The sequence below is a fragment of the Microvirga sp. 3-52 genome (assembly GCF_018383585.1).
Classification (GTDB): domain Bacteria; phylum Pseudomonadota; class Alphaproteobacteria; order Rhizobiales; family Beijerinckiaceae; genus Microvirga.
Map to the genome: position 1 here is coordinate 27,680 of NZ_JAHAMK010000007.1, position 57,494 is coordinate 85,173.

General features: G+C 64.0%; 48 protein-coding genes and 1 tRNA gene. 29 read left to right on the top strand and 20 right to left on the bottom strand.

The annotated features are described in order from the left end of the window. Positions 1–101: 101 nt before the first annotated feature. On the bottom strand, positions 102–2,378 hold the full coding sequence (locus KHP60_RS07960; protein WP_213563380.1) for a CDC48 family AAA ATPase: 2,277 nt from the start codon (positions 2,376–2,378) through the stop codon (positions 102–104). Positions 2,379–2,568: 190 nt separating this feature from the next. Beyond that, positions 2,569–3,090, bottom strand: coding sequence for a hypothetical protein (locus KHP60_RS07965; RefSeq protein ID WP_213563381.1), 522 nt, complete (start codon positions 3,088–3,090; stop codon positions 2,569–2,571). Between the two features lie 189 nt (positions 3,091–3,279). Between KHP60_RS07965 and KHP60_RS07970 the strand changes: the two genes are divergently transcribed. Continuing rightward, positions 3,280–3,969, top strand: coding sequence for an extensin family protein (locus KHP60_RS07970; protein WP_213563382.1), 690 nt, complete (start codon positions 3,280–3,282; stop codon positions 3,967–3,969). 65 nt (positions 3,970–4,034) lie between these two features. Beyond that, on the top strand, positions 4,035–5,021 hold the full coding sequence (locus KHP60_RS07975; RefSeq protein WP_213563383.1) for a L,D-transpeptidase: 987 nt from the start codon (positions 4,035–4,037) through the stop codon (positions 5,019–5,021). A 24-nt stretch (positions 5,022–5,045) separates the two neighbouring features. On the opposite strand, the gene KHP60_RS07980 is transcribed toward KHP60_RS07975, so the two are convergent. Further along, complete coding sequence (locus tag KHP60_RS07980; protein ID WP_213563384.1) at positions 5,046–5,321, bottom strand: hypothetical protein; 276 nt, start codon at positions 5,319–5,321, stop codon at positions 5,046–5,048. Between the two features lie 222 nt (positions 5,322–5,543). Continuing rightward, positions 5,544–5,960, bottom strand: coding sequence for a BA14K family protein (locus KHP60_RS07985; protein WP_213563385.1), 417 nt, complete (start codon positions 5,958–5,960; stop codon positions 5,544–5,546). 462 nt (positions 5,961–6,422) lie between these two features. Here KHP60_RS07985 and KHP60_RS07990 point away from each other — a divergent pair, with 462 nt between their 5' ends. The 5 genes from KHP60_RS07990 (at position 6,423) to KHP60_RS08010 (ending at position 10,822) form a co-directional block, all read left to right on the top strand. Further along, a complete protein-coding gene (locus KHP60_RS07990; protein ID WP_213563386.1) occupies positions 6,423–6,782 on the top strand; it encodes a hypothetical protein in 360 nt (119 codons plus the stop codon). A gap of 176 nt (positions 6,783–6,958) precedes the next feature. Beyond that, on the top strand, positions 6,959–8,923 hold the full coding sequence (locus tag KHP60_RS07995) for a PAS domain-containing sensor histidine kinase (protein WP_213563387.1): 1,965 nt from the start codon (positions 6,959–6,961) through the stop codon (positions 8,921–8,923). 13 nt (positions 8,924–8,936) lie between these two features. After that, entirely contained in the window at positions 8,937–9,980 is a 1,044-nt protein-coding gene (locus tag KHP60_RS08000) for a response regulator (RefSeq protein ID WP_213563388.1), read from the top strand. A 185-nt stretch (positions 9,981–10,165) separates the two neighbouring features. Then, entirely contained in the window at positions 10,166–10,528 is a 363-nt protein-coding gene (locus KHP60_RS08005) for a hypothetical protein (RefSeq protein ID WP_249688610.1), read from the top strand. A 99-nt stretch (positions 10,529–10,627) separates the two neighbouring features. Beyond that, complete coding sequence (locus tag KHP60_RS08010) at positions 10,628–10,822, top strand: hypothetical protein (protein ID WP_152716709.1); 195 nt, start codon at positions 10,628–10,630, stop codon at positions 10,820–10,822. A 129-nt stretch (positions 10,823–10,951) separates the two neighbouring features. On the opposite strand, the gene KHP60_RS08015 is transcribed toward KHP60_RS08010, so the two are convergent. Beyond that, on the bottom strand, positions 10,952–11,161 hold the full coding sequence (locus KHP60_RS08015; RefSeq protein ID WP_173946515.1) for a DUF2842 domain-containing protein: 210 nt from the start codon (positions 11,159–11,161) through the stop codon (positions 10,952–10,954). Between the two features lie 131 nt (positions 11,162–11,292). Between KHP60_RS08015 and KHP60_RS08020 the strand changes: the two genes are divergently transcribed. Then, complete coding sequence (locus tag KHP60_RS08020) at positions 11,293–12,363, top strand: COX15/CtaA family protein (RefSeq protein WP_213563389.1); 1,071 nt, start codon at positions 11,293–11,295, stop codon at positions 12,361–12,363. A gap of 52 nt (positions 12,364–12,415) precedes the next feature. Here the strand turns inward: KHP60_RS08020 and KHP60_RS08025 are convergent, their stop codons facing one another. Beyond that, complete coding sequence (locus KHP60_RS08025) at positions 12,416–12,823, bottom strand: DUF1236 domain-containing protein (RefSeq protein WP_213563390.1); 408 nt, start codon at positions 12,821–12,823, stop codon at positions 12,416–12,418. A 468-nt stretch (positions 12,824–13,291) separates the two neighbouring features. Between KHP60_RS08025 and KHP60_RS08030 the strand changes: the two genes are divergently transcribed. After that, positions 13,292–13,966, top strand: a complete 675-nt coding sequence (locus KHP60_RS08030) for a ParA family protein (RefSeq protein WP_213563391.1) — start codon at positions 13,292–13,294, stop codon at positions 13,964–13,966. A 201-nt stretch (positions 13,967–14,167) separates the two neighbouring features. Here KHP60_RS08030 and KHP60_RS08035 read toward each other — a convergent pair whose 3' ends face one another. Further along, positions 14,168–15,451 carry an O-acetylhomoserine aminocarboxypropyltransferase gene (locus KHP60_RS08035; protein ID WP_213563392.1) on the bottom strand — a complete coding sequence of 428 codons (1,284 nt, stop codon included), beginning with the start codon at positions 15,449–15,451 and terminating at the stop codon, positions 14,168–14,170. Between the two features lie 574 nt (positions 15,452–16,025). Next, positions 16,026–16,601, bottom strand: coding sequence for a CoA-binding protein (locus tag KHP60_RS08040; protein WP_409366264.1), 576 nt, complete (start codon positions 16,599–16,601; stop codon positions 16,026–16,028). Between KHP60_RS08040 and KHP60_RS08045 the strand changes: the two genes are divergently transcribed. Then, the gene (locus KHP60_RS08045) at positions 16,600–17,037 is read left to right on the top strand and encodes a PaaI family thioesterase (protein ID WP_213563393.1); all 438 of its coding nucleotides are present in this window, start codon (positions 16,600–16,602) and stop codon (positions 17,035–17,037) included. The genes KHP60_RS08040 and KHP60_RS08045 overlap by 2 nt on opposite strands. Positions 17,038–17,047: 10 nt before the next feature. Here KHP60_RS08045 and KHP60_RS08050 read toward each other — a convergent pair whose 3' ends face one another. Then, positions 17,048–17,668, bottom strand: coding sequence for a glutathione S-transferase family protein (locus KHP60_RS08050; protein ID WP_213563394.1), 621 nt, complete (start codon positions 17,666–17,668; stop codon positions 17,048–17,050). A gap of 288 nt (positions 17,669–17,956) precedes the next feature. Between KHP60_RS08050 and rplM the strand changes: the two genes are divergently transcribed. The 3 genes from rplM (at position 17,957) to argC (ending at position 20,200) form a co-directional block, all read left to right on the top strand. Further along, positions 17,957–18,421, top strand: coding sequence for a 50S ribosomal protein L13 (rplM, locus tag KHP60_RS08055; protein WP_213563395.1), 465 nt, complete (start codon positions 17,957–17,959; stop codon positions 18,419–18,421). A gap of 2 nt (positions 18,422–18,423) precedes the next feature. Beyond that, a complete protein-coding gene (rpsI, locus tag KHP60_RS08060) occupies positions 18,424–18,900 on the top strand; it encodes a 30S ribosomal protein S9 (RefSeq protein WP_152714427.1) in 477 nt (158 codons plus the stop codon). Between the two features lie 331 nt (positions 18,901–19,231). Next, positions 19,232–20,200, top strand: a complete 969-nt coding sequence (gene argC / locus KHP60_RS08065; protein WP_213563396.1) for an N-acetyl-gamma-glutamyl-phosphate reductase — start codon at positions 19,232–19,234, stop codon at positions 20,198–20,200. A 154-nt stretch (positions 20,201–20,354) separates the two neighbouring features. Here the strand turns inward: argC and KHP60_RS08070 are convergent, their stop codons facing one another. After that, a complete protein-coding gene (locus KHP60_RS08070; protein ID WP_213563397.1) occupies positions 20,355–21,239 on the bottom strand; it encodes a fumarylacetoacetate hydrolase family protein in 885 nt (294 codons plus the stop codon). Between the two features lie 384 nt (positions 21,240–21,623). Here KHP60_RS08070 and KHP60_RS08075 point away from each other — a divergent pair, with 384 nt between their 5' ends. After that, positions 21,624–22,958, top strand: a complete 1,335-nt coding sequence (locus tag KHP60_RS08075) for an OmpP1/FadL family transporter (RefSeq protein WP_213563398.1) — start codon at positions 21,624–21,626, stop codon at positions 22,956–22,958. A 77-nt stretch (positions 22,959–23,035) separates the two neighbouring features. On the opposite strand, the gene KHP60_RS25455 is transcribed toward KHP60_RS08075, so the two are convergent. Both KHP60_RS25455 and KHP60_RS08080 read right to left on the bottom strand, forming a co-directional pair. Continuing rightward, positions 23,036–23,158, bottom strand: a complete 123-nt coding sequence (locus KHP60_RS25455; RefSeq protein ID WP_283770685.1) for a hypothetical protein — start codon at positions 23,156–23,158, stop codon at positions 23,036–23,038. Next, positions 23,159–24,958 carry an alpha/beta hydrolase gene (locus KHP60_RS08080; RefSeq protein ID WP_213563399.1) on the bottom strand — a complete coding sequence of 600 codons (1,800 nt, stop codon included), beginning with the start codon at positions 24,956–24,958 and terminating at the stop codon, positions 23,159–23,161. A gap of 111 nt (positions 24,959–25,069) precedes the next feature. Here KHP60_RS08080 and KHP60_RS08085 point away from each other — a divergent pair, with 111 nt between their 5' ends. The 7 genes from KHP60_RS08085 to KHP60_RS08115 all read left to right on the top strand — a co-directional run bounded on the left by KHP60_RS08085 (position 25,070) and on the right by KHP60_RS08115 (position 32,084). Further along, entirely contained in the window at positions 25,070–25,483 is a 414-nt protein-coding gene (locus KHP60_RS08085) for a hypothetical protein (protein WP_213563400.1), read from the top strand. A gap of 43 nt (positions 25,484–25,526) precedes the next feature. Next, a complete protein-coding gene (locus tag KHP60_RS08090; protein WP_213563401.1) occupies positions 25,527–26,747 on the top strand; it encodes an LL-diaminopimelate aminotransferase in 1,221 nt (406 codons plus the stop codon). A gap of 103 nt (positions 26,748–26,850) precedes the next feature. Further along, positions 26,851–28,173: a homoserine dehydrogenase gene (locus KHP60_RS08095; RefSeq protein ID WP_213563402.1), complete on the top strand. Its 1,323-nt coding sequence runs from the start codon at positions 26,851–26,853 to the stop codon at positions 28,171–28,173. Positions 28,174–28,230: 57 nt separating this feature from the next. Continuing rightward, positions 28,231–29,229: a class II fructose-bisphosphatase gene (gene glpX, locus KHP60_RS08100; RefSeq protein WP_213563403.1), complete on the top strand. Its 999-nt coding sequence runs from the start codon at positions 28,231–28,233 to the stop codon at positions 29,227–29,229. Positions 29,230–29,473: 244 nt separating this feature from the next. After that, the gene (locus KHP60_RS08105) at positions 29,474–29,917 is read left to right on the top strand and encodes a GNAT family N-acetyltransferase (protein ID WP_213563404.1); all 444 of its coding nucleotides are present in this window, start codon (positions 29,474–29,476) and stop codon (positions 29,915–29,917) included. A 202-nt stretch (positions 29,918–30,119) separates the two neighbouring features. Beyond that, entirely contained in the window at positions 30,120–31,931 is a 1,812-nt protein-coding gene (gene recJ / locus KHP60_RS08110; protein WP_213563405.1) for a single-stranded-DNA-specific exonuclease RecJ, read from the top strand. 78 nt (positions 31,932–32,009) lie between these two features. Next, a tRNA-Glu gene (locus KHP60_RS08115) sits at positions 32,010–32,084 on the top strand. Between the two features lie 575 nt (positions 32,085–32,659). On the opposite strand, the gene KHP60_RS08120 is transcribed toward KHP60_RS08115, so the two are convergent. Then, positions 32,660–33,409, bottom strand: a complete 750-nt coding sequence (locus KHP60_RS08120; RefSeq protein WP_213563406.1) for a response regulator transcription factor — start codon at positions 33,407–33,409, stop codon at positions 32,660–32,662. Between the two features lie 394 nt (positions 33,410–33,803). Between KHP60_RS08120 and KHP60_RS08125 the strand changes: the two genes are divergently transcribed. Together KHP60_RS08125 and KHP60_RS08130 are read left to right on the top strand one after the other, a co-directional pair. Next, the gene (locus KHP60_RS08125; RefSeq protein ID WP_213563407.1) at positions 33,804–35,222 is read left to right on the top strand and encodes a sensor histidine kinase; all 1,419 of its coding nucleotides are present in this window, start codon (positions 33,804–33,806) and stop codon (positions 35,220–35,222) included. Continuing rightward, positions 35,215–35,865 (top strand): response regulator transcription factor, encoded by a 651-nt coding sequence (locus tag KHP60_RS08130; protein WP_213563408.1) that lies wholly within the window; start codon positions 35,215–35,217, stop codon positions 35,863–35,865. Before KHP60_RS08125 ends, KHP60_RS08130 begins: the two co-directional genes overlap by 8 nt. 54 nt (positions 35,866–35,919) lie before the next feature. Here KHP60_RS08130 and KHP60_RS08135 read toward each other — a convergent pair whose 3' ends face one another. After that, complete coding sequence (locus KHP60_RS08135) at positions 35,920–36,267, bottom strand: hypothetical protein (protein ID WP_213563409.1); 348 nt, start codon at positions 36,265–36,267, stop codon at positions 35,920–35,922. 550 nt (positions 36,268–36,817) lie between these two features. On the opposite strand from KHP60_RS08135, the gene KHP60_RS25105 reads away from it, so the two are divergent. From KHP60_RS25105 to KHP60_RS08205, 4 genes are all read left to right on the top strand, one after another. Beyond that, positions 36,818–46,642 (top strand): peroxidase family protein, encoded by a 9,825-nt coding sequence (locus KHP60_RS25105; RefSeq protein ID WP_283770687.1) that lies wholly within the window; start codon positions 36,818–36,820, stop codon positions 46,640–46,642. Between the two features lie 104 nt (positions 46,643–46,746). Further along, the gene (locus tag KHP60_RS08195; protein WP_213563410.1) at positions 46,747–48,510 is read left to right on the top strand and encodes a type I secretion system permease/ATPase; all 1,764 of its coding nucleotides are present in this window, start codon (positions 46,747–46,749) and stop codon (positions 48,508–48,510) included. Beyond that, positions 48,507–51,248: a cadherin-like domain-containing protein gene (locus KHP60_RS08200; RefSeq protein ID WP_213563411.1), complete on the top strand. Its 2,742-nt coding sequence runs from the start codon at positions 48,507–48,509 to the stop codon at positions 51,246–51,248. The genes KHP60_RS08195 and KHP60_RS08200 overlap by 4 nt, the downstream gene beginning before the upstream one ends. Before the next feature lie 49 nt (positions 51,249–51,297). Continuing rightward, on the top strand, positions 51,298–52,605 hold the full coding sequence (locus tag KHP60_RS08205; RefSeq protein ID WP_213563412.1) for an HlyD family type I secretion periplasmic adaptor subunit: 1,308 nt from the start codon (positions 51,298–51,300) through the stop codon (positions 52,603–52,605). 113 nt (positions 52,606–52,718) lie between these two features. Here the strand turns inward: KHP60_RS08205 and KHP60_RS08210 are convergent, their stop codons facing one another. From KHP60_RS08210 to KHP60_RS08225, 4 genes are all read right to left on the bottom strand, one after another. Beyond that, complete coding sequence (locus tag KHP60_RS08210) at positions 52,719–52,985, bottom strand: NUDIX hydrolase (RefSeq protein ID WP_213563413.1); 267 nt, start codon at positions 52,983–52,985, stop codon at positions 52,719–52,721. 28 nt (positions 52,986–53,013) lie between these two features. After that, positions 53,014–54,018 carry an inorganic phosphate transporter gene (locus tag KHP60_RS08215; RefSeq protein ID WP_213563414.1) on the bottom strand — a complete coding sequence of 335 codons (1,005 nt, stop codon included), beginning with the start codon at positions 54,016–54,018 and terminating at the stop codon, positions 53,014–53,016. A gap of 18 nt (positions 54,019–54,036) precedes the next feature. Further along, complete coding sequence (locus KHP60_RS08220; protein WP_213563415.1) at positions 54,037–54,681, bottom strand: DUF47 domain-containing protein; 645 nt, start codon at positions 54,679–54,681, stop codon at positions 54,037–54,039. 176 nt (positions 54,682–54,857) lie between these two features. Then, the gene (locus KHP60_RS08225) at positions 54,858–55,160 is read right to left on the bottom strand and encodes a hypothetical protein (RefSeq protein ID WP_213563416.1); all 303 of its coding nucleotides are present in this window, start codon (positions 55,158–55,160) and stop codon (positions 54,858–54,860) included. Positions 55,161–55,416: 256 nt separating this feature from the next. On the opposite strand from KHP60_RS08225, the gene KHP60_RS08230 reads away from it, so the two are divergent. Together KHP60_RS08230 and KHP60_RS08235 are read left to right on the top strand one after the other, a co-directional pair. Further along, on the top strand, positions 55,417–55,650 hold the full coding sequence (locus tag KHP60_RS08230) for a DUF6894 family protein (RefSeq protein ID WP_213563417.1): 234 nt from the start codon (positions 55,417–55,419) through the stop codon (positions 55,648–55,650). 250 nt (positions 55,651–55,900) lie between these two features. Further along, positions 55,901–56,305 (top strand): VOC family protein, encoded by a 405-nt coding sequence (locus KHP60_RS08235; RefSeq protein WP_213563418.1) that lies wholly within the window; start codon positions 55,901–55,903, stop codon positions 56,303–56,305. A 126-nt stretch (positions 56,306–56,431) separates the two neighbouring features. On the opposite strand, the gene KHP60_RS08240 is transcribed toward KHP60_RS08235, so the two are convergent. Both KHP60_RS08240 and KHP60_RS08245 read right to left on the bottom strand, forming a co-directional pair. Then, positions 56,432–56,686: a hypothetical protein gene (locus KHP60_RS08240; RefSeq protein ID WP_213563419.1), complete on the bottom strand. Its 255-nt coding sequence runs from the start codon at positions 56,684–56,686 to the stop codon at positions 56,432–56,434. A 143-nt stretch (positions 56,687–56,829) separates the two neighbouring features. Beyond that, complete coding sequence (locus tag KHP60_RS08245) at positions 56,830–57,456, bottom strand: 2-dehydro-3-deoxy-6-phosphogalactonate aldolase (protein ID WP_311924695.1); 627 nt, start codon at positions 57,454–57,456, stop codon at positions 56,830–56,832. Positions 57,457–57,494: the final 38 nt, after the last annotated feature.

A 57,494-nucleotide genomic window follows, 5' to 3' on the forward strand; every position in this document is an offset into this window, starting at 1 on the left:
CGCGGGTCTGATGACCCGCGTCTTCCGTATGGACCACATTCGAGCAAAAGCCCCAGGGCAAACTGTGATGCCCCGGGGCTTTTGCTCTTCACGACCGGGGCTTATTCGGCGGCCTGTCTCAAGGGCAGAAATCCGATGGATTGGCGCTGGGGTCCTTCCTGCTTCAGGGTTCGGACCATGTCCTCGTATTCCCGCTCCATCTCCGGCGTGACGGAAGGACGGGTTTCACGCAGCGCCTGTTCAAAGTGAGCCATGGTCACTTGCTCCGCCTGCAGCGACTCCCTCAGGGCGAGGAGGCCGGCGCGGCGAGTGAGATCTTCCAGGTCGGCTCCGGTGAACCGGCTCGTCCGTTCGGCGATCATGTCCAGATCCACGTCCGGACCGAGCGGCATGTCTTTGGCATGGATGCCAAGAATGTGACGGCGTCCCTGAGCGTCGGGAACCGGCACGTAGATCAGTTCGTCGAAGCGACCGGGCCGGAGCAGGGCAGGGTCGATGAGGTTCGGCCTGTTCGTGGCCGCCATGACAACGACGCCTTGCAGTTCCTCGAGGCCGTCCATCTCCGCCAGGATCGTATTGACGACGCGCTCCGTCACCGCCGGCTCTCCGAGGCCGCCACCGCGAATGGGCGCGAGGGAGTCGATCTCGTCGATAAAGATCACCGTGGGGGCAACCTGGCGGGCGCGGGCGAAAAGCCGGGACACCTGCTGCTCCGATTCTCCATACCATTTGGAGAGGAGATCGGAGGATTTCGTCGCGACGAAATTGGCCTGGGCTTCGCGGGCGACGGCCTTCGCCAGCAGCGTCTTTCCGGTGCCGGGAGGGCCGAACAGAAGGAAGCCCTTGGCTGGGCGTATGCCGAGACGACGGAAGGATTCCGGGCTCTTGAGGGGCAATTCCACACCCTCGCGCAGCCGGGTGCGTGCCTCTTCGACGCCGCCGATATCGTCCCAGGTCACGTTGGGGACCTGGATCATGATCTCGCGCAGGGCCGAGGGCTGAACGCGCTTCATGGCATTGGTGAAATCCTGCCGGGTGACCTGCAGGCTCTCCAGCACATCGGACGGGATGCCGTCCCTGAGATTGATGCCCGGCAGAATGCGCCGCAGGGAATCCATGGCCGCCTCGCGCGCGAGGGCTGCAAGATCGGCGCCGACAAACCCGTAGGTGGTGCGGGCGACCTCATCGAGATTCACATCCTCGGCCAGGGGCATGCCCCGCGTATGAATACCAAGGATCTCGCGGCGGCCGGGCTCGTCGGGAACGCCGATGACGATCTCCCGGTCGAAGCGGCCCGGACGGCGAAGGGCCTCGTCGATGGCTTCACGCCGGTTCGTCGCGCCGATCACCACGATGTTCTGGCGCGGCTCCAAGCCATCCATGAGAGTGAGCAGCTGGGCGACGATGCGCCGCTCGACCTCACCCGTGACCTCCTCGCGCTTCGGCGCGATGCTGTCGATCTCGTCGATGAAGATGATGGCAGGCGCGTTCTGCTGCGCCTCCTGGAAAACCTGTCGCAGTCGCTGCTCGGACTCGCCGTAGTGGCGGCCCATGATCTCGGGTCCGGCGATATGGAAGAACTGCGCCTCCGTCTCGTTGGCAACGGCCCGCGCCAGCCGGGTCTTGCCTGTCCCGGGCGGGCCGTAGAGCAGCACCCCCTTCGGCGGATCGATGCCGAGGCGCTGGAACAGTTCCGGATGGCGCAGGGGCAATTCCACCATCTCGCGGACTTGGTCGACCGTGCTGCCGAGGCCGCCGATATCGTCGTAGGTCACGTCGGCACGGCGAGCCTCGCGTGGTTCCTCGAATTGCGGGCGCAGCTCGATCTCTGTCTCGGCCGTCACGTGCACGATGCCGCGCGGCTGGGTCGAAACGACGACGAGGCGGATCTCCTGCAGGCCATAAGCCGGAATGTTGAGGAGGCCGCGCACTTCTTCAGGCAGCCGCGGATCCGCCGAGCGCTGCGAGTAAACCGAGGTGGAAATCACGTCTCCTGCGGTCAGGGGGCGCTGATGGAAAGTGCGTTTCAGGGCGTCTCCCGATCCCTGCAGGCGCAAGCCCTTCTGCGCGGGCGCCAGCACGACGCGTGTCGCCGCGCGGACCTCGGCCCGCTTCACCTCCACGTGATCGCCGCTGCCTACGCCGGCATTGACGCGCTGCAGACCGTCCAGGCGAACGATGTTCAGGCCTTCGTCCTCAGGATAGGGCGTAACGGCGATAGCCGTGGTGTGGCGCTTGCCGATAATCTCGATGGCTTGGCCTTCCTGAGCGCCGATTTCGGCAAGAGCCTGCCGGCTCATGCGCGCGATGCCCCGACCCGAGTCATCCGACCGGGCGTTCGCGACCTGCAGGCGTACACTCTGCCCATCCTCTGCCATTGCTGTCTTCCCATCGTTCGAGCGCTTTTGACGCGACGGCAGGCGAGGGGAAGGGTCTTAAGGCTCAAAGCTTCCCGAGTGCCACGCGTTCGGGGCTTCGCGCGCTGCTGCAAGCTACGAAACCGCAGGGCCAACGCCACATGCTTGGAATTGTTGCAGGCGCAATCCCAGCCACCTGCTCGGTGGAAGGCTAGGACGAGATCCGGTTCGACGGCGCCCAGAGCCGCCTGAGCGACGCTTCCACCTCATCCTCGTCGGAGGGCGACCCGAGCAAGGCGACGGGCGCCGGCATGAAGGGCGCGATGGTGGGAAATTTCGCAGATCCGCCGGCGCTCGCCTCGGAGGCGTCCGAGGGCGGGTCGATGAGCTCCCAGCTGTCGAACAGATCCATGGATGAGTGGCCGGGAAGGTCCGGGCCGAGATAGGGGATGATCTCGATCCAGGGCCTGCCGCTCGGGCGAGGCGTGACCTTCGTGACCCGTCCGAAGAAACGGGTCAGGGGGCAGCGCACGAAGTCGCCGGGACCCGGCATGCGTGTCTTTTCGAACTCCAATGCCGCTTCTGCTTCTTGAAGCTCTGCCCGTAGCTTGGCGACACGCTCCACCAGATCCGCGACACGTTTCGTACAGGGGCTCTCGTGCCCCTGGTTCAGCGTCGATACCAGCGATAAACTCGTATCCGACCCTTTATCCGCCACCAGAAATGTCCTCATGACGGCTCCTCCTCTGATCTGTCGATTTTGGAGCCTCCGGTCCCGAGAGCAAGGCACTCAGAAGACTGAAATGGAACTCAACCTCGGCGCAAGAGGGTTATAGATGGGACGAGCTTGAGAATGGGAGCCGGCATGGGCCTTCGGTGCCGCAGGGGAGGACGTGGAGGGAGCATCATCGGTGTGATCCTGATGCTTGCTTCTGCCGCGCTGGCTCAGGATCCCGAACCGCCGCTGCCTCCGCCGAGGCCGGATCGTCCGGCTGAGCCACAGCCCGCAGAGCATCGTGCGGAGAAGGTGCCGCGGATCGAGACGCCTCTCCGGCAGAAGGCGGATCTCGGCGGCGAGGACAGGGATGCCTGTCTCCAGCGTCTCACGCAACTCGGGCTGCGCTTCGAGACTCGTCCGCCGGTGAAGGAGAACAGTTGCCAGATCGAGAATCCGGTTCTCGTCTCCGCTCTTCCCAACGGCGTCGCGGTCGTGCCGGCATCGCTGATGGCCTGTCCCGTCGCCGAGAGCACCGCACGCTGGATGAGCGAGTCGGTCGCTCCCGAAGCCCAGCGCCAGTTCCAGAGCGCTCCGACGAAACTTCTCATCGGGACCTCGTACCAGTGTCGCGATCAGCGCAACGGAGAAAAGCTGAGCGAGCACGCCTTCGGCAACGGCCTTGATGTGATGGGATTTGAATTCGCCAAGCGCGAGCCGCTGACGATCAGCAGTCGACCGGAAAGTTCTCCCGAAGCGATCTTTCAAGCCGCGATCCGGAAGGCAGCCTGTACGATCTTCAACACGGTGCTCGGTCCGGGCTCGGATGCGGCCCACGGCGACCACCTCCATCTCGATCTGCGTCAGCGCAAGGGTGACTACCGGATTTGCCAATAGGTCCAGGGGAACACGGAGGCCGTCAGAACTTTGTTTGTCCATCATAGTGCCGCTGGAGCCGTCTCATGAAGATCGTTGCGTATGTTGCCCTTGTTGTCGGTGGATTTGTGAATCCGGCTCTGGCCGCGCCTCAGACATTGGACCTGGAAGCCGTGAACAAGGCCGAGTGGTCGGCCAAGGGAGAGAAGGGGAAGGAGATTGATCCAGCTCTCGTCAAGGCGCAGGTCCTGCTCGACCGATCGCATTTCTCGCCCGGCGTCATCGACGGGCACGACGGCGAGAACCTGCGGAATGCCATCAAGGCTTTCGAGAAGGAACGCGGTCTGAAGCCGGACGGGACCCTCGATGAGGAGCTTTGGGCAAAGCTCAATGAGGCGTCGTCCGACCCGGTTTTGGTTGAATACACAACCCGGGACGAGGACGTGAAAGGCCCCTTCGTCACGATCCCGGACAAGTTGGAGGAGCAGGCCGATCTCGACCGGCTCGGCTACTCGAGCCCGGAGGAACTTCTGGCCGAGAGGTTCCATATGGACGTGGATCTGCTCAAGGCCCTGAATCCCGACAAGGCCTTCGATAAATCCGGCACCTCTATCGTCGTCGCCAATGTCGAGACAAAGCCGGCTTCCGAGAAGCCGGACAAAGCCGCGAGAATCGAGATCGTCAAGAGCGAACACATCCTGCGGGTGCTCGGAAAGAACGAGGCCGTGATCGCGGTCTACCCGGCCTCCATCGGCAGCGAGGAGAAGCCGGCGCCCAGCGGTTCGCACAAGGTGCGCGCCGTGGCGCCTAACCCGAATTACACCTATAACCCGGATTACGCTTTCAAGGGCGTGAAGGCCAAGGAGAAGTTCGAGATCAAGCCGGGCCCGAACAACCCGGTCGGGAGCACCTGGATCGACCTCTCGGTCGAGTCCTTCGGTATCCATGGAACGCCCGAGCCCGAGAAAGTCGGCAAGGCCTATTCTCAGGGCTGCGTGAGGCTGACGAACTGGGATGTGGAAGAATTGTCGAAGATGGTCGAGAAGGGGACGCCGGTCGAGTTCGTCGATTAGACCAGCGGCCCCCCACCGAGTGGCTCAATCGTCGTTGGCGGAGTTCAGCTGATCGGGTCTCATGCCCTCGTCGACCTCGGCGTCGTGCGCCTTGACGAGCCATTCCAACTGCTCTTGGACGAAATCGGGATCGCTGTGGAAGCGCATGGCGCAGGCCACGAGAAAGACCGCGATCTCGGGCAGATCCTCTTCGCCCAGATCCGGAAGAATCAGCTCGAGTTCCGTCATGTTGCCGGAGGTCAGGATGGCGGCCTCGTTGGGAGGAATGACGGTACCGGTGCTGTCAGAGTCTTGAGCCATTGAGCTGATCCTAAGCCTTTCATGCGGGAGGAATGCGGCATTGCGAGGGGAGGTTGCCATCGCGGCCGTGTCCCGCCGCCATGCGGGCGGTCTATCTCGCCTTGTTCTAAGGCACAGGTCATCAAGGTAAAGGTTCGACCGTCACTCGGGAGTGGTGAGTGCCCAAGCAAAAGCCCTGCCGCGGGTCTGCGACAGGGCCGGGATGCTGGGTAATCACAGAGGCTACGGATAGGTGCAGACGTAACGCATTCCGTTCGTCGCCAGGAAAGTTCCCGTCCCCGGATCGTAGGAGCGGTACTTGCGTGCGCAATAGGCTGCAACCTGTGGATCGACCGTGCCCGGAGGTGCCGGGACGGCGGGTTGCGCCTGCGCCTGGTTGGCGATTGCGCCGGCGATCAGCGCGCCCGCGGCGATTCCCGCAACGCCGGCGGCAACAGCAGCTCCATTACCACCGCGACGATAGTAATACCGGTCACGATAATAGGGGCGGTAACCGCGGCGGTAATACTGGGCATAGCTCTCGTTCGGGTATGCCTTGTCGATCTGGGGTAGAAGGCGCGTCTGGACAGGGGTGGCGCTGGCGGGCAATGCCGACACGAGCACTGCGGCACCGACCAGGGCCGTCACGAATTTGCGCATATCAAACTCCTCGGTTGCGAAAACTCCGGCAGAGGACCTGCTGATAGTCGGGCGAAATATAACGCTACCGGCCAAGCTCGCACAATCCCGATCTTGACCGAGATATGAAGCTGATCGTTCCAGTGACATTCGTAGTTTCTTCTCGATTGCGAGATGAAACGGACGGCTCAAGTGCAGCAAGTCACTCGGTATTCAACGTTCTGGGTTGCCGCTGCTGATAATTCAGGGTTGGCGTTGTATAAGAACTACTCCAATTGAAGCATAGATATACGTAAATGTGAAACTTTTCATTTGCTTGCGAATGCCTCAAGGAGAGCAGGCTGTTCTTTCTGAAGTGCGCCACTGGATTTTTTGAAATAAATCGCCAATGATGCGAGCGTTCTATTATAATCTCGCGTAGGTTGGGAACTTATGCTCCGCCTCACGGTCCTCATGTCTGTGATTGCCCTTCTCGGAGGCTGGATGCCTTCCTACGCGGCAGAGCCGTTGCTTCCCGCCGAAGGGGCGGTCTTGCCGACGATAGGCGGAACAACGCACCTTTTCGAAGGAATTCCCCTGCGTGCTGTTCCGGAGAGAGTAGGAGGAAAAGAGGCTGCCGTCCGAGCTTCCGCATCGAACGATGATGGGATCGATATCCCTTGGGATGATCTTAAGTACGATCCTTCGATCGCCACGTCGGCGGTTGGGAACCTGTTGAAGGTTCTCGACAAGGGGCCTTTGTGGATCGTCTATCCACGGGACGATCACGGCGCATTGCGCGATGACATTCACGACTCTCGCTGGATCCGGCCGCTCAACTGGCTGCAGATCGTACCGCCATGAAGATCAAGCTGAGAAATTACAGGGGTTCTCTGGTCATTCTCGCGGCGATTGGAGTGCTGGCAATTTCGCTCACGTTTACCGTGTGGCGATTGCTCGACGTCGAGGAGGATTCTCGAGCCGGCGATAGCTATAGTAATTTGTGGGAGATTTCCTAAACGCAGTTCGAGGCATCGGTTATGGCCGAGAGCTTGGCCCGAGCCGCGACGGGAGAAACCTTTGCCAGTCCGGAACAAACTCCTGGCTTTCGATTGGCCATTCTGATCAGCCGGCTGTCGGTTCTCCTGGAGGGGGAGCAGAAAAAGCTGGTCGTCAGGGTCTGGGCTCTCGAAAGCCTCCAAGAGGCTCATCGGCAACTGACCGATGCCGAGCCGCTTTTGGAGCGGGCGATCGATGCACAGACCGCCACCAGGCTGAGAGTACAGGTTCACGATCTTGCCAACGAGCTGAGAGGCATTGCCAATAAAGCCATGCTGCTCAGCCATGAGGAGAAGGCCGAAAAGCGCTCATTGTATCTGCGCTACGTTTTCGAGAGCTTCGCCTACATCATCGGCATTGCGATGAGCGCGGCATTTCTTCTCGTCCGCCTGTTCAAGGGAATGCAGGAGACGACCCAGGCCAAGCAGCTTCTCAAGCAGGAGCAGGAGCTCTCCGATCTGGTCATCAACAATATCAGTGATCAGGGCATCGTCATGTTTGACGCCGAGCTTCGATGCTTGCTCTGGAACCCGGGCATGGAAGACCTGCTGAACATAAAGCCGGATCAGGCTGTCGGACAGCACATGCAGGATCTCGATCCGATCTTCGCGCAGGCGGATGCGATCGGCTCGCTCAGACGGGCCACTGAAGGAGTGAGCTCGATCTTCGAGCACGAAGCATCCTCATCCGATGGGCAGGAACGATGCTTGGAAATCAACTGCTTTCCGGTTTCCATGGCCGAGCGCAGGCTTGGCATCGCCTTCATGCGGGATGTGACTGAGCAGTGGCTGGCTCGCAAGCAGGCGGAGCGCCAGAACTTCGATCTCGAAATCAAGGTGCTCCAGCGGACGGCGGCCCTGCGCCAAGCGGAACGTCGCCTGATTGCGGCGATCAAATCCGCGTCGGAGGGATTTGCCGCCTTCGATTGGACGGGAAAGCTTCTTTTTGCCAACGAGCAGATCTGGGCTGCCGCTCCCGTATCCCTGTGGTGCCAGGACGAGATGGGGCTTTCCAACTTTTTGCAGTGCTTCGCCATGTGCGAAGGCGCGGATATGCGGCTCGTGAACGCGCAGTCTCCGTTCGAGGAGGTCGAACTGGATCTCCTCGTGAAGAAGGATACATGGGCCTGTCTTTCCCTCACCAAAGCCGACGGGGCGACGATCTTCGTGCGTCTGACGGATATCTCGGGATACAAGCAGGTTGCGAAAGCCCTTGAATCGGCCCTCGAGCGCGAACGCGAGACCACCAACGCCTACCGGAACTTCGTGTCCATGGTGTCCCACCAGTTCAGGACGCCACTCGCCATTCTGGATTCCAGCGCCCAGCGCATTCTGCGCCGCGGGGCAGAGCTGACGCAGGACGAGCTTGTCACGCGCGTCCAGAAGATCCGAAACGCCGGCACCCGATTGACACGCCTCGTGGAAAGCGTGCTGAACGCGGCCAAACTCGATGCTGGAACGATCGAGGTCAATCCAGCCTCTTACAATCTGGTCGATCTCGTCATGGACATTTGCGAACGGCAGCGCGAGGTCAGCTCGCAAGCCGATATCCGCTTCGATGTCCCTGATGTTCCCGTCAGGGTCTATTGCGACGGCATGCTCATCGAGCAGGTAGTCGTCAATCTCCTGTCAAATGCCATTAAATATTCAAGCGATACCCCGGTCGTCGCGATCAAGATCTGGATGGACGGATCCCGCGCCTTCTGCTCCGTCCGTGACTGGGGCATCGGAATTCCGGCCGATGAAGTACCGAAGATCTTCGATCGGTTCTACCGCGCTCGTACGGCAACAGGGATTGCCGGGACGGGCATAGGACTGAATTTTGCCCAGAGAATCATGCACTTGCATGGGGGCGACATCCAGGTTGAGAGCTATGAGGCGGCTGGATCCTTGTTCACCTTCGATCTGCCCATAGCCAATGCCGATCAAACGCAACAGGCTGCATGAGTGACCGACTCCCATGAATGATCAAAAAACAATTCTATGCGTCGAAGACGAGGACGATCTGAGAGGCGATATCGCCGAGGAGCTGGAGGCGGCCAATTACCGCGTGCTCCAAGCCGCCAATGGTAGCGAGGCACTCAGTCTCTTGGAACGGCAACGTCCCGATCTCGTCCTCTGCGACATCACCATGCCGGGCCTTGGCGGCTACGATGTGCTCAAGGCCTTGCGTGAGCAGGGCACGATGGCCGATGTCCCGTTCATCTTCCTGACGGCCTTGGCCGAGCGGAATGACGTTCTCAGCGGCAAGCAGGCTGGAGCGGACGATTACCTCGTCAAACCGATCGATTATGAGATTTTGCTGGCGACCATCGCCGCCCGTCTCGATCAGGTCGCTCGCGTTCAGACGAGCGCCGTCCACAGGGCCGAGGAATCCTGGCAGGAGATCCTGAAATCCTCCAAGGGCCGTACGGTCGACGCCCTCTACAAGGCGACCTTTGCCTTCGACCGCTTCCTCGTCGGTGTGGTGATTGTCGACGAGACCGGCGCCATCCGCGTGATGAACAAGGAGGCGCAGCGTATCCTGTCCGAGGACGACGGCTTGATTGCCTCGCAGGGCATCCTGAAGGGCTCTGTGGCCAAGCAGAACAGCAAGCTCTATTCGGCCATCGAAAAGGCATTCGAGGAGGAGGCTCTGGACGAGATCGTCTCGTTCCCGCGGATCTCGGGCGGTCGGCCGTACCTCGTTCTGATCCCCGGACAGCGTTTCACCGTGGAGGAGAGGCCGGAGGCCGTCGTCGTGCTCGTCATCGATACGGAGCAGCGCGCCAAAGTCTCCGGCGATACGCTTGTCCGGCTTTACAACCTGACGCCCTCCGAGACCCGGGTGGCTCTCATGCTGATCGACGGCAAGCGCCTGGACCAGATTGCCGAAGAGCTCGAAGTCGCTCAGACCACAGTCGTCTTCCATCTGAAGAACCTGTTCCGGAAGACCGATACCAACCGTCAGGCGGACCTGGTCCGTGTGCTTCTGTCGGTACCGCTGCGCAGTACCGGCGCGTGACGGGTGCGGGCTAGACTCGTTAAGAGGCGAGGGATTGCATTAAGAGCTTGATCACCATTCCGGCAAGATCGGCTTCAGTCCAAGCTTTGCCACATTCCGTTCAGCTTTCAGAGAGGTTTTGAACAGTATATCTCATGACATGAAGGGGAAGGCATGTGGCCTCCCTCCTGTCGTAGGTGATGGTCATGAAGATCCTCCGTCTTGTTTCCGGTACAGCTGCGGCTCTGGCGCTGGTCACCGGCCTGGCTGCCGCCCAACCGGCTGCAGCGCGTGATCGCCTGTCTCCCGGTGCCACCGTGGCACTCGGGGCTCTGGGAGGTCTTGCCGTCGGCGCTGCCGTTGGAGCGGCAGTCGCCCAGCCGCAGCCTCCGGTGGTCTATCGGGCACCTCCTCCGCCCCCGCCGCCGGTCTACGTCGAGGAGCGCGCGCCGGTCTATTATGAGCGCCCGGTCCGCGAAGTTTATGTGGAGCGCTGCACGACCGAGCGCTATCGGGAATGGGTACCCGGATGGGGCTGGGAGCACCGGTCCCGCAGGATTTGCCGTTAACCCGAGATGGCCCGCTTTCAGCGGGCCTTTTCTTTTCCGCCCAGGCAACTCGGATTCCGCCTCCGCGTTGATCGCATGTAAACTCATGCGAGCTTAGCCATGACCAGCACACCGAAAGATCAGGCCGGTTCCGATCAGACGAAGCTTAATCCCGGCGATCAGGCCGAGCCGGGAACTCCTGGAGCGGGCGAGAACGTGTGTCCCGAATGCAAGGGCAGCGGCCGCATCGGCGTCACGCCATGCCCGATTTGCGGCGGTACGGGCACGATCATCGAGGGAATCGGCGGCGCTTAGCATCCGACCCGAATGTGGGATCCGCATTCGGGATCTGTCGGATGTTCATCTTAGGGGCCGGCTCATCGTTCCTCGCGGCAAACCGGACCTACTTCTCGCTGACGCGGCCCGTCGGGTCCGGGCGATTTGCTAGGACTTGTCCGGCTTCGCCATCCAGCGGACCAGCGGCATGAGCGGGACGATCCAGATCAGGCCGAGCACGATATAGGCGACGGTCTGAAGCAGTTTTGGGGCCTGCGTGATCCGGCCTTCTGCAACGGCCATCGCGAACAGCGCATAGAAGATGATGAAGGCCAGCATCACGACTGTGCCGATCAGCTTGCGCAAGCGAATGCCCATGGCCGAATTCCCTGTATCATCAACATCGCGCTGTAACGGTGCGTCACCGGCATGAATTGCCTACGGGACGCATAGCCTCTATGTGACGTCCGTACCCCGGGTTCAAGCCCTAATCGACGATGAGAGTGAGCATGGCTGTCGCAGCCTCCACTGAGGGCGTGTCTTTAGCGCGCGTGCCTCAAAGCCGATCCCTGTCCGCCGTCCGCACCTGGATCTATTGCCTCGCCGCCTTGGTTGTCCTGATGGTTGCGGTCGGCGGGGCCACGCGCCTGACAGGCTCCGGTCTCTCGATCACGGAGTGGAAGCCCGTCACCGGCGCCATTCCGCCGCTGACCGAGCAGGCCTGGACGGCGGAATTCGAGAAATACCGGCAGATTTCACAATATGAACTCGTCAACAAGGGCATGACCCTGTCGGAGTTCAAATTCATCTATGCCTGGGAGTGGGGGCACCGGCAGCTCGGCCGTTTGATCGGTCTTGTCTTTTTTCTGCCGCTGGTCTGGTTCTGGGCGAGGGGGGTGATCAAGGGCAGGCTGGCTCTGGCCCTGCTGGGCATCGGAGCCCTGGGAGGCCTTCAAGGCGCCATCGGCTGGATCATGGTGGCATCCGGTCTGGGCCCCGGCATGACGGCCGTCGCCCCGATCAAGCTAGCCTTGCACCTGACGGTGGCCAGCCTCATTCTGGCCTGCCTCATCTGGGTCGCGTTGGGGCTGAAGGATCGTTCCCGATCCGACGGGCAGGAGGTGCGGGCCGGATATGCACCCCGCATCCTCGTCGGACTGATCCTGCTCCAGATCGCGCTTGGTGGCCTCGTGGCCGGCTCGAAGGCCGGCCTGACCTATAACACCTGGCCTCTGATGGATGGCGCTCTCGTTCCGCCGGCCTCTGCCCTGTTCATCGTCAATCCCTGGATCGAAAATTTCGTCGACAACGTCATCCTGGTTCAGTTCAACCATCGCCTCGTGGCCTATGCCATCGTCGCTTTCGCCGTGTGGCACGCCTGGATGGTCCATCGGCAGGCTCCGACCTCAAAGACCGCCGGTCGCGCGACGGGCATGGCCGGTTTGATCCTGTCGCAGGTGGCCCTTGGGATCGTGACTCTGCTGCTCGCGGTGCCGCTATGGGCCGGATTGGCGCATCAGGTCTTCGCCATGGCCGTGCTTGCCATGGCCGTCGTCCATGCCCGCTTGAGCAGGATTTGACATAGGAAAAGGGCGGCCGTAGAGGCCGCCCTGAACTCGACTCCGCCGGGACTTAGCGGACGATCTGGACGATGCGGCGGGTGCCGGGCTCGACTAGAACCGGGGTATCGTTCACGACCGTATAGCGATAGTTGCTCACGCCGTATTCGGCCGGAACCTCATAATACTGCACGCCGGAAGCCGGGAGGGTCGCACCGACGCGAACCTCTTCCGTGTAGCGGTAGGACGGAACGCCCTGGGTCACCACATACTGGCGGAACTGCGGCTGCTGCTGGTCGGCGAGACCGCCTACGATCGCGCCCGTCACGCCGCCGATGGCCGCGCCAACCGGACCGCCGACGATGGCACCGCCCACGGCCCCGGTGGTCGCACCGGCAGCGGCGCCGCCGGACTGAGCGAAGGCGCCAACCGGTACAAGGGCCGCGAGAACAGCGCCTGCAAACAAGATCTTCTTAGACATTTGTCAGCTCCTAAACTGGTGAAGTCTGGAGCTTAACGGCCAAGCAGAAGGGTGGTTCCGTCTCTGAAAACGTGTTTCAGCTTAGGAATTCATGGAAAGCTTCACTGGATATACATTCATTGCAAAGCTTGAGCGGTGGCCTGTGCAGGGAAGATCATCTGTGAACAGATCTCGACAATTCCAGCTGGTCCTCTTTAATTCGGCTTTCCGAGGATCTGCCTTCTGCGGAGGCGTTTTTGGGCTCAAGTCAGGCGCTTGGCGACGACGTTCATGAAACAGCGCAAATCCAACCTGACGTGGATAAACGGCTGCCGATTGAGCAGTCGAAGTCGTTGAGCCAGAAAAATCGCAGTGGGAATACGGCAGGAATTAGGAAATCAGTACTTGCTCTGCTACAGGTGAACAATATTAAGATAGGCTTAACCCCTAGGTTCAGGGCTGTCGGAACAGGCTTATGAGGAGTCAGGCATGAATGTGCTGGTCTTTGCTTCGCGGAAAGGCGGTTCGGGTAAGAGCACGCTTGCTGCTCACCTCGCGAGTTATATCGCCAACCCTTCGCGCCCCACGTTGCTGATCGATAATGATCCGCAGGGCTCCTTGTCCCTCTGGCACAAGATCCGCAATCAGGAGTATCTGGGCCTCAAGCACAATGTGCGCAACATAGCCGAGGCCATCAGGGAAGCGAAACGCGAAGGCTACGAGTGGGTTCTCGTCGATACGCCGCCGAACAAGTCTTCGATCGTCGCCGAAGCGATCAAGCAGGCGACTCTCGTGATCATTCCCGCGCGCGCGAGCCTGTTCGACATCGCGGCTCTGCAGGATACGGTCGCCCTCGCTCGCGAACATCGCAAGCCTTACGCCGCGGTGATCAATGCCGCTCCGGCCAAGCACGGGGATACCGAGGCCCATGTGGTTGCGGACGCGCGTGGCGCCCTGAATGCGCTCCAGGTTCCGGTCTGGGCCGGCCAGATCACGCATCGCCCTGAACTCACGCTCTCCCTTGCAACGGGCGAGGGCGCACGGGAATACGATGCGAATTCCCAAGGAGCCGATGAAATCGGCCGCCTTTGGACGGCTCTCGAGCGTTCGCTCAATGCGATCCACAACACCTACAAGAAAGCCGGCGCGTCGCGCGCTGCGTAAGTGGCGAGTTTCATCTCAGCAAAAAGGGCGGCTCTCGGGCCGTCCTTTTTGTTTGCCAAATCATCGTAGGACGGCTCTTTCCCGTCATCACCGGCCTCGTGCCGGTGATCCCGATCAGACGGGCGTGACGCTTCACAAAATCGGGATGGCCGGGACACGCCCGGCCATGACGAGGTGAGGCTTTGAAATGGAGGACGGGGACTACGCTGCGTCAAGAGCTTGGTTGAGGTCGTCGATCAGGTCCTGCGTGTCCTCGAGGCCGATGGAGAGCCGCACCACCTCCGGGCCTGCTCCGGCCTGCGTCTTCTGCTCGTCAGTGAGCTGGCGGTGCGTGGTCGAGGCCGGGTGGATCACCAGGGAGCGGGTGTCGCCGATATTGGCCAGGTGCGAGAAGAGCTTGAGGTTCGAGACCAGTTTCACGCCTGCCTCGTAGCCGCCCTTCAGGCCGAAGGTGAACACCGCGCCGGCGCCCTTGGGGCAATATTGCTTGGCGAGGTTGTGGTAGCGGTCCGAGCGCAGGCCCGGATAGCTGACCCACGAGACCTTGCCGTGGCCTTCCAGGTGCTCGGCGACGGCCAGGGCATTGTCCGAATGGCGTTGCATGCGCAGCGGCAGGGTCTCGATGCCATTGAGGATCAGGAAGGCGTTGAACGGCGACAGCGCCGGGCCGAGGTCCCGCAGGCCGAGCACGCGGCAGGCGATGGCGAAGCCGAAATTGCCGAAGGTTTCACCGAGCACCATGCCGGCATATTCCGGGCGAGGCTTGGACAGCATGGGATAGCGGTCGTCGCCGGCAAAGTTGAACGAACCACCATCGACGATCACGCCGCCGATCGAGTTGCCATGGCCCCCGAGGAACTTGGTGGCCGAATGGACGATTATGTCCGCGCCGTGCTCGAAGGGGCGGATCAGGTAGGGCGAGGCCATCGTGTTGTCGACGATGAAGGGAATGCGGTGCTTCTTGGCGATGGCCGCGATGGCCTGGAGATCGACGATCACGCCGCCCGGATTGGCGATGGACTCGACGAAGATCGCCTTGGTCTTCGGAGTGATGGCCGCCTCGAAGGAGGACGGATCGTCCGAATCGGCCCAGACCACGTTCCAGGCGAAGTTCTTGTAGGCGTGGTTGAACTGGTTGATCGATCCGCCATAGAGCTTCTTGGCGGCAACGAACTCGTCGCCGGGCTGGAGCAGAGTGTGGAAGACCAGGAATTGCGCCGCATGACCCGAGGCGACGGCCAGGGCTGCGGTGCCGCCTTCCAGGGCCGCGACGCGCTCCTCGAGAACGGAGCAGGTCGGGTTCCCGATGCGGGAATAGATGTTGCCGAAAGCCTGCAGGCCGAAGAGCGACGCCGCATGGTCCACATCGTCGAACACGAAGGACGTGGTCTGATAGATCGGAGTCGCGCGGGCACCGGTCGCAGCATCAGGAGCCGCTCCGGCATGAATGGCGAGCGTGTTGAAGCCTGGCAGACGGTCGGTCATGATTGCGCGTTCCTTTAGGGAGTGAAGGCGTTCTATTTAAAGAACGCATCGTTCTTCCGTCAAGGAGCGTCTTGGGTCGCCTCGCTCCCAGTCCGCATGGTGGCGCTGCCCGCATTCTCTCGTTTGCCCTCATCCTTGGGACGCGGCGCTGAGGCTCTGTCGCGCATGGCCAGGGCATTTCCGGGGCATTCGGTGCCCTCCTTCGACATGGTGCTTTCGAGAGGGCGCTTCGAGCCTCCTCATGATGAGGTCCGTTGCTCCGGGTGCGGGGATCGCTCGAACGCAAATGGCCGAGACAGGCCCGGCCGTGACGGCAGGAGGAGGGGGGCGAGTGGATGATGGACGACGCCGGATGAGCCGCAGCCTTTCACTCCTCCCTCCCTCGTCATCACCGGCCTCGTGCCGGTGATCCCGATCCGAAAAGCGCGGCGCCTCTCGGCATCGGGATGGCCGGGTCAAGCCCGGCCATGACGAAGGTGGATGGAATTCCCGGACGAGAACGCCCCGGCGGCAGGGAATCCAACGCCTTGAACCTCATGCGGGTCCTCTCGAGGCCTATTGGGGCGGGGTCCGCTCAGGGTCGATTGAGACTGAGCTTCTGGAAGCCCTTGCCGGAGAGAACCGGCTTCTTCGAACTCAGCATCCGCGAGTTCACGCCCTGCCAGGAAATTTCGCCGGAGAGGCGCCCGAACTCGATCTTCGGGCAGCGGTCCATGACGACCTTCAGGCCCCTGGCCTCGGCCTTGGCGGCCGCTTCGTCGTTGCGCACGGAGAGCTGCATCCAGAGCACCTTGGGCAGCGGATCGAGGGCCAGGGCTTCGTCCGTGATCGGGCCGGCGGCCTCCGAGTTGCGGAAGATCTCGACCATGTCGATGGGGAAGGGCACGTCCTTCAGGGAGGCATAGACGGGTTTGCCGAGAAGCCCGCCGCCGGCCAGCCCCGGATTGATCGGAATCACGTCGTAGCCGCGCTCCAGCAGGTACTTGGTGACGATCCAGCTCGGACGCGCCGGGTTCGACGAGGCGCCGACCAGCGCGATGGTCTTCACGCTGTTGAGGATGCCGCGGATATAATCGTTCGGGTAATTGCTGTGATCCATGGCGAGAACGTATGGGATGGGGCAGGGCAGTTCAATGAGCATTTGACGCATGGCTTCGCATCACCCGATCATGACCAAGGACGACTTGACGGCATTTCTGGACCGGGAATTCCCGCAGATGCATGCGGGAGGCAGGACCTATTTCGTGGATGAGATCGGGCCGCTCTCCGCCCGGATGCGCATGACCTATCACGAGCGCCATCTGCGGCCCGGGGGGACCATCTCCGGCCCGGCCATGATGGGGCTGGCGGACCTTGCCCTTTACGCGGCGATTCTCGCCCATATCGGCCCCGTGGCGCTCGCCGTCACCACGAGCCTCAATTTCAATTTCCTGCGCAAGCCCGAGCCGCGCGACCTGCTCGCCTATTGCCGTCTGCTGAAGCTCGGCAAGCGCCTCGCGGTCGGGGAGGTATCGATCTATTCCGAGGGCAATGCCGACGTGGTCTGCCATGCGACCGGGACCTATTCGATCCCGGATCGTCGTTAGGCGGATTTCCTCAAGCCTTCGGTGGCACGAGAGCATCATCGATCTCCCGTGCCCGAACGGCCGCGGGACGCGAACTGATCCGCTGCCAATAGGCCTCGAAGGCCGGCCGCTTCTCCAGCGTGCCGAACATCATGCCCCAGCCGATCTGCGAGCCGACATAGACGTCGGCCGCACTGAAGCGGTCGCCTGCAATGTATTCGGACTGGGTGACGGCATAGTCCAGGGCGTCGACCACATTCTCGATGCTGCCGTAGCCGATGGCGCGCTGCCGGTCGGCCGGGACCTCGAAACCGAAGGCCTTGTTGCTCAGGGCTGCTTCGACCGGGCCGGCTGCAAAGAACATCCAGCGGTAATAGGCGGCCCTGTCCCCGGTCGGCGGGGCAAGTCTCGCCTCGGGAAAGGTATCGGCCAGATAGGCGCAGACGGCGGCGGCCTCGGTGACGATCTTCCCCTTGTGGAGGATTGCCGGCACCTTCCCCATGGGATTGACCGCCAGATAACCGGGGGCTTTCATGTCCGTTCCGAAGGCCAGGATCTCCGTCCGGTAGTCGCAGCCCGTTTCCTCCAGCATCCAGCGGGCGATACGGCCGCGAGACATGGGATTTGTGAAGAAGATCAGTTCGTCGGTCATCGGGAGCCCCTTGAATCGGCAGAAGAGAACGTGCCGTCATCCTCGAGCATAGCGGCTATTTCCGAAGAGCCAAGAATCGGTGTGGTATCATGGCACCGTACGTGTGGTAGCAAGACACCACATCCACGCTAATGTTTGTTTTATAAGGGTTTTGTGCATCTCAATCATCTGAAAATGATGTTGACTTTGATGCCTGATATTACTAAACAGCCGTCACTCGCCGTCGCATCTCGCGGCGGTTTGTCGTTTCAGAACCTGAGCCATTTGGCTCCAACGGGATACAGCGCAATGAAGACTACGACTTCGCTGAAGCCCGCCGATGTCGACAAGAAGTGGGTTGTGATCGACGCGAAAGGCCTCGTTGTGGGCCGTCTCGCTTCGGTCGTTGCCATGCGCCTGCGTGGCAAGCACAAGGCGAGCTACACGCCCCACGTCGACTGCGGCGACAATGTCATCGTCATCAACGCCGACAAGGTGGTGTTCACCGGCCGCAAGCGCGAGCAGAAGGTGTACTACCACCACACTGGTTATCCAGGCGGCATCAAGGAGCGCACTGCCAAGTTCATTCTCGACGGCCGCTTCCCTGAGCGCGTGGTCGAGAAGGCTGTGGAGCGCATGCTCCCCCGTGGCCCGCTTTTCCGTCAGATCATGGGCAACCTGCGTGTCTATGGCGGCGCTGAGCATCCGCATACCGCTCAGCAGCCGGAAGTGCTGGATGTCGCGGCCCTCAACAGCAAGAATGTGAGAGCATAATCATGGCGACCCTCCAGTCTCTCGCCGATCTCGGCACCAACGCCCAGGCCGCCGCTCCGGAAGCTCCGAAGCACGTCCAGAAGCTCGACTCGCTCGGCCGCGCCTATGCCACCGGCAAGCGCAAGGACGCAGTCGCTCGCGTGTGGATCAAGCCTGGTTCCGGCAAGATCGTGATCAACGGCCGTACGGTCGAAGTCTACTTCGCCCGTCCCGTGCTTCGCATGATCCTCGCCCAGCCGCTCCAGATCGCCCAGCGCGAAGGCCAGTACGACATCACCGTCAACGTTGACGGCGGCGGTCTCTCCGGCCAGGCCGGCGCGGTCCGTCACGGCCTCGCCAAGGCGCTGACCTACTACGAGCCGGAGCTTCGCGGCCCGCTCAAGAAGGAAGGCTTCCTGACCCGCGACCCGCGTGTCGTCGAGCGCAAGAAGTACGGCAGGAAGAAGGCCCGCCGCAGCTTCCAGTTCTCGAAGCGCTAAGGCCTCTTCAGGCAGATATTCCGGAAAGGGCGGCCCTCGGGCTGCCCTTTTTGTTTCGGGTGTGCCGGAGCCCGTCCCCCCGCCGAAAGGCCCGGGCCGAGAAGCGGCCGCGCTTGTTGACAGGATCGGCCGCCTGTTTCATACAAGCTCCATGAACAACGTCACGCTGATCCTCCGACGCCGATCGAACGCTGCCTTGGCGCGAGCGCGATAACGGCTGTCCGAAGCCTGACCGCAAGCCGCGCCGATGCGCGGCTTTTTTGTTTCTGAAACCTTGTGGGGCGCAAGCGTTTCGCCCTATCTCCAGCAGCGACGACAGATTGGATCGACCATGACCGCAGCGCTCGACAGATCATCAGGCCTCGGCCAGCAAACCAAAACCGTCTTCATCGACGGGGAGGCTGGCACGACTGGGCTCGGCATCCGCGAGCGTCTCACGGATGTGTCCGGTGTCGCCATCCGCAGCATCGATCCCGCACGTCGCAAGGATCCGGCGGCAAAACGCGAGATCCTGGCCGAAGTCGATCTCGTGGTGCTCTGCCTGCACGACGATGCGGCGCGGGAAACCGTGAGCCTTGTCGATGGACTGAGCGGCAGGAAGCCGAAAGTCCTCGATGCGAGCACGGCACACCGGGTCAGCCCCGGCTGGGTCTATGGCTTCGCCGAACTCGATCCGGGGCAGCGGGAGGCCATCGTCCACGCGGACCGGGTGGCTAATCCCGGCTGCTACCCGACCGGCGCGATCGCCCTCATCCGCCCGCTGATCGATGCAGGTCTCATCCCGGCCGATTATCCGGTCAGCGTGAACGCCGTCAGCGGCTACAGCGGCGGCGGGCGCTCGATGATCGAGGCCTATGAAGCGGGCACGGCCCCGGCCTTCGAGCTCTACGGCCTCGGCTTCGAGCACAAGCACGTGCCCGAACTGCAGCAATACACCGGCCTGACCCGGCGACCGATCTTCATTCCGTCCGTGGGCAATTTCCGGCAGGGCATGTTGGTGAGCGTACCGCTTCATCTCGACCTGCTGCCCGGCAGGCCGGGAGCCGAGGATCTCGAGGCGGCGCTTCTGAAGCACTATCAGGGCGGCGGCCTCGTCAGCGTCGTGCCCACCATCCGGGACGGCAAGAAGATCGAGCGGATCGAGCCGGAGGCCCTGAACGACACCGACCGGCTGGAGCTCTTCGTCTTTCAGCACGACAGCTACAACCATGCCGTCCTGGTGGCGAGGCTGGACAATCTCGGCAAGGGCGCGTCGGGTGCCGCCGTGCAGAATATTCAGCTCATGCTGGGTCTGATTTAAGACCTGTCAGCCCCATCGCACGAAGTGCGGGAATGACATCTCACGTCATCACCGGCCTTGTGCCGGTGATCCCGATCCTGTGGAGCGCGGCGCCTCACCGCATCGGGATGGCCGGGTCAAGCCCGGCCTGACGTGGGAGTATGTGACCCAGCCGTCAGTGCCCCTTCCAGCTCTTGCTGGTATCCACCGCATGTCCCTCGAAGGCGACGAAGCGTTGACGCTGCTCGCCCAGGCCCTCGATGCCGAGCGACACCACATCCCCGGCCTTGAGGTAGCGCTGTGGCTTCATGCCCATGCCCACGCCGGGCGGGGTGCCGGTGGTGATCACGTCGCCGGGCTCCAGGATCATGAAGTGCGAGACGTAGGAGACGATCTGCGCCACGTTGAAGATCATGGTCTTGGTCGAGCCGTTCTGCACGCGCTCGCCGTTCACGTCGAGCCACATGGAGAGGTTCTGCGGATCGGGGATCTCGTCCCTGGTGACGAGCCACGGGCCGAGCGGACCGAAGGTCGGGCAGCCCTTGCCCTTGGTCCAGGTGCCGCCGCGCTCCAACTGGTATTCACGTTCGGACACGTCGTTGCACACGCAGTAGCCGGCCACGAAGTCGAACGCCTCGTTGGCCCCGACATAGGAGGCTCGCTCGCCGATGACGATGGCGAGTTCCACTTCCCAATCGGTCTTCTGGGACCCGCGCGGGATGATCACGTCGTCGTTGGGGCCGACGATGCAGGACGGGGCCTTGTTGAAAACGATCGGTTCCGCCGGAATGGCTGCTCCGGTCTCGGCCGCATGGTCGGCGTAGTTCAACCCGATGGCGATGAAGTTGCGGACCTGTCCAACACAGGCGCCCAGGCGCTGGCCCGACGGGGCGACCGGAAGGGTGCTCGGATCGGTCTTGCGGATGCGATCGAGCGTTTCGGACGACAGGGTTGCGCCGGTAATGTCGGCGACGAGCCCCGAGAGGTCGCGAATCTGCCCGCTGGAATCGACAAGTCCCGGTTTCTCCTGTCCAGCATCCCCAAATCTCACCAGCTTCATCAAGCGCTCCTCTCGTTAGGGCATGGGCATATCTGGCGCGAATGCGCCCCGCTACAATGCACGTTCTAGACGCAAATATGTTGCTGTTGTGCCACGGATGCCCACAAAGTGTTGGACTTCCACTCATCCGTCCGAGGTATCTGAACTCAAGATGAAAGCCGACTATACATCTGTTTACATGTGAACCGTCTATCCGTACTTTCACATTTCTCAATGCTAACAAAGTATTGCAAAGTATAAATCGGTAATTACAGGTTGAATTTAGAAAATCTTAACGTGTCGTTTGACGCTCATGAAAAGATTGCGGCCAAATTTAAGCATTGGCACATTGCACCTACGGCGGGATTCTCCCGTACAAGAAAATGCCAAGGGCAGGAAAACTCCATGGGTCTTCTCTCTCGTTCTTTGTCCCTGACTGCGGTCTCCCTGACGGCTCTCATCGCTGCCCAGGGCGGTGCCCAGGCCGGTGCCTTTGCCGTCCGTGAGCAGAGCGCCACGGCGCAGGGCTACTCCTTCGCCGGTGCCGCATCGGGCTCCGGCTACCTGTCCTCCATGTTCTGGAACCCGGCCGTCATCACGATGGCGCCGGGCTGGCAGAGCGAGTGGCACGCCTCGCTGATCATTCCGCGGGTCGACATCAACCCGCTGCCGTCCGTTCCCACCTTCGCTCTGGGCGGTTCGGGCGACATCGGCCAGGACGCGATCGTTCCGGCAGGATACAGCTCCTACCAGATCAACGACATGTTCTGGGTCGGTCTGTCGAGCAGCTCGCCCTACGGACTCGTCACGGATCCGCGCCAGAACTGGTCCGGCCAGGTCTATTCGCGCTCGTCCAGGATCTTCTCGCTGAACTTCAACCCGGTCGTGGGCGTGAAAGTGAACGACTGGTTCTCCTTCGCGGTCGGCCCGTCCCTGCAGTATTTCGACATCACCCTGAAGCGTGCTGTGCCGTTCCCGGGCGCCCCGCGCGCATCTGCGGTGTTGCCCGGCGCCCCGAGCGCGATCCTCGACGGCGACGATATCGGTTTCGGCTTCACGGCCGGTGTGACGATCACCCCGTTCGCCGGGACGACCATCGGTGTCGGCTACCGTTCGCAGGTCGAGCACGAGCTCGAAGGCAACCTGTCGGCTCCCTTCGGGTCGATCGGTCCCTTCGCCAGGGTTCCGATCACCGCGAAACTCAAGACCCCCGATCAGCTCACGATCGGCTTCTCGCAGGTGATCACGCCGGCGATCACGGTTCATGCCGGCTTCGAATGGACGAACTGGAGCGTTCTCAAGACGCCTCCCGTCGTTGGCCCCGGCGGCGTGGTGGTCACCGACATTCCGCTCAACTACGACGACGGATTCTTCTACTCGCTCGGCGCGGATTATCGGCTGAACGATCAGTGGATCCTGCGCGCCGGTGTGGCATACGAGGAATCGCCGATCGACACGGAGATCCGCTCCACCCGCCTGCCTGACAACGACCGCATCTGGACCTCCATCGGTGCCAGCTATCAGTGGAACGACAGGCTGTCCTTCGACGTGGCCTATACCCATATCTTTGCGAAGGAGACGGAGATCCGCATCGTCCCGGGGCAGCAGGACTTCCCCAGTGCGGGCTTGCCCTTCGAGGCCGATGTGGACTCGGACGTGGATATCGTCTCGGCGGCGGTTCGCTACCGTTGGGATGACCCGAAGGTCGCGATCCCGGCTCCGATCGTTCGCAAATACTGAGCGATCAGGAATCAACACGCAGGAAGGCCGGCAACTCTGCCGGCCTTTCTTTTTTGGGCGCTCTCAGCCCTCACACGTCATGCCCGGCCCATGCCGGTGATGACGAAGGGGCGTGCGCCACCCTCGCCATTTATGATGGGCTTGATGCCGGTCGTGTCGATTCCGAGGACGGCATCTGTTGAAAGCCTTCCGAGCGGCATTCAGGATTTCGCCAGAACGTAGGTTCCCGGCGCGTCGCAGAGCGGTTCCAGCTTGCCGCTTCCGGGCTCTCGCGCGGATACCATCCGAGGCGCCTGAGCCTTGATCCATTCGAACCAGTAGGGCCACCAGGAGCCGGACGTCTCAGTTGCCTGCCTCATCCAATCTTCCAATTCTCCCTCGACGGGACCGCCGGTCCAGAACTGGTATTTCGGCTTGTTGGGAGAATTGACGACACCGGCGATGTGTCCGGAGCCGGCAAGCACATAATCGACCGGCCCGCCGAAGGCCTTCGAGCCGACGAACACGGATTGAGCCGGGGCGATGTGATCTTCCTTCGTCGCCAGGTTGAAGATCGGCACCTTCACCTTCTTCAGATCGAGCTTCACGCCGGCAAGTTCCATCTCGCCCTTGGCGAGCTTGTTCTCGAGGTAGCAGTTGCGCAGGTAGAAGGCGTGGTTCGCCGCCGGCATGCGGGTCGAGTCCGCATTCCAGTAGAGCAGGTCGAACGGGAAGGGCGACTGGCCTTTCATGTAGACATTGACCACGTAGGGCCAGATCAGATCATTGGGCCGCAGCATGTTGAAGGCATTGGCCATGCGCGAGCCTTCGAGATAACCGCGCTTCTTCATGGCGGCCTCGAGGCTGCGGACCTCCTCTTCGCCGGCGAAGATCTTCAAATCGCCCGCATGGGTGAAATCCACCTGGGCGGTGAAGAAGGTGGCGCTGTCGATCCGCTTGTCGCGCTTGGCCGCCATGTAGGCGAGGGTGGTGGCCAGCAGCGTTCCGCCGACGCAGTAGCCGATGGCCGTGACCTTCTTCTCGCCCGTTGCCTGCTCGATCGCATCCAGCGCGGCGAAGATGCCGTCCACCATGTAGTGCTCGAAGCCCTTCTCGGCATGCTGTTCCGCCGGATTGACCCAGGAGATGCAGAAGACGGTCAGTCCCTGCGAGACCGCCCAGCGGATGAAGCTCTTCTCCGGGTTGAGATCGAGGATGTAGAACTTGTTGATCCAGGGCGGCACGATCAGCAGCGGCCGCTTGAGCACCTTCGCGGTCGTCGGGGCGTACTGGATCAGCTCGATGAGATCGTTGCGGAAGATCACCTTGCCCGGCGTGGTGGCGATGTTGACGCCGACCTTGAAGTTGCTCGGGTCGGATTGACGGATCTTCAGCTCGCCCCCGCCGGCTTCGATGTCTTCAGCGAGCATGGTCATGCCGCGCACGAGATTGGCGCCGTTCTCTCGGAGTGTCTCGCGGATCAGCTCCGGGTTGGTCAGGAGAAAGTTGGAGGGTGAAAGCGCGCTGGAGAGCTGCTTGAGGTAGAACTGAGCTTTATGCCGGGTCCGCTCGTCGAGACCTTCCGCGTTCTCCACGAGATCCTCCGCCCAGCGGGAGGAGATGAGATAGGCCTGCTTCAGGAAATCGAAGATCGGGTTCTCGGACCATTCTGGGTCCTTGAAGCGGTTGTCCTTCGGCTCCGGCTCCGCCACCGGCTCGGCGGGCTCGCCCTGGGCACGTTTCAGGGTTGAGGCCCAGAGGGACAGGAACTGGGTTCCGAGGCGGGACTGGGCCTCGAAGCTCCTCTGCGGATCGCTCATCCAGATCTCGGCCACCCGACCGAGCGATTTGACCGCCTCGGAAGCATCGCCCCCGGCGGGGGGCTGGCCCTCCTGGACCGGCCTGAGGTAGGCCGCCGCCGCCTTGCTCGCTCCCTCGATGAAGCGCGCGGTATTGCGGGAGAGTTCCTCGAAGTCCGGAACCGGGCTTTGAGTCTTCTCTTCACCGTATGGCTTGTCCATAAGGCGATCTCCCTCTATCGCAGCAGCATTGCTCGCAAGCCGCATTTCCGACATCTTAGCGTTCGAGCTGTCTGATATGCCAGAGTCATGTTGCAGGTCTTAGGTATCACAATGCGTACGAAGCCTCTTTCGATCCGCCGCATCTCGGTCGTTGGCCTGACGATGCTCGCCGCTGCCGGCGTTTCCGGCTGCAATGGCAGCTTCAATCCCGTCCGGGATGTGGCAACGGCCGTGGGGGCCGGGCCGGAGGTGGCCGCGACTCCGGACTTCGTCGCCCGCTCCCGTCCCGCCAATCTGGAATACATGCCGATCGGAACGCCGACGGTAGAACGCCCGACGCCGGCGCGCACGGCGGACGAGATCAAGGCGGCCGAGGCGGAGCTCGATGCCCTGCGCTCCCGGAACGAGGCTGCGGGAGCGGCGGCTGCGGAGCTCGGTAAGACGCCGCCGCCGGAGCCGGTCAGGCTTCCTGCCAACACGTCGCAGCAGCCGCGCCAGAAGACGAATTCCAAGAGAACGCCTTAGAACCTATACCGGAATCATGTGATTCCGCTCGAGGACGAGACCTATGCCTGATTTTTACCGGATTAAGCGCCTCCCTCCTTATGTCTTCGAGCAGGTCAACCGCATCAAGGCCGCCGCCCGTGCCAATGGAGCGGACATCATTGACCTCGGGATGGGCAATCCGGACCTTCAGGCCCCCCAGCACGTCATCGACAAGCTCGTCGAGACCGTCGGCAAGCCGCGCACGGACCGCTATTCGGCTTCCAAGGGGATCGGTGGCCTGCGCCGGGCCCAGGCCGGATACTACGAGCGCCGCTTCGGCGTGAAGCTCAACCCCGATACGCAGGTGGTGGCGACGCTCGGCTCCAAGGAAGGCTTCGCCAACATGGCCCAGGCGATCACCGAGCCGGGCGACGTGATTCTGGTGCCGAACCCGAGCTACCCGATCCACGCCTTCGGCTTCCTGATGGCGGGCGGCGTCATCCGCTCGGTTCCGGCCGAGCCGACCCCTGAGTTCTTCGTCGCGGCCGAGCGCGCCGTCGCCCATTCCATTCCGAAGCCGGTGGCACTCGTCGTCTGCTATCCGTCGAACCCGACCGCCTATGTGGCTTCCCTCGACTTCTACCGGGATCTCGTGGCCTTCGCGAAGAAGCATGAGCTGATCCTGCTGTCGGATCTGGCCTATTCGGAAGTCTATTTCGACGAATCGAACCCGCCGCCGTCCATCCTTCAGGTGCCGGGCGCCATCGACGTGGCGGTGGAATTCACCTCCATGTCCAAGACCTTCTCCATGGCCGGCTGGCGCATCGGCTTCGCGGTCGGCAACGAGCGCCTGCTGGCGGCTCTGGCCCGGGTGAAGTCCTATCTGGATTACGGCGCCTTCACGCCGGTCCAGGTCGCCGCCACCGCCGCCCTCAATGGCCCGGACGAGTGCATCCGTGAGATGCGCGCCACCTATAAGCGCCGCCGCGACGTGATGGTCGATTCCTTCGCCAAGGCCGGCTGGACCGTGCCCGTACCCACCGCCTCCATGTTCGCCTGGGTCCAGATCCCGGAGAAGTTCCGCTCCATGGGCAGCCTCGAATTCTCGAAGCTTCTGGTGGAGAAGGCCGACGTAGCAGTTGCCCCCGGCATCGGCTTCGGCGAGCACGGCGACGACTATGTCCGCATCGCGCTTGTGGAAAACGAGCAGCGCATCCGCCAGGCCGCGCGCAACATCCGCAAGTTCTTCGACAATGCGGATCAGACGCTCCACAATGTGGTCCCGATGGTGCGCCGGGTCTGACCTCCTCGGCGGGAAGGGCGCCTCATCGGAATTTCGCGTCCGCATGGACAGGACACCTTGGCGGTCGTAAAAGCAGCCCGAGATTTTCAAGGAGCTGTTGTTCGTGACACGTCCCCTTCGGGTCGGCATTGCCGGCCTCGGCACCGTCGGCGCATCGGTCATTCGCATTCTCGACCGCCAGAACGAGGCCGTCGCCCAGCGCGGCGGGCGGCCGGTTGAAGTCGTGGCCGTTTCGGCTCGCGACAGGGCGAAGGACCGGGGTTTCGATCTCTCGCGCTTCACCTGGTTCGACAGCCCGGTGGAACTGGCGCGCGCAGCCGATCTGGATTGCGTGGTCGAACTGGTCGGCGGTGCGGACGGGGCTGCTCTCGACACGGTGCGGGCGGCCCTTTCACTCGGCAAGCACGTGGTCACGGCCAACAAGGCGCTGCTGGCCAAGCACGGCCTCGAACTGGCGAAACTGGCCGAGGAGAAGGGCGTGTCCCTGGCCTTCGAGGCCTCCGTTGCGGGCGGCATCCCGATCATCAAGACCCTGCGCGAGGCTCTGCCGGCCAATCGGATCTCGCGCCTTTACGGTATCCTCAACGGCACCTGCAATTACATCCTCTCGCGGATGGAGCTGGAGGGGCTCACCTTCGCGGAATGCCTGAAGGACGCTCAGCGCCTCGGCTATGCGGAGGCCGACCCGACCTTCGACGTCGAGGGCTTCGATACGGCCCATAAGCTCGCCATCCTGACGAGCCTTGCCTTCGGGACCGAGATCGACGCGGATGCGATCTATGTGGAGGGCATTTCCTCCATCACGCCCCTCGACCTTGCCATGGCCAAGGAACTGGGCTTCCGCATCAAGCTCCTCGGCGTCGCCGAACGCACCAAGACCGGCATCGAGCAGCGCGTCCACCCGACCATGGTGCCCCGGACGTCGTCGATCGCCCAGGTCATGGGCGTCACGAATGCCGTCACCATCGACGCCGATGCGGTAAGAGAGCTGACGCTCATCGGGCCCGGGGCCGGGGGCGATGCCACGGCCTCCGCGGTCGTTGCCGATATCGCCGATGTGGCGACCGGCACCGTGCAGCCGCTCTTCGGCTCCCCGACGGATCGCCTGGAGAAGGCGCCTCGCGCCCCCATGCAGCGCCACGAGGGCGGCTATTACGTTCGCCTGACGGTCCACGACCGACCGGGTGTGGCCGCCGGTGTGGCGACCCGCATGGCCGAAGCCGACATCTCGCTGGAGAGCATCCTGCAGAAGCGCTCGGAGATCGCCGCCACCAAGGACCCGCATGGGCGTTCGGGTGCGCCGGTCTCGCTGGTGCTCATCACGTACGCGGCCACCGAAGCGTCGATCCGCTCGGCTCTGGAAAAAATCTCGGGGGATGGTCTTATCGCCGAACCGCCCCAAGTCATTCGCATCGAACGCGAATAAACCCACGACCGGGCCTCTCGGGGCCCCACACGATCGCAAGAGGGAGACGACACGTCCATGTCGCAAGGCATTACCGTCCAACCGGGCCAAATCATCGAGCGCATCCTGACCCTGGAGCTCGTCCGCGTCACCGAACGCGCGGCTGTCGCCTCCGCCAGGCTGCGTGGCCGCGGCAATGAAAAGGCCGCCGACCAGGCCGCCGTGGACGCTATGCGTCGTGAGCTGAACAAGCTTCCCATCGACGGCACGGTCGTGATCGGCGAAGGCGAACGCGACGAGGCGCCGATGCTCTTCATCGGCGAGAGAGTCGGCAACAAGCAGGGCCCGAAGGTCGACATCGCCGTGGATCCGCTCGAAGGCACGACCCTTTGCGCCAAGGACATGCCGGGCTCCATCGCCGTCATGGCCATGGCCGAGGCCGGAACCCTGCTGGCGGCTCCCGACGTCTACATGCACAAGATCGCGGTCGGGCCCGGCTATCCCGCCGGCGTCGTCGATCTTGACGCCAGCCCTGAGGAAAACCTGCACAACCTCGCCAAGGCGAAGGGCGTGAAGGTGAACGAGCTTACCGCCCTCGTGCTCGACCGCCCGCGCCATGCGGACCTGATCGCGGCGATCCGCAAGACCGGCGCAGGTGTCCGCCTGATTTCGGACGGCGACGTGGCCGGTGTGATCTTCACGACCAAGCCGGCGGAAACCGGCATCGACATCTATCTCGGAATCGGCGCTGCGCCTGAGGGCGTGCTGGCGGCCGGTGCGCTGCGTTGCATCGGCGGCCAGATGCAGGCCCGCCTGATCCTCGACACGGAGGAAAAGCGCTCCCGTGCCCTGCAGATGGGCGTAACCGATCCCAACAAGAAGTACGACATGACGGATCTCGCCCGTGGCGACGTGATCGTGGCGGCGACCGGCGTGACTGACAGCGCGCTCACCCGAGGCGTCCACTTCGGCCAGGAGGTGATCACCACCGAGACGGTGGTCTACCGCTCCGCGACCGGCACCGTCCGCCGCATCTACGGCGAGCACCGGGAACTGGCGAAGTTCCACCTGGATTAAGTCGGTCCAGGGACGGAGCGCAATCCACATGCATCATGGCCGGGCTCGCCCGGCCATTTGCGTTTTGACCTGCTCTCGCCTCATCCTGACGGTCTGATTCACAATGGCGTCCTTCGACGTCATGGCCGGCCTTGTGCCGGCCATCCCGATGCGGTGAGGCGCGGCGCTTCTCTTCATTGGGATCACCGGCACGAGGCCGGTGATGACGTCAGAGGGACGACGTTTTTCAAAGTGGGAAGCAAATATGCTTCAGATCCGCCCCTTTACCGCTGACGACCGGAATGCCTGGGAGCCCCTCTGGCAGGGTTATCTGACGTTCTACAAGTCATCCGTGCCGCCCGAGGTCACGGAGACCACTTGGCGTCGGTTCCTCGATCCCGCGGAGCCCATGCATGGCCTCGCGGCCGTTCTCGACGGCAGGATCGTCGGCATTGTTCATTTCATCTATCACCGCTCCACCTGGACCACGGCGGATTACTGCTACCTGCAGGATCTGTTCACCGCCGAGGAGGCGAGGGGGCAGGGCGTGGCGCGCGCCCTGATCGAGACCGTCTACGAGAAGGCGAAAGCCCACGGCGCGAGCAGGGTCTATTGGCTGACTCATGAGACAAACACGACGGCCCAGGCCCTCTACGACAAGGTCGCCGCCCGCAGCGGCTTCATTCAGTATCGCCATCTGTTCGGCTGATGCCGCGGTCATTCCGGCGGTCGATGGGCCGCGAATGACACCCTCCTCCGTCATCACCGGCCTTGCGCCGGTGATCCCGATACGAAGACGCGGCGTTTCACAGGATCGGGATGGCCGCGACAAGCCCGGCCATGACGAGGCCGAAGCAGCTCACCAGCATCCCAGGATGCTTTGACCACAATTCGCGGATAAGACTGCTGCCGTGACCGAATCATCTCCTCTTCTCCTGCCGAAGCCCTTCCTGGGCGTCACCCAATCCGCCCTCGGGCGCACCTGGGTCGAGCGCTGCGATGCCGCCCAGGGGACGATCGCGCTCGCCATCGCGCAGACCCACGGCCTTCCGGACGTGCTGTCCCGTGTCCTGGCCGGACGTGGTGTCGGGATCCATGACGCCGAGGGCTTCCTGAACCCGCGCCTGCGGGATCTCATGCCGGATCCGCACGGGCTCACCGATATGGAGGCTGCGGCCTCCCGGCTGGGCGATGCGGTGATGCGCAACGAGAAGGTGGCGATCTTCGGGGATTATGACGTCGATGGGGCCTGCAGCGCAGCGCTCCTCGCCGAGTATCTTCGCGCCTGCGGGTTGGACTATGCCATCCACATCCCCGACCGTATCACGGAGGGCTACGGCCCGAATGTCGATGCCATCCGGGCGCTGAAGGAGCAGGGCGCCGACATCCTCGTCACGGTCGATTGCGGGACCGCGAGCATCGAGCCCTTGGCCGAAGCCAAGCGCCTCGGCCTCGATCCCATCGTTCTCGATCACCACCAGGCGCCGGAGCAGCTCCCGGAGGCGCTCGCCATCGTGAACCCGAACCGGCAGGACGACCTGTCGGGGCTCGGTCATCTCTGCGCGGCCGGTGTGGTGTTCCTGTTCCTGGTCGCCCTCAACCGGACCTTGCGTTCCCGCGGCTTCTTCCAGGGACGACCCGAGCCCGACCTCATGGGGAGCCTCGATCTCGTCGCACTGGCGACCGTTGCCGACGTGGTTCCGCTCATCGGACTCAACCGGGCGTTCGTGCGCCAGGGACTGGCCATCATGAAGAGCCGCCGCCGGGTCGGGCTGGCGGCGCTTCTCGATACGGCAGGCCTCGCCGGAGCTCCGGAAAGCTGGCATCTCGGTTATCTGGTCGGACCACGCATCAACGCCGGCGGCCGGATCGGCGACGCGGCCCTGGGTTCGCGCCTTCTGCTGACGGATGATCCCGTGCAGGCCGGTCGGCTCGCGGCCGAGCTCGATCGGCTCAACCGGGAGCGCCAGGCCATCGAGGTTGTAGCCGTCGCCGAAGCCGAGGCTCAGGCGATGATGGCGCTGGAGCGCATGCCGGACCTGCCCGTTCTCGTGACCGCCTCGGCCGAGTGGCACCCGGGCGTCGTCGGCCTGATCTCCGCCCGCACCAAGGAGCGGTTCCGCCGTCCGGCCTTCGCCTTCACCCTCAATGCCGACGGCACGGCGACCGGTTCTGGCCGTTCGGTGCCCGGCGTGGATCTGGGGTTTGCAGTGCGCGCAGCCGTCGAGGCGGGGCTCGCCATCAAGGGTGGCGGCCACACCATGGCGGCCGGCGTGACGATTCAGGCTGTCGATCTGGAGCGCTTCCTCGCCTTCGTCACCGAGAAGCTCACCGAACCGGTGAGCACCATGCGTCTCAGGGACGATTTCGCCGTTGACGCGACCCTCACGGCTGCCGGCGCCCAGCCTGCCGTCGTGACGGCTCTGGAGCGGGCAGGGCCGTTCGGGCAGGGCCAGCCGGAACCCGTCTTCGTCTTCCCGCAGCATCGCCTCGTCGAGGCGCGTGAGGTCGGCAGCGGCGGGCATATGCGCGTGAAGCTTCGGGGCGGGGACGGCAGCTTTATCGGCGGAATCGCCTTCCGTGCCGCCGGGCAGCCGCTCGGAAATGCCCTGTCGCAGGCCATCGGAAATCCACTCCATGTGGCCGGCACGCTCTCCATCGACCGCTGGGGCGGCAATGAAAAGGTCGAGGTCCGGATCATGGATGCGGCGAGGCCGGAATAATTCAATTCTGGTGCTTGCGATGCGTCACGAACCCATCTATAGGTTCGCCCACTTCGGCGGCACCGCCCCGAATGACCCGCGCCCTTCGTCTATCGGTTAGGACGCCAGCCTTTCACGCTGGAGAGAGGGGTTCGACTCCCCTAGGGCGCGCCACTCTAACTCACCTGTCGAAAAGCCTTGTAATATAAAGAGTTGAGAGCAGCGCGGTTTGGCTGTGGCCGCCAGAAAGTCACTATCGAACCTGCACGTGAACCCAGCAGGCTGCGGGTCCAGAGCCTGATCGTCTTAACATTAGCGAACATCCGAGATCAGGCCAAAAGAGGACCCTTATACGGTCGCGCTTAAGCGCCCGGTTTGACCCGCCGCGGACCATCCTGTGCCTGTGGTGCAGGCCTAGAGCGTCGGACCCAAAAGTCGACTTGCCCTGTTGGGATCCATTCCGATGCTCATCTTTCTGAGCTGGCGCATCGTTGGGCTCGGAAAAACAGGTCCATTTTTCACTGGCGTGGCCCTGCGGGTCGCTGACGCGGCCCTCCGGGTCTGCACGGTGCGCTAGACGGAGATCGAGACGCTATAAGCGCACGCTTCCATAACGCCCGTATAGTGAAAGCTTTCGCCGAAGGCTTTTTAGCGACGATGGGAGGAGGAGCCCTCGTGATCGGCTACACAATTGGCCTCATCGGCCTGAGCAAGGATTTCAGACTTCCCTTCTCGTCATTGCGCCGCAATCAATTGGACAGTCGGGGCGGTCGGGGACCCATCTCCCTAACGGTGAAGCTGCTGACTGCCATGGATGGCCGAGCGGCGGAGCCAAACGCGATCCCTTGCCGACCGCCCGGGCTTCGCCTGAGATCCTGCGCCGCCATCACGACCTCGACGCGGTTGCGCACATTCAGCTTCTGCATCAGGACCGTCATGTAGTGCTTGACGGTCCGCTCGGTGAGGCCCAGGTCGGAGGCGATCTCCTTGTTGGTCCGGCCCCCGAGCAGGAGATGGACGATCTGGTCCTCCCGGGCGGTCAGGCTAAGCGCCTGCATGGCGATCTTGCGCACGGACGCATTCTTCAGCGCGGCGATCGCCCCACTGGCGAAGATCTCCGACACGTAGGTGGCCCCGGCGATTACGGCCCTTGCGGCATTGACGAGCTCGCCCGTCGCGCATGACTTGGACACGTATCCCCGTGCCCCAGCCTCTAGCGCGCTCACCGCATGCTCGACGCTGGGGACCGCCGTGAAGACGATGACCCGCGTGCCCGGATGCCTGGCCGCGATCTCTGAGATCGCCGCGACGGCGTCTCCGGGGATTGCCAGGTCCAGGATCATCAGGTCGGGCCGGTGCTGTCCGGCAATCGCGAGCGCGTCTTGGGAGCTCTCGCCCCGCGCCACCACGGAGAATGTGCCTTGCGTGGCGAGCACGTGCGCCACCCCCTCGATCGTGACAGGATGGCTGTCGATCAAGGCAACTGAAATCGAATCCATGGTATGATCCCCCCGACATGGACCTGGCGGCGCCGGTTCGCGTGCCCCTCCGGTCCAAGTCTTCTTGTCTGTCCAAGAAGCATAGCCGTCAAAAGGAAAGGAGTCCGTCATCCTGAGGGGCTAGCGCAACGGCGGAAGGTACTAACCCGACGGAGGTAGACGGCGGGCTCTGAAGGCGCCCCGCACATGGCGCGGAAGGCGCGGCACCGGTTCGGGCCGTGAGGGAAACGCGATCCCGGGCGTTTCCGATCCGCCCGTGCCACGCGTCGGCCCATCATGCCCGAACGGGGTAGTCGCCTGGACCAAAGTCGGGTCCCGCGTTGGACCTTCGTCGATTGCGGGACGGCCGGTTCCAGGTATCCTCGGGCCCTCACGGCGCACATTGGGGCAGGGCATGTCGGGGTTGTCGGCACGGATGGGAGCGCGGCGTTGGGGCGCCGTCGTGAGATCCTGGAGCCTGACCCGCCAGTTCGCCGTGACGGGCGGCGCCATCATGCTGCTTGCGATGGTCGTCGAAGGGCTGTTCACCGCCGAGATCATCGCCAGGAACACGATCGACCGGAAGGCCGCGACGACCGCCCTGTTCATGGACAGCATCCTCTCGCCGCTAGCCCATCATCTCGCGGCCGGCGACGTCCTGCCCGTGAAGGAGCGGGCAGAACTGGACCGGCTGCTCGGCCGGGAGGACTTCAGGAGCCGTTTCCCCCACGTCGAGATCTGGAAAGACGGCGGGCTCGTCGCCTACTCGACGACGCCCGGACTGATCGGGCGCCGGTTCTATCCTCCCGCAGGGATGGTCGAGGCCATGCAGGGAGAGGTTTCGGCGCGCTACGCCGACTTGGAAGCCGATGAGCACGAGATCCGAGGCTTCACCTCTCGCTATCTCGAGATCTACTCCCCCATCCGGGAGCATCATACCGGACGTATTATCGCCGTCGCGGAGATCCACGAGGCGACTGAGCCGCTGGAGCGGCGGCTGTGGTGGCTGCGCCTGAAAAGCTGGCTCGCTCGGATCGGTGCCACCGGGCTGATCATGGCGGGCCTGTTCTGGATCGTTTACCGCGGCAGCCGGACCATCATGACCCAGCAGCGCCAGCTCGGCGAGCGCATGGCGGACGTCGAGCGGACGTCCCAGCACAACCGGGCCCTCAGGGAACGGGTCCAGCGGGCCTCGGGCCGCGTCTCGGAACTGACCGAGTGTTACCTGCGGGGGTTCGGTGCGGAGCTGCACGACGGTCCCGCGCAACTCGTGGGGCTGGCCGCCCTGAAGGTCGAGCACGTCCGGCGCGCCGGGACGGACGCGCAGCGGGAGGAGGAGTTGCAGGTGCTGGACTCTGTCCTCGAGGAGGCCCAGCGCGACATCCGCGCCCTGTCGAAGGGACTGATGCTGCCGGAGATCGAAGGTCTGCCGCTCGCGGAGGTCATCGGCCGGGCGGCCCGTGCGCACGAGCGGCGCACCGGCACCGCGGTTGCCGTCCGCTGCGAGTCCGTTTTCCAAGCCGTTCCGGATGCGGTCAGGATCTGCGCGTACCGCTTCGTCCAGGAAGGCCTCAACAATGCCTTCCGCCATGCCGGCGGCAACGGCCAGACCGTGGTCTGCGAGGTCGAGGACAACGTCCTGTGCCTCGCCGTGGAGGACGAAGGGGGAACGGGCATCCACCGTCCGGCCGGACCCGATTCCGGCCTGGGGCTGGTCGGGCTGCGGGAGCGGGCGGAAAGTCTGGGCGGCACGTTCCGCATCGGCAAGGCACCGGGCGGCGGGACCAGGATCGAGATGACGTTGGCTTTGGCCGGGGGAGGACAGGATGGTTGAGAGGATTCGCGTCGCCGTGGTGGATGACCATGCGATGTTCCGGGCCGGGGTGATCCAGTCGCTCGGGTTTGACGGCGGGATCGAGGTCGTGGGGGAAGGGGCCTCGGCCGCGGAGGCCGTGCAGCTCGCGAGGGAGCTTTCCCTCGATCTCATCCTGCTCGACGTCTCGATGCCCGGGAACGGGATCGAGGCCGCCCGCGAGATCCTCCGGATGCCCGAACCGCCCAAGGTCGCGATGCTGACTGTCTCTGAGGACGATAACGACGTGACGGGGGCGCTGGAAGCAGGTGCGGTCGGGTACCTTCCCAAGGGGATCCGGGCACCGGACCTGATCGCGGCCGTGCGGAGTCTCAGGGACGGCCGCAGCGTCGTGTCCCCCGACCTCGCGCTCCGCGTGCTGTCGAACAGGGTACGGGCGGAGGCGAGCCCGCTGGCAACCCTCTCGGACCAGGAGAGGCGCACGCTGCGCCTCGTCGCCAGCGGACTGAGCAACCGCGAGGTCGGCGAACGACTGGACGTGCAGGAAAAGACCGTCAAGTATCACGTGACCAACATCCTGAGGAAGCTCAAGGCCAGGAACCGGGTCGAGGCAGTTCTCATCGCTAAGCGCGCGTGGGACGATCTCGGGAACAGGGGAGTGTAAGGCGGGGTCGAAGGCGAATGCCTCCGAATCCCCAGCCGGCACTCATGATGCCCGTCAGTTCGCCAAGCGAAGGATCCTGGTGGCAAGCGTCCTGACCGCAGCCTGCGCCGCATCGGCCGCACCGTCGTCGTATTGAATTGCCGGACCGAGTTCCACGCAGGCATCCCGGTAGGTGAAGGGCTGCCCCGTGTCGGCATTGAGGAACCGTCCGTTCCCCTCGCGCCTCCGACAACTGCGGGACGTCTGCGCGTCCGGAAAGACGTTGAAGGATGGGCTCTTCGGATTCTCGAAGGCGTGGAGCGCGCCGGGATATTCCGTTATCGCGGCATCTGAGACTTCGAATCCACCGACGAGTTCGAAGTTGCAGGCCGGGTAGAACGGCAGGTCGGCGGCAATCTCCACGCCCTTCGGCCTATGCGCCGCCTGGGAGCGCTCGAGGCTCCCGTACAGGGCTCAGGGTCCGCCACGCGAGAACCCCATTACGGCGATCCGGGAAGGATCGATGCGCAGGCCGGCTGCCGACAAGACCCCAGCCGAGAGGATGCTGCCGCCGGTCCGGACGATGCCGGCGGAGGGCATCAATTCCCCGGACACCGGACCGACAGAAAGGCCACGTCCGGGATTATCCGGCCCGAATGGTCCTGGCCGTGCACTCGAAAGCCCATGCCGATGTCCCATCCCGTTTGGGGGCTCGTTTCCTGATCGTCCGTGACGCCGTGCAGTCTGCGAGAGGGGCACACTCCGTGAAGGGACTGGACCTAGGTCCAGGAGGCGCCCGGGCCCGGGTCCAGGCGCGGACCTCGACCGATGGTTAACAAATCGTTGTACCTCCATCCGATGCGGGCCGTGCGGCTCTTGGCCAATATTGTCGACGGAATTGCAGGCTGATGGGCGAGGTCGCCCCGGCCGGGACAATGCGCACACAAGACAAAGCCTCAGAGGGAGAAGCACCATGGTCCAGCTGGTCAAGCACGATCTCGAATACATCCTCAAGCAGATCAAGATCGCGGAGCAGCACGCGGCGGGCACGCCGATGTCCGAACTGGTCGACAGCCCGCTCCTGCCGTACGGCCTGCGCACCGTCGACGGCAGCTACAACAACCTCGTCCCGGGCCGCGAGCATTGGGGTTCCTCGGACCAGCCGTTCGTGCGGATCACCGATCCGAACTGGCGCAATGACCTCGACGGCGACAGCATCACGTTCGGAGCCGGATCGCCCGGCCAGATCGACTTCGTCGACGGCAATTACGGGCAGCACGGAACGCCGACGGACAGGTACGGACTCGAGGGAGGCACGCTGGTCGACGCCGATCCCCGCATCATCTCGAACCTGATCGTCGACCAGACCAGCAACAACCCGATCGCCACCATGCTCTACGAGCGGTACAAGGCGGAAGGCAAGGACGTCTCCTTCACCCCGATCCTCAATGAGGACGGCACGCCGAAGCTCGCCAACGACGGCAGCCCGCTCGTCTCCTACCAGTTCAACAACATCTCGCCGGACATCGGCGACTCCGCTCCGTACAGCTCGGTCTTCACCCTGTTCGGCCAATTCTTCGACCACGGACTCGACCTCGTCGCCAAGGGCGGCAACGGCACGATCTACATGCCGCTCTCACCGGACGACCCGCTCTACGTCCCCGGCAGCCACTCCAACTTCATGCCGCTGACCCGGGCGACCATTGGCGAGGGCGCCAAGAACACGACGACGGCCTGGGTCGACCAGAACCAGACCTACGGCTCGCACGCCTCGAAGCAGGTCTTCATGCGCGAGTACGAGATCGGCCCCGACGGCAAGCCGGTCGCGACGGGCCACCTGCTCGAAGGTGCGAAAGGCGGCTTGGCCACCTGGGCGGACGTCAAGGCGCACGCTAGGGAATTCCTCGGCATTGAGCTGACCGACAGGGATGTCGGCAGCATCCCGCTGGTCGCCGCCGACCAATACGGCAACTTCATCCCCGGCCCGAACGGTTACGCACAACTCGTCCTCGGGCTGGGTGCGGACGGCATCCTCGGCACGGAGGACGACGTGCTCGTCGAGGGCAACCCGGAATCCCCGATCAATTCCTGGACGGTGGTCAATCCTGAGAACGGAGCCGTCGGGGCGATCCGCACCAGCCACGCCTTCCTCGACGACATCGCGCACAACGCCGTGCCCGTGGTCAAGAACGGCCAGCTTATGGCGGATGGTGACGATCTCGCCGGAAACGCTGTCGCCAATCAACGTGGACAGAACACCGAGTACGACAACGAACTGCTCGACAAGCACTTCATCACCGGCGACGGTCGCGGCAACGAGAACATCGGACTGACCGCGATCCACCACGTCTTCCACGGCGAGCACAACCTCATCGTCGAGCATACGAAGGATGTGGTGCTCCAGTCGGGCGACCTTGCCTTCCTCAACGAATGGCTCCTGGTGGACCTTCCGGCGGGCACCCAGATCCCGGCCCAGGGCAGCGCCGGGTACGAGGACTTCGTCTCTTCCCTGAAGTGGGACGGCGAGCGTCTGTTCCAGGCTGGCCGCTTCGTGACCGAGATGGAGTACCAGCACCTCGTGTTCGAGGAATTCGCCCGCAAGATGCAGCCGGACGTGGACGCGTTCCTGTTCGAGCCCGACCCGGACATCAACCCGGCGATCTTCTCCGAGTTCGCCAACGTGGTCTACCGCTTCGGCCACTCGATGCTCAACGAGACCGTGGACCGGACCTACGCCGACGGCCAGGACGGCAGCATGACGCTGTTCGACGCGTTCCTGAACCCGCTCGCCTACGACAATGAGGGCACGCTCACCCATGAGCAGGCAGCCGGCGCCGTCCTGCGCGGCATGAGCGCCCAGGTCGGCAACGAGATCGACGAGTTCGTCACGAACGTCCTGCGCAACCAGCTCACCGGCATCCCGCTCGACCTCGCGGCGATCAACATCGCCCGCGGCCGCGACACCGGCATGCCGACCCTGAACGAGGCCCGCGCCCAGTTCAGGGAGATCGCCGGCGGCGACAGCCAGCTCGACCCCTATACGAGCTGGATGGACTTCGCGCTCAACCTCAAGAATCCTGAATCGATCATTAACTTCATCGCGGCTTACGGTACGCACGCGCTCATCGAGGCCGAGGATACAGTCGTGGGCAAGCGCGCCGCGGCGATGGCGATCGTCTTCGGCACCACGGAGACGTTCGTCGATCCGGTCACCAAGCTGCAGAAGACCATCGTTCCTCCTTCGGCCCAGGATCGTTCCGACTTCCTGAACGCCACGGGAGTCTACGCGACGGACGGGAAGCTCGGAGGACTCCAGGACATCGATCTCTGGGTCGGCGGCATCGCCGAGAAGAAGATGGATTTCGGCGGCATGCTGGGTTCCACCTTCTCGGCCATCTTCGAGCTCCAGATGGAGAACCTCCAGGACGGCGACCGCTTCTACTACCTGTCCCGCGTCCAGGGCATGAACCTGCTGTCGGAGCTCGAGAGCAACTCTCTCGCCAAGATGATGCTGCGCAACACGGATCTCGGCGAGGAGGGCACCGCGGTTCCCGGCGATATCTTCTCGCGGCCGGACCTCGTGCTCTACGCCGATCTCGCCAAGCAGTTGCAGATGACCGGGCAGGACGACCCCGAGCACGACAATCCGGTGCTCGAGGCGATCTCGAAGATGGTCGAGCGTCGTGGCGATGATGCCCCGACGGCCCTGACCGCATCCGGCCTGCCGGAGGGCGTGACATTCGATGCCGCCGCGCGCAGCTTCGTGGGCACGCCGACGGTAGGCGGGGTATTCGAGGCCGTCGTCACGGCTACCTATGCCTCGGGGGAGACGCGCAGCCATACCGTCAAGCTCCTCGTGATCGATCCGAAGCCGATGCCGAACCATCTCGACGTGCTCGTCGACGATGACGGCTACAATCGCCTGTATCCGGACGTGGCGGCAGCCGGCATCGATCCCGATGCGCACTTTGCGTCGAGCGGGCGGACAGAGGGGAGAAAGCCCAACGAGTACTTCGATCCCGCCTGGTACCTGCTCCAGAATCCGGATGTGGCGGCGGCAGGCGTCGATCCGCTCGAGCACTACATGGCTTCCGGCTGGATGGAGGGCCGCAACCCATCGGCCGAGTTCGACGTCCAGAGCTATCTCGTGGCGAACCCGGATGTAGCGGCGGCAGGCATCGATCCGCTCTACCACTACCTCGTCTCGGGGCGTACCGAGGGACGCGCGATCTATCCTGCGCAGCCTGACAGCCACGTCATCGTGGTGGCCGGGCAGCCCTTCAGCCAGACGCTGCCCGCTAATCTCTTCAGCGACGGCGTCTCCGAGTACGTGCGCTACAACGGCGGTGACCACGTCGTCATCCAGGGTTCGGCCGGCAACGACACCCTGATCGGTGGCGAGGGTGACGACAGCCTCTGGGGTGAGGACGGCGACGACCGCCTCGAGGGCGGCTACGGCGTCGACCACGTCCACGGCGGCGACGGCGACGACATCATCACCAATGCCGGCACCGACATCGGGGCGGCGGACTTCCTGCACGGCGACGCCGGCAACGACGTCATCCACGGCGGCAGCGGCCTCTCGCTCGTGTTCGGCAACTCCGGCAGCGACTTCATCGTCGCCGGGCCCGACGGCAAGACGGTCATGGGCGGAACCGAGAACGACTACATCCTCGGCGGCGACGGCATGGACATGCTCATGGGCGAGGCCGGTGACGACTGGATGGAGGGCGGCGGCCGCTTCGACACCCTGGCGGGCGAGAACTCGGAGCTGTTCTTCAACTCCACCATCATCGGCCACGACATCCTGAACGGGTCGAACGGCGATGTCGACTACGACGCGGAGTCCGGCGACGACATCATGTTCCAGGGTGTGGGCATCCAGCGCAACAACGGCATGGCCGGGTTCGACTGGGCGATCCACAAGGGCGACGCGGTGGCGGCGAACTCCGACCTCGGCATCGGCATCTTCCAGAACCAGGAGGAGTTCATCCTGCGCGACCGCTTCGACTTGGTCGAGGGACTGTCGGGCTGGAAGCACAACGACATCCTGACCGGACGCTCGGTGGCGCAGGGCGCCCGTGACGAGATCGTCGGCGGCGCCGCGATCCCGGCCCCGGACGACCCGTTCTACTCCTGGTCGAACGCGCTGACCGAGCAGGGCGTACGCCGCATCGACGGCCTGCGTGACCTGCTCAGCCATAAGACCTGGGACGCGTCCAACGCTGACGCTATCGTGATGGAGACCGGCGACGGCTCCGACATCCTGCTCGGCGGCGACGGTTCCGACACGTTCGAGGGCAAGGGCGGCAACGACGTCATCGACGGCGACGCCTGGATGAACGTGCGCATCCGGTTCGAGAAGGACGGGACGGCCTACACAACGGACGGCCTGACCACCAAGATCTATCGCGAGGCGGACTTCGACCTCGACAACGGTGTGCCCAAGGCGGGCGCGGTGGCGCAGTTCGGGGGCAGGGCGCTCACCGACCTGACGCTCACCCGCGAGGTCAACCCGGGCATCCTCGAGAACGTCCGCGAGATCCTGCACGCCGACGGCAGCAACGACACCGACACGGCGGTCTATGCCGGTAACATGAGCTGGTACGAGATCACCCATGTGGGCGACAAGGTCTTCGTGGCCCGCCGCGAGGACGAGAACATCGACCCGCGCATCGACGAGGGTGCGGACGTGCTCATCAACATCGAGCGCATCCAGTTCTCCGACGGGGTGTACGTCATCAAGGACACGGGCAACATCGGACCGACGGGCCGGCTCGAGATCCTCGGCATGCCTGCTGTCGAAGGCCAGCCGCTGCGGGTCTCCGCCGCGAACGTCCGCGACGAGAACAACCCCGGCGGCACGGTGACCGGGATCACCTACCGCTGGCAGGTGGAGCGCAACGACGGCACCGGCGACTACGAGGACGTCGACGGCGTCACGGGCGACACCTTCACACCCGCCTCCGAGCACACCGGGCTGCGCATTCGGGTCATCGGCACCTACATCGACGCGGGCGGCGTGCCGGAGACGGTCTACTCGTCCCCGACGGAAGGGGTGGTCGGCGTCAACAACCCGCCGGAAGGCCCCCTGCTGATCAGTGACATGACCCCGACCGAGGGCCAGGTGCTGACGGCGACGGTCGCCTTCACCGATCCCGACGGCATCACCGACGCTTTCGAGGAGTCGCTGATGACCTACCGCTGGGAGATAGCCAGCAACCCGAACGGTCCGTGGACGTCCGTCTTCGAAAGCACCACCGTTCGGACCTTCACTCCGGGCCAGGCCCATGTGGGCAGGTACATCCGTGCCGTCGTCGACTACACCGACGACCTCGGGAACAACCACTCGGTGGTATCGGCCGTGACCGGGATCGTCGGCAACTACATCTCTGATAATGCCACGAACATCAGCGAGACCGTCACGAACCCGAACCTGAGGACCACCGCAGGCGACGACATCGTCATCGGCGGGAACAGCGCCAACAACATCTCCGGCGGTGCGGGCGGCGACTCCCTCGACGGGGCCGGCGGCAACGACCGCCTCGTCGGCGGGGACGGCAACGACACCCTGATCGGCGGCACGGGCAACGACACCATCGATGCGGGAGCCGGCAACGATACCGTCGTCTACCGCAGCGGCGACGGTGCCGACGTCATTGACGGCGGGGCCGACAGCGACACCCTGCGCATCGTCGAGGCGACCGCAGGTGCGAACGACACGGCCCGCGTCGTGATGGCGGGCGGCGTCATCACCCGGGTTGGAAATGCTACAGTGCAGGCAACCGTGACGAACGTCGAGAACATGCAGCTCGACCTCGGCGCGGGCGTCGATACCCTCGACTACAACGGCACCGCCGACACCCTGTCGGTAAACCTGCTGACCGGAGTGGCGACCGGGTTCGACTTCGTCCGCGGCGTCGAGAACGTGATCGGCGGCACGGGCAATGACACCCTGCTCGGCAACAACGCCGACAACGCCCTCGACGGCGGGGCGGGCAACGACACGGTGCGGGGCGGCTTCGGCAACGACGCCCTCTCCGGCGGGATTGGCAACGACCAGCTCTACGGCGAGCAGGGCGACGATGTCCTGAACGGCGGCGCGGGCGACGACCGCATCGACGGCGGCGTAGGGTCCGACACGGCGAGCTACGCCGGGGCGGCCCAGGGCGTCAATGTCTCGCTGGCGACCACCCAGCCGCAGAACACCGGCGGCGCGGGCACCGACACCCTGATCGGCATCGAGAACCTGACGGGCAGCTCGCAGGCCGATACCCTGACCGGCAGCGCCGGGGATAACGTCCTCGACGGCGGTGCGGGAGCCGACCGGATGGTCGGCGGCGCGGGCAACGACACCTATGTGGTGGATACCACGTCAGATGTCGTCGTCGAGGACGCCGCGGGCGGGATCGACACGGTCCGCTCTTGGGTGACGGGTTCGACGGGCTACACGCTGGCAGCGAACGTCGAGAACCTGATCCTCGCCGGCAACGCGTCGGTCGGCATCGGCAACGCCCTCGACAACAGGCTGACGGGCAATGCCGGGGCCGACACGCTCGACGGCGGGACCGGGACCGACACAGTCGTGCTGGACGGGGCGCTCACCGACTACACCTTCGGCATCAACGCCCAAGGCAGGGTGACGGTGACCAGCACGGCAGGCGGCACCGACACGCTGATCAGCATCGAGCGTGCCGAGATCGGTGGCGTCTCCTATGGCATCATCGCCGGAACCAACGTCAACGACAGCAGCCTGAGCGGAGGCAATGAGGCCGATCTCGTGCTCGGCTTCAACGGCAACGACACGATGAACGGCGGTGACGGGAACGACATCCTCGAGGGTGGAGACGGCAACGACTCGCTCATCGGCGGAGCCGGCAACGACACCCTCGATGGTGGCGCCAGCGGCGGGTCGTCCGTGACCATCACGGACAGCTTCAACACCTCGACGTTGGGCGGCGGTTCCGGCTGGACATCTGCCTGGGTCGAGAACGGCGACAACGGCAATGTCAGCAGTGCCTCGCAAGGTCAGATCCGCATCGACAGCGGAAACCCGGCCAACGGATTGGTCTTCCGTGACGATGACAGCGATCCCGGTAACGGAACGGCGTCGATCCAACGCACGCTCAACCTGGCAGGGCGGACCTCCGCAACCATCAGCTACACGTACCAGGAGAACAGCTTCGACCAGGGCGAAACCGTCACAGTGCAGTTCTCCCCGAATGCACTCGCCAATCCCCCGGTGTGGCAGACCGTTCAGGTGATCACCGGCGCATCGGGTGGAGGCTCCATCGAGAACTTCGTCCTGAACGGGCCGTTCACCGCGAATGCGGCGATCCGGTTCACCGTCAGCGGAACGAACGCCAACAGTGGAACCATCAATCCCGACAACGTGTGGATCGACGACCTGACGATCACTGCCGCGACTGCAAGCGGCGATACCATGGCGGGCGGCGACGGCGACGACACCTACTACGTCGACGGCACCTCCGGCGCGAACGTCGACCAGGTCATCGAAGGCGTGGGGGCGAGCTCCGGCACCGACACGGTCATCCTGACCGGCAGCGGGGACTACACCCTGGCGGCCAACGTCGAGAACCTCGTCGTTCAGGGCGGCGGCAACGGCGCCCGCACGCTGAACGGCAATGCCGCCAACAACCAGATCACCGGCGGCACGGGCAACGACTCCATCTTCGGCGGTGACGGCAACGACACCCTCAAGGGCGGGGCTGCCAGCGACACGCTGAACGGCGGGACCGGGACGGATGTCGCTGTCTTCGACGGGCCGGCGGCGAACTACGAGATCGGGACCAACAATCAGGGACTGATCACCGTAAGGGACTTGATCGGCAACGGGGGCACCGACACGCTCAACGGCATCGAGAGGGTGCAGTTCGGCAACGGCGAGGCCCTCCAGATCGTCACCAACGGCGCCACCCCGACGACGGGTCCGGGCCTGATCCTCGGCACCTCCGGCGACGACGTCATCACCGGCGGCAACGGCGGCGACGTGATCATCGGCGGAGCGGGCAACGACACCCTCAACGGGCACGACGTCGGCGCAGGCGACAACGCCGTGACCGGGGCACCGGACGACGACACCTTCGTCTGGCGGGTCGGCGACGGCTCGGACGTCATCAACGGGGGAACGGAAGGAGCGAACGGCGACACCCTCGTCATCATCGGCAACCAGCAGTCGGAGACCTACCGCATCTACACCTACGACGAGGCGGTCGCCCGGATTGCCTATGCGGGCAGCGACGAGAACGAGATCGTCGTCACCCGCCAGACGGCAGGCCAGCCCGAGACGATCATTGCCGAGATCACGGAGATCGAGGAGATCGTCGTCAACGGCACCAACGTGGGCGGCAACGGACAGGTCGGGAACGATCGGTTCGAGATCTTCGGCAACTTCGAGACCGTGACCAGCCTACGGCCGAACACGATCACGCTCATCGGCTCGGACGGCGACGACATTGTCGACATCTCGGCGCTCCAGTCGGCGCACCGGATCGTCTTCAAGTCGCTGGGCGGCAACGACGCCATCGTGGGCACCCTTCGCCCGCAGGACGTGATCGAACTGCCGGAGGGCGCGGTGCTGGCGGACTACGACGTCACGACCGGTGAGGATGGCGTCACCACCATGACGAACGGCACGCACACCGTGCGCTTCGTGAGCGAGGGCGGGATGCCGCAGGTCGGATCCGGTGATCACGATGACGACGAGGAGGATGACGACACGTCGGCTCCCGGCAACGACGATGACGAGGACGAAGGCGAGACGCCCACTCCCGGCAACCGCGAGGACGACGAGGAAGACGACGACTCGTGCGACCACGATGAGGACACCGGCGAGACCGGGACTCCTCCCACGACGCAGCCCGGCACCTCGATCGGCGCTCCCATTGCCGGAACGAACGGCACCGAGGTGCTGGTCGGCACCGCGGCGGGCGAGACGATCATGGCGCTCGACGGCCACGACAACGTGGTCGCCGGGGCTGGGGCGGACGTCGTCCACGGCGGAGCAGGCAACGACTTCGTGAGCGGCGAGGCCGGTCGGGACATGATGTTCGGCGGCGACGGCGACGACACCATGCTCGGCGGCAGCGATGCCGACATGCTCTACGGCGATGCGGGCAACGACCGTGTCCTCGGAGACGACGGCAACGACCTGATCGATGCAGGAATGGGCATCGACACCGTCTACGGCGGCGCAGGGGACGATCGCATCATGGCATCCGTGAACGACGGCAACGACGTCTACTACGGCGACGACATGACGGGCGGGACCGGCAACGACACGCTGGACATGTCCGCGATCACCGCGAACATCACGGCGAACCTCGGGGCCAATGGCGGCAGCGGCAGCGTGTTCAGCACGCAGAGCGGTGCCGACACGATCTGGGGCATCGAGAACATCGTGACCGGATCGGGCAACGACACGATCACGGCGAACCACGCGGTGAACGTGATCGACGGCGGGGCGGGGAACGACGTCTTCCGCTTCCTGTCGGCGGCCGATGCCAGCGGCGACACGATCCTCGGCTTCCAGCCGGGCGACCGTCTCGACCTTTCGGCGATCGACGCCAACACGGGAGCGGGCGGAAAGCAGGCCTTCACGCTGGCGAACGGGTCGTCCTTCACCGGACCTGCCCAGCTCGTGATCTCCCACGAGACCCGCGATGACGGCGACTACACGGTCGTGAGCGGCAACACCACCGGACCCGATGCGGCTGAGTTCAAGATCAGCCTCAAGGGCATCCACGACCTGAAGGCCTCCGACTTCGTCCTCTCCTAACCCCCCACGGGAGGGACGACGACTGGCGGGCCATTCCTGGCCCGCCAGTCACTCCATAAGAGACGACAAGATCAAGCAACAAGACCACCAGCAGGGACGGACCAATGCGCGGGACCAGTTTCACGTCGGCCCAGAAGCGGAAGGCGGCCGAGAGGATGACGAAGGGCCTCAAGGGCATCGTCATCTTCCTCTTCTCCGTGTCGGGAATCATCAACGTCCTCGCGTTGACCGGTTCCTTCTACATGCTCCAGATCTACGACCGGGCACTGACCAGCGGCAGCGTCCCGACGCTCCTGGCCCTGTCGGTCCTGGCCATCGGCCTCTATCTGTTCCAGGGCCTCTTCGACGTGATCCGCTCGCAGGTGCTCGTCCGGGTCGGCGCGCGGCTCGACAGGCGCATCGCGCCCCTGGCGCACCAGGTCGCCATCGACATGCCGCGCTTCGGCTTCTCCACGTCCGAGGCGTTGGAGCGCGGACGAGACGTTGACACCGTGCGCAGCTTTCTCGGCGGCCAAGGTCCAACGGCGCTCTTCGACTTGCCATGGATGCCGCTCTACCTCGCCTTCGTCTACTTCCTGCACCCGCTGCTCGGCGCCCTCGTGCTCGGCGGCGCCGTCGTTCTGACGCTGCTCACCATCGCCACCGAGATCATGACCCGGCGGCTCGCGGGCTCGACGCACCAGGCCGCGATCGAGCGCAACGCCATCGCGGACTCGAACGCTCGCAACGCCGAGATCCTCAAGGCCATGGGCATGGCCAAGCGCGCGGTGGCGCGGTTCGACAAGGCCAACGCCGAGCACCTGAGCCTCCAGACGAGGACCAACGACATCAGCGGCACCTTCGGAGCCGTCTCCAAGGTGCTGCGCATGATCATGCAATCGGCGACGCTGGGTCTAGGCGCGTACCTGACGATCCAGGGCGAACTGTCCTCGGGCGCGATCATCGCCTGTTCCGTCGCCTCGGCCCGGGCGCTCGCCCCGGTGGACCAAGCCATCGGCAACTGGAAAGGCGTGGTCGCCGCCCGCACCGCCTTCCAGCGGCTCAAGGAGACCGTGATCGCACTCGCCGACCTGGAGGAGCCGCTGGCCTTGCCCGCTCCCAAGGGGGCGCTCCAGGTGGAGCGTATCACGGTGGCGGCGCCCGACTCCGGCCGGGTGCTGCTCAGCGACGTGGAGTTCCAGGTCAAGGCCGGGCAGGCGCTCGGCATCATCGGCCCGAGTGGCGGCGGCAAGACAACCCTGGTCCGTGCCCTCACGGGCATCTGGCCTGTGCTGCGTGGCAGCGTCCGGCTCGACGGTGCCGAGCTCACCCAGTGGCAGGACGAGGATCTCGGCCGGCACGTCGGCTACCTGCCGCAGGATGTGTCGCTGCTCGACGGCACGGTCGCGGAGAATATCTCCCGCTTCGATGCGGAGAACGAGTCCCGTGCCATCGTGGCAGCCGCCCAGGCGGCGGGCATCCACGAGATGATCGTGCGCCTGCCCGACGGTTATCGCACCAAGCTCGGTGCGCAGGGCGCATCCCTCTCGGCCGGACAACGGCAGCGTATCGGTCTGGCCCGCGCGCTCTACAAGGATCCGTTCCTCGTGGTGATGGACGAGCCGAACTCCAACCTCGACGGCGAGGGCGAGGCCGCCCTGACCGAGGCGATCAAGACGGTGCGCGCCCGCGGCGGCATCGCCCTGGTCATCGCCCACCGTCCGAGCGCCCTCGTGGCTGTCGATGTGGTCGCCGTCATCCAGAACGGACGCATGGCCGCCTTCGGGCCGAAGGAGGAGATCATCGGCATCCGCGGGGCGATGGATGCCGCGACCGCCAAGGCACCCGCACCTGCGACGGCGCCTCTTTCCGCGAGGGCAATGGCATGATTATCGACGTCAAGGGAACCAAGGGTGGGGGGACAGCCGAAGAGGCCGAATCCCGCCAACGCTACGAGCTGAAGGAAGCCAGGCTCTCGAAGATGCCGCTGGCGTTCGGCGCGCTGATCCTCGGCATCGCCGCCTATCTTAAGAGCGCCATGCCGAGCCTGGGCCGTCTTCCGGAAGAGGGCGAGGCCCCCCTCCGGCCGGAGGATGGCGGGAAACCGCACCTCAAGCTCGTTGATGCCGGGATGCTATCCGGCCCGCTGGAGCCACTCGAGCAGGGTGACGCCCAGCCGGAGGAACAGCCGCGCCCGATCGGGTCAGGCTCGCCTTTCGACAACCGCCTTCCCGAACCGACGTTCCTGATGGTCGACTCGCCGCCGCTCCAGTTCGTGGAGCCGTTCTCGCAGCGGTCGAACGTGAGTGGGCATGCACGGTTCCAGGGGCCGCTCTTCGCGTCCAACGACAACGTCCATCCTGCCACCGGAGCAGGACCTAGCGGAAGCTCGGGTGGAGGCCAAAGCCCCAGGGATAACGACCTGGATGACAGGCCTCCCGGAGAGGGATCGGGAAGGGACGAGGGGAATGACAACGGTCCCAGGCACTCGGACCCGATCCCGAGCCCGGTGGACGAAGAAGACGATCTCAGCAAGCCTGCCAACCGGGCGCCGCGGACGGGCGGACCAGTGTATCTCCGCGACGTGGCAGGCTGTGCGGCCGTCCTCATCGGCCTGTCGGAACTGCTGGCGAATGCAACGGATCCCGACGGGGAGGTTCTGTCGATCAAGAATCTGAAGGTGTCCTCGGGCACGATCACATGGAACGGAAAGGGATGGCTCTACGACGCGAACGGACTCGGCCCGGTGACCGTCACGTACGAGATCACGGACGGCAAGGCCACGATCGTCCAGCACGCCTACTTCTCCGTGATCAGGAACTCCCTCGTCGGCACGGACGGAGACGACATGCTCCTGGGGACCTCTTGCGCCGATGCGATCGACGGGCGCGGCGGCAATGACATCATCGACGCACGTGCCGGAGACGATCTGATCGACGGCGGCGCGGGGGACGACCACATCGTTGCCGGTGCGGGCAACGACATCATTCGCGGCGGAGATGGGAACGACATCATCTTCGGCGGATCCGGAGACGATCAGATCTCGGGCGGCGAAGGGGATGACCGCCTGTTCGGCGACGATGGGAACGACACCGTCTTCGGCGACGGCGGCCACGACCAGATCCATGGCGGCAGCGGCAACGACGCGCTGTTCGGCGGGGGCGGGAACGACCTCGTCAACGGCGATGCCGGAGACGACAAGATGGAAGGCAACGCGGGCGACGACATTCTCGCGGGCGGCGACGGCAACGACGTAGTCTCGGGCGGTGACGGCAACGACAAACTCGAGGGCGGGGCCGGTGCCGACCTCCTCCTCGACGGGACGGGGTGGGACGCCGTGGCCGGCGGAGACGGCGACGACCATGTCGTCGTCGCCCTCGACGGCGACAGGGACATCTACAACGGCGGTGCCGGAACCGATACGCTCGACTTGTCCGCCACAGCACTCGGCGTCGAAGTCGATCTGGCGCAAGGCTCCGCCGAGGGATGCGAGATCAGCGACAACCAGGTCGGAGGCTTCGAGATCGTCAGGGGCGGTACAGGTGCCGACACGCTCTCCGGCTCCGCAGGCAACGAGACCCTCTCGGGCAGTGCCGGGAACGACCGGATCGACGGCGGCGACGGCAATGACGCGCTGGACGGGGGTGCTGGCAACGACACGCTTCATGATGGCAGCGGGCAGGACACGGCGTCGGGCGGGGAAGGCAATGACCGGATCGTCGTGGGGATCGACGGCGACAGCGATCGCTACGATGGCGGCAACGGGACCGACACGCTCGACCTGTCTGACACCGGGTGCGGCGTTGCTGTCGACCTTTCCCTGGGAACCGCCAACGGATCCGAGATCGAAAACAACGTCGTAATTGACTTCGAGATTGCCGAGGGTGGTTCGGGTAACGACACGGTCTCCGGGGCCGGGGGGAACGAGACGATTTCGGGAGGAGCCGGGGACGACAGGCTCTCCGGACGCGACGGGGACGACTCCCTGGACGGCGGCACAGGCGACGATACGCTCGCGGACGGTGCCGGACAGGATTCGGTCTCGGGAGGTTGCGGGAACGACATCATCAGGGCCGAGGCCGACGGTGACGATGACGTCTTCGACGGTGGGGACGGTTGCGACACGCTGGACTACTCGTCCTCGGAGGATGGGATCACCGTCGACTTCACCGAGGGAACGGCCAGCGGCTCCGACATCGGCTCCGACACGTTCTGCGGCATCGAGACGGTGGTCGGCGGTGCCGGTGACGACCGTTTCGTCGTCGGGCAGCGGCCCGTCGTCATGGAGGGTGGTGCCGGTAACGACGTATTCGAGTTCACCGATCCGCCCCCGGCCAACCCAGCGGCGACGGTCCTTCACGAGATCCTCGACTTCGAGGCGGGAGACCGCATCAGGATGTCCAAGTACGACATCTTCGAGAAGGTCTTCGATCAGCTCGAGGACCAGTTCGAGAGCATTTACGGCGACAAGGTCGACGATGACGACGCACGGATCCGATTCCGCCATGAGCGGTCGGAGAGCATCGACCGGACCGTGATCGAGGCCGATTTCGACCGCGACAGCATCTACGAGACCACGATCCATCTCGATGGCCATAGAGCCATCGTGATCGTCGAGCACGCATAACCAAGACAACGACCGCAGGTCTTAAGCCGCGGCATTGAGGAGACAGGGAATGAGCAATCGCATAGGGAAGGACAACGACGACTTCCGCCTCGGCAGTCGGGTCACGGCCGGGATCGCCCTCGGGGCTCTTCTGGTGGTGGGTTGCGGCGGCTGGGCCGCAATGGCCCAGATCAATGGGTCGGTCATCGCCAGCGGGATGGTCAAGGTCGACCAGAACCTCAAGGTGATCCAGCACCGGGATGGCGGCATCGTCAGCCAAATCGCCGTGAGAGAGGGCGACTTCGTCAAGGCAGGCCAGGTCATGCTGCGCGTCGACGACGTGCAGACCAAGGCGGAACTCTCGATCGTCAACTCCCAGCTCTCCGAGCTCGTGGCCCGGAGGGCGAGGCTGATTGCCGAGCGTGATGGCATGGAGGCAATTCCGGTCCCGCAGGAGGGCACGTTCCTGATTTCGGAAGCCGACCTCGTCTCTTACGGCGAGGTGCGCCTGTTCGAGGGCAATCGGGTGAACCGGGAGAGCCGGAAGGAGCAGCTCCGGTCCGAGATCGCCCAGCTCGAGCAGGAGATCAAAGGACTTCAATTCCAGCAGATCGCGAAGATACGGGAGCTCGACCTCGTGAGGGCCGAGCACGGCAAGCTCAAGGGACTGGCCGACAAGGGGCTGGTCGAGGGATCGCGGGTCTACGGCATCAGCCGCGACGTCGCCCGCCTGACGGGTGAGGTCGGGGAGGTCGATGCCAGCATCGCTCGCGCCCGTGCCCGGATGAGCAGCATCAACCTGCAGATCATCGCCATCGACGAGAACGCCCGCACAGAGGCCCAGCGGGAGCTCAGCACGGTCGCCACCAAGATCTCCGAGCTGAATGACCGGCGTTTTGCGCTCGAAGACCGGCTCTCGCGGACGGACATTCGCGCGCCGCAGTCAGGGATCGTCAACGAGCTTTCGGTTCATACCGTCGGGGGCGTCATCACGCCAGCCGAGACCCTCGCCACCATCGTGCCGGAGAATGCCACCCTGAAGATCGAGGCGAAGCTCTCGCCCGTGGACGTCGACCAGGTGTTCGTGGGCCAGTCTGCCAAGCTCCGCTTCTCGGCCTTCAACCAGCGCACTACGCCGGAGCTGAAGGGCGAGATCGCGTATGTCTCGGCGGCCTCCACGCGCGACCCGGCCACGAACACCACGCACTACCTGGCCGATGTCCGGATCGACGCTAGCGAGTTTGCGAAGCTGAGCGGTCAACCGCTTAAGCCGGGCATGCCGGTCGAGGTATTCGTGGCCACCCAGGAGCGGACGGCGATCTCCTACCTGTCCAAGCCGTTCACGGACCAGTTCGCGAAGGCCTTCAGGGAGGAGTGATGGCTGCCACGGAACGCGCGAGGTGGCGGCCGCCGCTACCGCCGCAGGCTATGCTGTCCCTTCTCCGGCCAGCACTTGCGCAGGCTTTTAACCTCGAGCGGGAAAACCGCCGCCTAACAGGGAACCACTTCGCCGCTCTTGAGCCGCTTGCCGTAGCGATAGGGGCCGATCGGCACCTTGCTGACCTCGCCGACCGGCCCGGCTTCGTCCAGCGCCTCGCGCGCCGCCGAGGCAAGCGGCTTTCGCCCTTTCATGGGCCAGCCCTTCGGGATGACCCAGCGCCGCGTGCCTCGGGAGGTGATGAGCATGACCTCGATGCTCCCGCCGCCTCGTTCGCGAAAGGGCAGGCAGGCGTATTGGATGGCAGGCGATTGCAGCAAACCCGGTAAACTCCTGCGGTAGGCTCCCTCAAAAAAGCGCGCCTGCGGCCGCATAGGCCGCGGCGCCGATCAGGGCTGAAGCGGGCAGCGTCACGACCCATGCTACGACGATGTTGCTGGCCACGTTCCAGCGCACGGCCGATACCCGGCGCGCGGCTCCCACGCCCACGATGGCCCCCGTGATGGTGTGGGTGGTGGAGACCGGCACTCCCAGATAGGTCGCCGTAAACAGGGTCAGGGCTCCGCCGGTCTCGGCGCAGAACCCCTGCATGGGCGTCAGGCGGGTGATCTTGGATCCCATGGTGTGGACAATCCGCCAGCCCCCGAACAGAGTGCCGAGACCCATGGCGGCTTGGCAGGAGATCACAACCCAGAACGGCACGTGGAACTCCGGCCCGAGATGCCCCTGTGAGAACAGCAGGACGGCAATAATGCCCATGGTCTTCTGGGCATCATTGCCGCCATGGCCCAAGGAGTAGAGGGCGGCCGAGACGAATTGCAGGATCCGGAACGAGCTGTCGACGGCCAGAGGCGTCGCCCGGATCAGGGTCCATGACACGATCAGGACGAGTGCGAGAGCCAGCACGAAGCCGGTCAGAGGAGAGAGCACGATGGCCGCGGCGGTCTTGCTCAAGCCCGACCAGACAATCGCTCCGCCGCCAGCTTTGGCGATGCCGGCCCCGACCAGTCCGCCGATCAGGGCGTGCGAGCTGCTCGACGGGATCCCGGCCCACCAGGTGATCAGGTTCCAGGCAATGGCACCGCTGAGGGCACCGAAGATCACCCGTGGGTCGACGACATCCGGAGCAACGATGCCGGTCCCGACCGTCTGGGCGACGTGCAGGCCAAAGAACAGAAACGCGATGAAGTTGAAAAAGGCGGCCCAGAGGACGGCGTATTGCGGGCGTAGGACCCGCGTCGAGACAATCGTCGCGATGGAGTTCGCCGCGTCGTGAAGGCCGTTGAGGAAGTCGAACAGGAGCGCGACGCCGATCAGGCCGATCAGGAGGGGGAGGACAAGGGGGGCATCCATGGCTGGTTCCGGCCCTTGTCAGACGTGCTCGATCACGATGCCGTGGATCTCGTTGGCAACGTCATCGAAGGAATCGACCACGCGCTCCAGATGGCCGTAGATCTCGGTTCCGATGATGTAGGCCATCGGGTCGGACGAGCCGTGGGTGCGGAAGAGGTGCTTGATCCCCTCGTCGTGGAGATCGTCGGCACGGCCCTCGATCCGGGTGATCTCTTCCGTGATGCTCATGAGACGGCCGGCGTGCTTGCCGACTGATGACAGAAGCGGGACAGCCTCAGCCGTCAGCTTGGCCGCCTGCACGATGATCTCGCCCATTTCCTGCATGGCCAAATCGAACGTGCGAATCTCAAACAGGGTGATGGCCTTCCCAGTCTGGTGCATCTGGTCGATGGCATCGTCCATGGAGTTGATGAGGTCCTTGATGTCGCCACGGTCGAACGGTGTGATGAACGTACGCCGGACGGCCAGGAGCACCTCACGCGTGATCTCGTCGGCCTCGTTCTCCCGCTCCTTGATCTCGCGGCAGTACCGCGGGACGTCCTCGCCACCTTCCAGAAGGCGTCTCAAAACTTCGGATGCGGCCACGATGACCTGGGCATGGCGCGCGAACAGCTCGAAAAACCGCTCTTCTTTCGGCATCAATGCCTGGAACCAGCGGAGCATCGGAGCCTCCAAGATTGAAGAGTTGACAGCCAAACATCGCCGATTGGCGCCCAGTTCCCCGGCGCGAGATTGATGCTATTGCCGGTCTGCCTTAGACTCCGCCATCAGCCGGCACGACAGTGCTGTCGAAGGTTCGATAGACGCCTGTCCGATCGGATAAGTGGCGTGACGGCGCACTAGATCGGGCTGCCCTTGATCTTGGTCACCATTTCCCAATTGTCCCCGGCAGCGATCAGGCAGGCCTTGCCGTCCGGCATGGTCAGCACCATCGTCCATGACCCATTCGACGACGCAAAGACTTCGAGCACCTGTCCGGGCTGGGCAAGGCCGATTCCGACCGGGTCTTCCTTGTACTGGTCGGCCAGCAGCTTCACGAGCTGTTCGCGTGGGCCGCAGGAGGATTGTGCGGCGGCTGGTGTGCTCCCAAACGCGATGATCGCACCAAGAACTGCGAAGGGAACGAGAGGGTTACGGATCATGACATATCCCTGACGGTTGACCCGCGATTACCCTTGGCGTGCCAATCAACGCGCTCTGCCTGAAAAAGCTCCATCCGCTGCAGCGGCCGCGTCCGGCTTTTGGGGCTTGTGAGGGACCTCCGAGCCACTGGCAACCTCTCGATAGATGTCATCATTTCCGGAAAATCTGTGTATATGGAAAGGGCAGGCGTCGGATTGAACCTGCCGCCTGCGAGGGCGTTCTTACCGCCAAAGTCACTTTCGAAGCTGAACCCCCATGCCGCGATACTTCTTCAATATCCGTGACGGCTACGACGTCGATGAAGACGAGGAGGGGATCGAGCTTCCCGATCTCGAGGCAGCCCGCGCCGAGGCCTTGGCAACGGTCGAGGAGCTTCGGGATGAGCTGGCCGATGCGGGCAGCATCGAGCTGGAGATCACCGACGAGACCGGACGGCGGCTCCTGACCGTTCCATTCTTCCGGGCCGGGCAGGGCGGCCGACGCCGCTAGCGTATCGTCCGCACCGCAGGGCCGCGTGAGCGACCCGCAGGGCCACGCGCCAGTGAAAAGCGGACCCGGTTCTCCGCTCCGAGCGATGCCCCGTTCAAGAGATTGAGCATCGAGTGATCCCAAAAGGGCAAATCCACTTTCGAGTCGGATGCTTTAGGGTCAGGACCGATAGACGCGAAACGCCCCAAATGCGTTCGGATGGGTTACTGTGTCCTGTGAAACCGGAGATGTGCTTCAGGAGGCGCAAAGGATGCAGGTTCAAGCGGTTCATCATGTCGCCGTCGCAACGCGGGACCTTGAGCGGTCCTTGGCCTTCTACAGCGGTGTCCTCGGTCTGACGCTTGCGCCCCGCCCCAATTTCCCGGTGGGCGGCGCTTGGCTCGACATGGGCTCCACGCAGGTCCATCTCGTGGTTCACTCTGAGGCCACCTTCCGGACCAACTCCGAGATCGACAACAACGACTGTCACTTCGCCCTGCGGGTGGAGGACTTCGATACCGCGCTCGATCATTTGATCCGGCACGGCTACGCCGAGGACGCCCCGGAGGGGAGCGGGAGGAGGCTCCTGGTGAAGCGCCACGGGCCTGCGGGCTTCCCTCAGGTCTATGTCCTGGACCCCGATGGGCATGTCGTGGAGATCAACGCGAGCGGCTGATCGGAGCCATGAGTCTACCTTTTTCGGCTCGGACGCTGCAATCTTCGTCAGTCCTGAGCCGAGATCGGTTGAAAAAGAAGGGCCCGGCGTTAAGCCGGGCCTTTCCTGGTGAGGACACGAGCTCGATCAGCACTCGGTCTTCTTCTTGGTCGTCGTATCGCCGAACTCGTCCGTCTTCTGCTTGGTCTCCGTGGTGCAGCCCACGGAACCCGTCGTGGTGGTCACCGAGGTCGAAGACGTCGTGCTCGGCTCCGTCTTGCGCTCGATGGTCGTCTGGCTGCCCAGGATGCCTTCTTCCTTCTTGATGGTCGTGGTGGTGTCCTGAGCGAAGGCGGCCGTGCTGAGAATCGAAGCCGCAAGGATCAGTGCCGTTTTCTTCATCGTGAACTCCATGAACAAGCGTTTCCTCCTGAGAACGGCTTTCGCTCCCAGGGGTTCCTGCTCAGGTCGTCCGGAAAGGCCGCCGCCAGAATATCACCGACGGCGCACAAGCGCGTCCAGCGTCCCGCTCGATGCCCGAAGGCTCAGGTGGAGCGCAGCTCCCGCCAGGCCACCGCGAAATCACGGGCGTTGCGGCCGATCTCCTCCACCGACATGGCAGGCGTGAAGAGGGCCGAGCCGAGCCCGAAGCCGTTGGCGCCGGCATCCACATAGGGCTTCATATTGTCCGGCTTGATGCCGCCGACCGGAAGGACGAGCGCATCCTTCGGGAGTACGGCCCGCCAGGCTTTGACGACTGTGGGAGGAATGGCCTCGGCCGGGAAGATCTTGACGGCATCGGCGCCGGCCTTCAAGGCTGCGAAAGCCTCCGTCGGGGTCGCCACGCCGGGGGTGCAGACAAGGCGGCTTTTCTTGGCGGCGCGGATGACGTCGAGATCCGCGTGCGGCATGACGATCAGCTTGCCGCCCACATCGTGGACTCCGATGACCTGGTCCGGGTCGAGGACGGTTCCAGCGCCGACGAGCACATTTCCAGGCATGGCCTTGGCCAGGATCTCGATGCTGCGAAACGGCTCCGGCGAGTTCAGGGGAACTTCGATGATCCGGAATCCGGCATCGACCAGGGTGTGGCCCACGGCTTCGGCGTTCTCAGGCTTCAGGCCCCGCAGAATGGCGATCAGAGGAAGGTCGGTCAGATAATCCCGCAGCACAGAAGCACCTCCAGTCCCGTCGTGAACGGGAAGCATCC

Bases quoted from the DNA above. Each gene is read 5' to 3' on its own strand.
- rplM (WP_213563395.1), top strand. From the start codon at position 17,957: ATGAAGACTACGACTTCGCTGAAGCCCGCCGATGTCGACAAGAAGTGG.
- KHP60_RS08050 (WP_213563394.1), bottom strand. From the start codon at position 17,668: ATGACCGACGAACTGATCTTCTTCACAAATCCCATGTCTCGCGGCCGT.
- KHP60_RS08235 (WP_213563418.1), top strand. From the start codon at position 55,901: ATGCAGGTTCAAGCGGTTCATCATGTCGCCGTCGCAACGCGGGACCTT.
- KHP60_RS07990 (WP_213563386.1), top strand. From the start codon at position 6,423: ATGCCTTCCTACGCGGCAGAGCCGTTGCTTCCCGCCGAAGGGGCGGTC.
- KHP60_RS08080 (WP_213563399.1), bottom strand. From the start codon at position 24,958: ATGGACAAGCCATACGGTGAAGAGAAGACTCAAAGCCCGGTTCCGGAC.
- KHP60_RS08075 (WP_213563398.1), top strand. From the start codon at position 21,624: ATGGGTCTTCTCTCTCGTTCTTTGTCCCTGACTGCGGTCTCCCTGACG.
- KHP60_RS08125 (WP_213563407.1), top strand. From the start codon at position 33,804: ATGTCGGGGTTGTCGGCACGGATGGGAGCGCGGCGTTGGGGCGCCGTC.
- KHP60_RS08005 (WP_249688610.1), top strand. From the start codon at position 10,166: ATGAAGATCCTCCGTCTTGTTTCCGGTACAGCTGCGGCTCTGGCGCTG.
- KHP60_RS25455 (WP_283770685.1), bottom strand. From the start codon at position 23,158: ATGCCGCTCGGAAGGCTTTCAACAGATGCCGTCCTCGGAATCGACACG.
- KHP60_RS25105 (WP_283770687.1), top strand. From the start codon at position 36,818: ATGGTCCAGCTGGTCAAGCACGATCTCGAATACATCCTCAAGCAGATC.
- KHP60_RS08220 (WP_213563415.1), bottom strand. From the start codon at position 54,681: ATGCTCCGCTGGTTCCAGGCATTGATGCCGAAAGAAGAGCGGTTTTTC.
- KHP60_RS08025 (WP_213563390.1), bottom strand. From the start codon at position 12,823: ATGTCTAAGAAGATCTTGTTTGCAGGCGCTGTTCTCGCGGCCCTTGTA.
- KHP60_RS08225 (WP_213563416.1), bottom strand. From the start codon at position 55,160: ATGATCCGTAACCCTCTCGTTCCCTTCGCAGTTCTTGGTGCGATCATC.
- KHP60_RS08085 (WP_213563400.1), top strand. From the start codon at position 25,070: ATGCGTACGAAGCCTCTTTCGATCCGCCGCATCTCGGTCGTTGGCCTG.
- KHP60_RS08240 (WP_213563419.1), bottom strand. From the start codon at position 56,686: ATGAAGAAAACGGCACTGATCCTTGCGGCTTCGATTCTCAGCACGGCC.
- KHP60_RS07975 (WP_213563383.1), top strand. From the start codon at position 4,035: ATGAAGATCGTTGCGTATGTTGCCCTTGTTGTCGGTGGATTTGTGAAT.
- KHP60_RS08045 (WP_213563393.1), top strand. From the start codon at position 16,600: ATGGCTTCGCATCACCCGATCATGACCAAGGACGACTTGACGGCATTT.
- KHP60_RS08200 (WP_213563411.1), top strand. From the start codon at position 48,507: ATGATTATCGACGTCAAGGGAACCAAGGGTGGGGGGACAGCCGAAGAG.
- KHP60_RS07960 (WP_213563380.1), bottom strand. From the start codon at position 2,378: ATGGCAGAGGATGGGCAGAGTGTACGCCTGCAGGTCGCGAACGCCCGG.
- KHP60_RS08215 (WP_213563414.1), bottom strand. From the start codon at position 54,018: ATGGATGCCCCCCTTGTCCTCCCCCTCCTGATCGGCCTGATCGGCGTC.
- KHP60_RS08020 (WP_213563389.1), top strand. From the start codon at position 11,293: ATGGCTGTCGCAGCCTCCACTGAGGGCGTGTCTTTAGCGCGCGTGCCT.
- KHP60_RS08120 (WP_213563406.1), bottom strand. From the start codon at position 33,409: ATGGATTCGATTTCAGTTGCCTTGATCGACAGCCATCCTGTCACGATC.
- glpX (WP_213563403.1), top strand. From the start codon at position 28,231: ATGTCGCAAGGCATTACCGTCCAACCGGGCCAAATCATCGAGCGCATC.
- KHP60_RS07980 (WP_213563384.1), bottom strand. From the start codon at position 5,321: ATGGCTCAAGACTCTGACAGCACCGGTACCGTCATTCCTCCCAACGAG.
- KHP60_RS08130 (WP_213563408.1), top strand. From the start codon at position 35,215: ATGGTTGAGAGGATTCGCGTCGCCGTGGTGGATGACCATGCGATGTTC.
- KHP60_RS08035 (WP_213563392.1), bottom strand. From the start codon at position 15,451: ATGACCGACCGTCTGCCAGGCTTCAACACGCTCGCCATTCATGCCGGA.
- KHP60_RS07970 (WP_213563382.1), top strand. From the start codon at position 3,280: ATGCTTGCTTCTGCCGCGCTGGCTCAGGATCCCGAACCGCCGCTGCCT.
- KHP60_RS08230 (WP_213563417.1), top strand. From the start codon at position 55,417: ATGCCGCGATACTTCTTCAATATCCGTGACGGCTACGACGTCGATGAA.
- KHP60_RS07995 (WP_213563387.1), top strand. From the start codon at position 6,959: ATGGCCGAGAGCTTGGCCCGAGCCGCGACGGGAGAAACCTTTGCCAGT.
- KHP60_RS08030 (WP_213563391.1), top strand. From the start codon at position 13,292: ATGAATGTGCTGGTCTTTGCTTCGCGGAAAGGCGGTTCGGGTAAGAGC.
- KHP60_RS08000 (WP_213563388.1), top strand. From the start codon at position 8,937: ATGAATGATCAAAAAACAATTCTATGCGTCGAAGACGAGGACGATCTG.
- KHP60_RS07965 (WP_213563381.1), bottom strand. From the start codon at position 3,090: ATGAGGACATTTCTGGTGGCGGATAAAGGGTCGGATACGAGTTTATCG.
- KHP60_RS08195 (WP_213563410.1), top strand. From the start codon at position 46,747: ATGCGCGGGACCAGTTTCACGTCGGCCCAGAAGCGGAAGGCGGCCGAG.
- KHP60_RS08015 (WP_173946515.1), bottom strand. From the start codon at position 11,161: ATGGGCATTCGCTTGCGCAAGCTGATCGGCACAGTCGTGATGCTGGCC.
- KHP60_RS08090 (WP_213563401.1), top strand. From the start codon at position 25,527: ATGCCTGATTTTTACCGGATTAAGCGCCTCCCTCCTTATGTCTTCGAG.
- rpsI (WP_152714427.1), top strand. From the start codon at position 18,424: ATGGCGACCCTCCAGTCTCTCGCCGATCTCGGCACCAACGCCCAGGCC.
- KHP60_RS08205 (WP_213563412.1), top strand. From the start codon at position 51,298: ATGAGCAATCGCATAGGGAAGGACAACGACGACTTCCGCCTCGGCAGT.
- KHP60_RS07985 (WP_213563385.1), bottom strand. From the start codon at position 5,960: ATGCGCAAATTCGTGACGGCCCTGGTCGGTGCCGCAGTGCTCGTGTCG.
- KHP60_RS08105 (WP_213563404.1), top strand. From the start codon at position 29,474: ATGCTTCAGATCCGCCCCTTTACCGCTGACGACCGGAATGCCTGGGAG.
- KHP60_RS08040 (WP_409366264.1), bottom strand. From the start codon at position 16,601: ATGCGTCAAATGCTCATTGAACTGCCCTGCCCCATCCCATACGTTCTC.
- argC (WP_213563396.1), top strand. From the start codon at position 19,232: ATGACCGCAGCGCTCGACAGATCATCAGGCCTCGGCCAGCAAACCAAA.
- KHP60_RS08070 (WP_213563397.1), bottom strand. From the start codon at position 21,239: ATGAAGCTGGTGAGATTTGGGGATGCTGGACAGGAGAAACCGGGACTT.
- KHP60_RS08010 (WP_152716709.1), top strand. From the start codon at position 10,628: ATGACCAGCACACCGAAAGATCAGGCCGGTTCCGATCAGACGAAGCTT.